At 39.1% G+C, this 57,671-nt stretch carries 46 protein-coding genes (1 of these 46 running past the window's edge); 21 read left to right on the top strand and 25 right to left on the bottom strand.

Annotated elements, in window-relative coordinates; genetic code table 11:
* A protein-coding gene (gene fabF, locus ACTIEV_RS10710) for a beta-ketoacyl-ACP synthase II (protein WP_322196960.1) crosses the window boundary here: on the bottom strand, positions 1-53 show its 5' end (the start). Its footprint begins 1,201 nt before the window's first position; 53 of the gene's 1,254 nt are visible here — the first part of the coding sequence; it begins with the start codon at positions 51-53; its stop codon lies beyond the left edge, outside the window.
* 94 nt (positions 54-147) lie between these two features.
* The gene (locus tag ACTIEV_RS10705) at positions 148-384 is read right to left on the bottom strand and encodes an acyl carrier protein (RefSeq protein ID WP_026751146.1); all 237 of its coding nucleotides are present in this window, start codon (positions 382-384) and stop codon (positions 148-150) included.
* A 172-nt stretch (positions 385-556) separates the two neighbouring features.
* Between ACTIEV_RS10705 and ACTIEV_RS10700 the strand changes: the two genes are divergently transcribed.
* Complete coding sequence (locus ACTIEV_RS10700) at positions 557-985, top strand: GNAT family N-acetyltransferase (protein WP_322196961.1); 429 nt, start codon at positions 557-559, stop codon at positions 983-985.
* Between the two features lie 88 nt (positions 986-1,073).
* Here the strand turns inward: ACTIEV_RS10700 and ACTIEV_RS10695 are convergent, their stop codons facing one another.
* A complete protein-coding gene (locus ACTIEV_RS10695; protein WP_322196962.1) occupies positions 1,074-1,550 on the bottom strand; it encodes a YcxB family protein in 477 nt (158 codons plus the stop codon).
* Between the two features lie 288 nt (positions 1,551-1,838).
* On the opposite strand from ACTIEV_RS10695, the gene ACTIEV_RS10690 reads away from it, so the two are divergent.
* The 11 genes from ACTIEV_RS10690 to ACTIEV_RS10640 all read left to right on the top strand — a co-directional run bounded on the left by ACTIEV_RS10690 (position 1,839) and on the right by ACTIEV_RS10640 (position 13,984).
* On the top strand, positions 1,839-2,162 hold the full coding sequence (locus ACTIEV_RS10690) for a hypothetical protein (RefSeq protein WP_322196963.1): 324 nt from the start codon (positions 1,839-1,841) through the stop codon (positions 2,160-2,162).
* The gene (locus tag ACTIEV_RS10685) at positions 2,152-2,475 is read left to right on the top strand and encodes a hypothetical protein (protein ID WP_322196964.1); all 324 of its coding nucleotides are present in this window, start codon (positions 2,152-2,154) and stop codon (positions 2,473-2,475) included. The genes ACTIEV_RS10690 and ACTIEV_RS10685 overlap by 11 nt, the downstream gene beginning before the upstream one ends.
* Positions 2,476-2,623: 148 nt before the next feature.
* On the top strand, positions 2,624-5,914 hold the full coding sequence (locus tag ACTIEV_RS10680) for a S41 family peptidase (RefSeq protein ID WP_322196965.1): 3,291 nt from the start codon (positions 2,624-2,626) through the stop codon (positions 5,912-5,914).
* A 656-nt stretch (positions 5,915-6,570) separates the two neighbouring features.
* Positions 6,571-7,017 (top strand): hypothetical protein, encoded by a 447-nt coding sequence (locus ACTIEV_RS10675; RefSeq protein WP_322196966.1) that lies wholly within the window; start codon positions 6,571-6,573, stop codon positions 7,015-7,017.
* A gap of 376 nt (positions 7,018-7,393) precedes the next feature.
* Positions 7,394-7,744 (top strand): type II toxin-antitoxin system RelE/ParE family toxin, encoded by a 351-nt coding sequence (locus ACTIEV_RS10670; protein ID WP_322196967.1) that lies wholly within the window; start codon positions 7,394-7,396, stop codon positions 7,742-7,744.
* Positions 7,728-8,030, top strand: coding sequence for a helix-turn-helix domain-containing protein (locus ACTIEV_RS10665; protein ID WP_439516447.1), 303 nt, complete (start codon positions 7,728-7,730; stop codon positions 8,028-8,030). The genes ACTIEV_RS10670 and ACTIEV_RS10665 overlap by 17 nt, the downstream gene beginning before the upstream one ends.
* Before the next feature lie 131 nt (positions 8,031-8,161).
* Positions 8,162-8,620 carry a hypothetical protein gene (locus tag ACTIEV_RS10660; RefSeq protein ID WP_322196969.1) on the top strand — a complete coding sequence of 153 codons (459 nt, stop codon included), beginning with the start codon at positions 8,162-8,164 and terminating at the stop codon, positions 8,618-8,620.
* Between the two features lie 268 nt (positions 8,621-8,888).
* Entirely contained in the window at positions 8,889-9,305 is a 417-nt protein-coding gene (locus ACTIEV_RS10655) for a hypothetical protein (RefSeq protein WP_322196970.1), read from the top strand.
* Positions 9,306-9,540: 235 nt separating this feature from the next.
* Positions 9,541-10,893: an MFS transporter gene (locus ACTIEV_RS10650; RefSeq protein ID WP_322196971.1), complete on the top strand. Its 1,353-nt coding sequence runs from the start codon at positions 9,541-9,543 to the stop codon at positions 10,891-10,893.
* Positions 10,894-10,979: 86 nt separating this feature from the next.
* Complete coding sequence (locus ACTIEV_RS10645; RefSeq protein WP_322196972.1) at positions 10,980-11,933, top strand: carbohydrate kinase family protein; 954 nt, start codon at positions 10,980-10,982, stop codon at positions 11,931-11,933.
* Between the two features lie 101 nt (positions 11,934-12,034).
* Positions 12,035-13,984, top strand: a complete 1,950-nt coding sequence (locus ACTIEV_RS10640) for an amylosucrase (protein WP_439516446.1) — start codon at positions 12,035-12,037, stop codon at positions 13,982-13,984.
* A gap of 2 nt (positions 13,985-13,986) precedes the next feature.
* Here the strand turns inward: ACTIEV_RS10640 and ACTIEV_RS10635 are convergent, their stop codons facing one another.
* The 7 genes from ACTIEV_RS10635 to ACTIEV_RS10605 all read right to left on the bottom strand — a co-directional run bounded on the left by ACTIEV_RS10635 (position 13,987) and on the right by ACTIEV_RS10605 (position 24,030).
* Positions 13,987-16,176: a TonB-dependent receptor family protein gene (locus ACTIEV_RS10635; RefSeq protein ID WP_322196974.1), complete on the bottom strand. Its 2,190-nt coding sequence runs from the start codon at positions 16,174-16,176 to the stop codon at positions 13,987-13,989.
* An 81-nt stretch (positions 16,177-16,257) separates the two neighbouring features.
* Complete coding sequence (locus ACTIEV_RS10630) at positions 16,258-17,808, bottom strand: phosphatase PAP2 family protein (RefSeq protein ID WP_322196975.1); 1,551 nt, start codon at positions 17,806-17,808, stop codon at positions 16,258-16,260.
* A 4-nt stretch (positions 17,809-17,812) separates the two neighbouring features.
* Complete coding sequence (locus ACTIEV_RS10625) at positions 17,813-18,778, bottom strand: hypothetical protein (RefSeq protein WP_322196976.1); 966 nt, start codon at positions 18,776-18,778, stop codon at positions 17,813-17,815.
* Positions 18,779-18,884: 106 nt separating this feature from the next.
* Positions 18,885-19,964: a hypothetical protein gene (locus tag ACTIEV_RS10620; protein WP_322196977.1), complete on the bottom strand. Its 1,080-nt coding sequence runs from the start codon at positions 19,962-19,964 to the stop codon at positions 18,885-18,887.
* A gap of 75 nt (positions 19,965-20,039) precedes the next feature.
* A complete protein-coding gene (locus tag ACTIEV_RS10615; protein ID WP_322196978.1) occupies positions 20,040-21,365 on the bottom strand; it encodes a vanadium-dependent haloperoxidase in 1,326 nt (441 codons plus the stop codon).
* Between the two features lie 56 nt (positions 21,366-21,421).
* The gene (locus tag ACTIEV_RS10610) at positions 21,422-21,898 is read right to left on the bottom strand and encodes a hypothetical protein (protein ID WP_178889278.1); all 477 of its coding nucleotides are present in this window, start codon (positions 21,896-21,898) and stop codon (positions 21,422-21,424) included.
* A 98-nt stretch (positions 21,899-21,996) separates the two neighbouring features.
* On the bottom strand, positions 21,997-24,030 hold the full coding sequence (locus ACTIEV_RS10605; RefSeq protein WP_322196979.1) for a glycoside hydrolase family 65 protein: 2,034 nt from the start codon (positions 24,028-24,030) through the stop codon (positions 21,997-21,999).
* A 53-nt stretch (positions 24,031-24,083) separates the two neighbouring features.
* Here ACTIEV_RS10605 and ACTIEV_RS10600 point away from each other — a divergent pair, with 53 nt between their 5' ends.
* The 3 genes from ACTIEV_RS10600 to ACTIEV_RS10590 all read left to right on the top strand — a co-directional run bounded on the left by ACTIEV_RS10600 (position 24,084) and on the right by ACTIEV_RS10590 (position 29,974).
* A complete protein-coding gene (locus tag ACTIEV_RS10600) occupies positions 24,084-27,632 on the top strand; it encodes an FG-GAP-like repeat-containing protein (protein WP_439516445.1) in 3,549 nt (1,182 codons plus the stop codon).
* A gap of 4 nt (positions 27,633-27,636) precedes the next feature.
* Entirely contained in the window at positions 27,637-28,956 is a 1,320-nt protein-coding gene (locus tag ACTIEV_RS10595; RefSeq protein ID WP_439516444.1) for a vanadium-dependent haloperoxidase, read from the top strand.
* A gap of 88 nt (positions 28,957-29,044) precedes the next feature.
* Positions 29,045-29,974: a hypothetical protein gene (locus ACTIEV_RS10590; RefSeq protein ID WP_322196982.1), complete on the top strand. Its 930-nt coding sequence runs from the start codon at positions 29,045-29,047 to the stop codon at positions 29,972-29,974.
* A 4-nt stretch (positions 29,975-29,978) separates the two neighbouring features.
* Here the strand turns inward: ACTIEV_RS10590 and ACTIEV_RS10585 are convergent, their stop codons facing one another.
* From ACTIEV_RS10585 to ACTIEV_RS10570, 4 genes are all read right to left on the bottom strand, one after another.
* Complete coding sequence (locus tag ACTIEV_RS10585) at positions 29,979-33,308, bottom strand: VCBS repeat-containing protein (protein WP_322196983.1); 3,330 nt, start codon at positions 33,306-33,308, stop codon at positions 29,979-29,981.
* A gap of 11 nt (positions 33,309-33,319) precedes the next feature.
* Complete coding sequence (locus tag ACTIEV_RS10580; RefSeq protein WP_322196984.1) at positions 33,320-36,607, bottom strand: VCBS repeat-containing protein; 3,288 nt, start codon at positions 36,605-36,607, stop codon at positions 33,320-33,322.
* Between the two features lie 231 nt (positions 36,608-36,838).
* Positions 36,839-38,452 (bottom strand): RagB/SusD family nutrient uptake outer membrane protein, encoded by a 1,614-nt coding sequence (locus ACTIEV_RS10575; protein ID WP_322196985.1) that lies wholly within the window; start codon positions 38,450-38,452, stop codon positions 36,839-36,841.
* A gap of 19 nt (positions 38,453-38,471) precedes the next feature.
* The gene (locus ACTIEV_RS10570) at positions 38,472-41,534 is read right to left on the bottom strand and encodes a SusC/RagA family TonB-linked outer membrane protein (RefSeq protein WP_322196986.1); all 3,063 of its coding nucleotides are present in this window, start codon (positions 41,532-41,534) and stop codon (positions 38,472-38,474) included.
* A gap of 288 nt (positions 41,535-41,822) precedes the next feature.
* On the opposite strand from ACTIEV_RS10570, the gene ACTIEV_RS10565 reads away from it, so the two are divergent.
* Entirely contained in the window at positions 41,823-42,809 is a 987-nt protein-coding gene (locus ACTIEV_RS10565) for a LacI family DNA-binding transcriptional regulator (RefSeq protein WP_322196987.1), read from the top strand.
* A gap of 78 nt (positions 42,810-42,887) precedes the next feature.
* Here ACTIEV_RS10565 and ACTIEV_RS10560 read toward each other — a convergent pair whose 3' ends face one another.
* Positions 42,888-43,703: a purine-nucleoside phosphorylase gene (locus tag ACTIEV_RS10560; protein WP_439516443.1), complete on the bottom strand. Its 816-nt coding sequence runs from the start codon at positions 43,701-43,703 to the stop codon at positions 42,888-42,890.
* A 73-nt stretch (positions 43,704-43,776) separates the two neighbouring features.
* On the opposite strand from ACTIEV_RS10560, the gene ACTIEV_RS10555 reads away from it, so the two are divergent.
* From ACTIEV_RS10555 to arsM, 5 genes are read left to right on the top strand one after another with little or no spacing between them, the layout of a single operon-like run.
* Positions 43,777-44,565 carry a DUF547 domain-containing protein gene (locus ACTIEV_RS10555; RefSeq protein WP_322196989.1) on the top strand — a complete coding sequence of 263 codons (789 nt, stop codon included), beginning with the start codon at positions 43,777-43,779 and terminating at the stop codon, positions 44,563-44,565.
* Position 44,566: 1 nt separating this feature from the next.
* Positions 44,567-44,902, top strand: a complete 336-nt coding sequence (locus tag ACTIEV_RS10550) for an arsenosugar biosynthesis-associated peroxidase-like protein (protein WP_322196990.1) — start codon at positions 44,567-44,569, stop codon at positions 44,900-44,902.
* Between the two features lie 31 nt (positions 44,903-44,933).
* On the top strand, positions 44,934-45,974 hold the full coding sequence (arsS, locus tag ACTIEV_RS10545; RefSeq protein WP_322196991.1) for an arsenosugar biosynthesis radical SAM (seleno)protein ArsS: 1,041 nt from the start codon (positions 44,934-44,936) through the stop codon (positions 45,972-45,974).
* 11 nt (positions 45,975-45,985) lie between these two features.
* A complete protein-coding gene (locus tag ACTIEV_RS10540) occupies positions 45,986-46,582 on the top strand; it encodes a TIGR04282 family arsenosugar biosynthesis glycosyltransferase (protein WP_439516442.1) in 597 nt (198 codons plus the stop codon).
* Positions 46,583-46,592: 10 nt separating this feature from the next.
* Positions 46,593-47,564: an arsenosugar biosynthesis arsenite methyltransferase ArsM gene (gene arsM / locus ACTIEV_RS10535; protein ID WP_322196993.1), complete on the top strand. Its 972-nt coding sequence runs from the start codon at positions 46,593-46,595 to the stop codon at positions 47,562-47,564.
* Between the two features lie 157 nt (positions 47,565-47,721).
* Here arsM and ACTIEV_RS10530 read toward each other — a convergent pair whose 3' ends face one another.
* The 10 genes from ACTIEV_RS10530 to ACTIEV_RS10485 form a co-directional block, all read right to left on the bottom strand.
* Positions 47,722-48,765, bottom strand: coding sequence for a VOC family protein (locus tag ACTIEV_RS10530; RefSeq protein WP_439516441.1), 1,044 nt, complete (start codon positions 48,763-48,765; stop codon positions 47,722-47,724).
* Between the two features lie 48 nt (positions 48,766-48,813).
* Positions 48,814-49,512 (bottom strand): TIGR04283 family arsenosugar biosynthesis glycosyltransferase, encoded by a 699-nt coding sequence (locus ACTIEV_RS10525; RefSeq protein ID WP_322196995.1) that lies wholly within the window; start codon positions 49,510-49,512, stop codon positions 48,814-48,816.
* 142 nt (positions 49,513-49,654) lie between these two features.
* Positions 49,655-50,476 carry a DUF4097 family beta strand repeat-containing protein gene (locus tag ACTIEV_RS10520; RefSeq protein WP_322196996.1) on the bottom strand — a complete coding sequence of 274 codons (822 nt, stop codon included), beginning with the start codon at positions 50,474-50,476 and terminating at the stop codon, positions 49,655-49,657.
* A 10-nt stretch (positions 50,477-50,486) separates the two neighbouring features.
* Positions 50,487-51,350: a hypothetical protein gene (locus tag ACTIEV_RS10515; RefSeq protein ID WP_439516440.1), complete on the bottom strand. Its 864-nt coding sequence runs from the start codon at positions 51,348-51,350 to the stop codon at positions 50,487-50,489.
* Between the two features lie 12 nt (positions 51,351-51,362).
* Positions 51,363-52,175, bottom strand: coding sequence for a HEAT repeat domain-containing protein (locus ACTIEV_RS10510; RefSeq protein ID WP_439516439.1), 813 nt, complete (start codon positions 52,173-52,175; stop codon positions 51,363-51,365).
* The gene (locus ACTIEV_RS10505) at positions 52,172-52,741 is read right to left on the bottom strand and encodes an RNA polymerase sigma factor (protein ID WP_322196999.1); all 570 of its coding nucleotides are present in this window, start codon (positions 52,739-52,741) and stop codon (positions 52,172-52,174) included. Before ACTIEV_RS10505 ends, ACTIEV_RS10510 begins: the two co-directional genes overlap by 4 nt.
* A 73-nt stretch (positions 52,742-52,814) precedes the next feature.
* Positions 52,815-54,293, bottom strand: a complete 1,479-nt coding sequence (locus ACTIEV_RS10500) for a glycoside hydrolase family 32 protein (protein WP_439516438.1) — start codon at positions 54,291-54,293, stop codon at positions 52,815-52,817.
* Positions 54,294-54,343: 50 nt separating this feature from the next.
* Positions 54,344-56,035 carry a sodium:solute symporter family transporter gene (locus ACTIEV_RS10495; protein ID WP_322197001.1) on the bottom strand — a complete coding sequence of 564 codons (1,692 nt, stop codon included), beginning with the start codon at positions 56,033-56,035 and terminating at the stop codon, positions 54,344-54,346.
* Between the two features lie 185 nt (positions 56,036-56,220).
* Entirely contained in the window at positions 56,221-56,385 is a 165-nt protein-coding gene (locus tag ACTIEV_RS10490; protein WP_439516437.1) for a hypothetical protein, read from the bottom strand.
* Positions 56,382-57,569 carry a hypothetical protein gene (locus tag ACTIEV_RS10485; protein ID WP_439516436.1) on the bottom strand — a complete coding sequence of 396 codons (1,188 nt, stop codon included), beginning with the start codon at positions 57,567-57,569 and terminating at the stop codon, positions 56,382-56,384. The genes ACTIEV_RS10490 and ACTIEV_RS10485 overlap by 4 nt, the downstream gene beginning before the upstream one ends.
* Between the last annotated feature and the right edge of the window lie 102 nt (positions 57,570-57,671).

Raw genomic sequence — 57,671 nt, 5'->3', positions numbered from 1 at the left:
CCAAGAGGTGTAAGGGTTCCTATTCCGGTAACAACTACGCGCTTTAATTCCATGTTCAAAACCTGTTTAAGTGAGCATCCGCCTTTTGTGGCCCGAAGCCGCAGAAAGGCGGATGCATGAAATTATTCCTTCAATAAATAGATGCTCTTACTTAGCGTGCTCTTCCAGGTAAGCAACGGCCTGACCAACAGTAGTGATGGTTTCTGCCTGCTCATCAGGAATAGAGATATTGAATTCTTTCTCGAATTCCATAATTAACTCCACGGTATCCAGAGAATCTGCACCGAGGTCGTTAGTGAAAGAAGCCTCATTGGTTACTTCGGCCTCGTCAACCCCTAACTTGTCAACTATGATTTTCTTTACTCTTGTTGCGATGTCTGACATTGTAAAAAGTTTTTGTTACAGCCGCAAAAATATACTTTTTGTCAAATAAGCAATCTTTTCCGGCATATTTGTTTCCACAACCGAAAACCTCTGTTTTTACCCCTTTTTATTGCTTTTCAGGCATTCTTTATATTAAAATGATTCTTATCTTGTATCCCCTTCCCCCTCTACTATGGCACTAAAACTCATTGACCACGGCTCCAAAGAATACCAGCAAATGGTAGAACTACGCTATCATATCCTGCGTAAACCGCTCGGACTCAGCTTTACCATGGAAGAACTGGAAAAGGAAAAGCATGAGATCCTTATTGGCTGTTTTGATGAAGAAAAGCTGGAAGGCTGCTGTATGCTCAAGGACGAAGGCAATAAAACCGTTCGTCTACGTCAGATGGCGGTGCTGTCCGGACTCCAAGGAAAAGGTATTGGCAGGGTATTGATGATGTTCGCTGAAAACATTGCCCGTGATCGCGGCTACAAACGCCTCACCATGCATGCCCGCGGCACTGCTGTTGGCTTCTATGAAAAACTAGGCTACAATATCTGCAGCGACGAATTCTTTGAAGTAACGATTCCGCATTATATCATGGACAAGACCCTGTAGGAATAGGAAATATGAAATAAGAAACATGAAATAAGAAATGAGAAAGTAGGTGTCATATTATCCTTTCTTATTCCTTATTTCCTGTTTCTTATTTCTCTGTTATCTTCTTCCTCAACATCCCTCTCAAATCATGCCGAAACTCCTCTCCCATGTTTTCTTTGGGAACAAGGAAGAAGGATTTACTGTCGAAATAGAGATGAAAGAAATGCGGACTTTCAAAATAGCGCGAGAACTTTTTCCAATCCCAGTCTACATAGCCACGTTCATTTTCTAAACGAATATGATCATCCGTGAAATCAATGATGAAATCGTCTTTGAATGTTTGTGCTTTTTTGTAGATATTATTTGGAAGGATATACCAGAAAGATGCCATTAACATGATCCAGATAAATGACCCCAATAAAAAGGGCTCAGGTCTGATCTTTTTAAAATAAAACAAAGCTGCCGCTGCAATCGCAAATACATTCACCAATACCATCAATACCCGAATCTCAGGCTTTTGTACAAAATGATAGCGCAGCGCTTGGATGACTTTCTTTTTATCGTAGGAAAAGCTGATTTGCATGGGGCAAAGATAGGGAGGGATGTCCGATCTCAGATCTCAGATCGCAGATGTCGGATTTCTGATGTCGGATATGGGATTTTTCACTTTAACATTCATCATTCAAAATTCTACATTCATTATTGATCCCCTCCCTTTTACCGTCATTTCAAGCGTGGCAAGAAATCTCCCACCTGCTAGGCTTTACTCTGGCAACATTATTGAAAAACTGTAACCTAAAATCAAGTATAAATACGGTAAAAAAAGAGCATTACAAAATGCATCTTGCTTGCTTAATTGTTCTACTCATTTATGATTTTATATAGAGCCATTTCAGATGCTGAAAAAGAGGATTTAGGAATTGATCAAAAATTCAGAACACAAATAAATACACTAGAAGCGAAGCAATTCTTTCGCTCCGAAATAGCTGTTTGGGAATACATTCAATTGGCTTCTATACGTCAGTTTATCCCACCATACACTTATACAGTATCGGTTTTCATAGATGATCATTGTTTTGAAAACCTCACATACGAACAACAAGTATTAGATGGACACGAAGCCATTAGCATTGAGAGCAACCACTTGTATAACTTCAATAAATGTGTTAACTTTATTGAAGTGTATGTTATCTAAAACGACCTATAATATCAAAGCTAAAATCTCATTGCTGCCCACCGAATTAGGCGGCAGAAAAAACCCAGTGTCAACAGGCTATCGTCCGTCACTGGCCTTCAACTCTATTCAGCACTTTTCAGGGGAAATTGAACTTTTAGATCAGCAACAAATTAAGCCGGGTCAATCAGGAACTGTATTGATTAAACTAATACCTGCGAAACACATACGCAAGAACCTCAAGTCTAATGACGCATTTACACTCAATGAAGGCAATAAAGCCGTAGGTTCCGGTATTATCATTACTGCTGAAAAGATAGGAACTGATACTTGATCTCAGATCGCAGATGTAGGATTTCTGATGTTGGATATGGGATTTTCACTTCATCATTGATTATTCATTATTCATCATTCATTATTTCCTCGCTCCCTTTTTTTCACTAATTTGATCATCCACACTTCAACTTCCTAAAACAACTTGCATGAAATCATTTTTTGCAAAGCTGCTTTTCCTAAATAATGGAGGGCGCTTTTATTTCAGTATTGTTTTTCTTTCCGCTTCATTCATGGTTCAAGCCCAGGGCACCAGACTGCTTCGTCAGCCGGATATCAGTGCCTCACAAATTGCTTTTGTGTATGGTGCTGATCTTTGGGTATCGGATCTGAACGGACAAAATGTTTTGCGTTTAACGAGTACACCTGCAGTGGAAAGCGAACCGCATTTTTCTCCTGACGGACAATGGATCGCTTTCACCAGCGACCGCAGTGGTAGCAATGCCGTGTATATGGTATCTGCCAAAGGTGGCGAAGCTACACGTGTTACCTGGCACCCCGCCAGTTCTGTGGCACGCGGATGGAGTAATGATGGAAAAAACATTCTCTATTCCTGTGAAAGAGAAACAGCTCCAACAGCACATATGCGTTTGTGGTCTGTACCGGCTACCGGCGGCCCCAGCAAACTACTCTCACGCCAATGGGGTAATGATGGATGTTATAGTCCGGATGGCACCAAACTCGTTGTCGATAAAATGGATCGCTGGGATGTAGAATGGAGAGCCTATCGTGGTGGACAAAACACGCCACTCATTATTTTAGACCTTGCCACACAAAGTGAAACGCTACTCCCGAATGATCGGACCATTGATATTCAACCATTGTGGTTGGGTGAACATATTTATTTTCTGAGCGACAGAAATGGTGGTGTTGCCAATATCTGGAGTTATCATACTGTTACCAAAGCATTGACCCAACTCACTTCTTTTAAAGGAGCAGATGTGAAATGGTTATCGGGCAATGGAAAAAAACTGATCTATGAGCGTGAAGGATGGTTGCACCAAATGGATCTGAATGGATCTAATAGCAAACAACTCACTGTTTCTGTTGTAGGTGATTTCCCATGGGCTGCTCCTCGTTGGGAAAATGTAAGCAATCGTATTGCACGTGCTAACTTGAGTCCAACAGGTAAAAGAGCAGTGATAGAAGCACGTGGTGAGATCTTTACGGTTCCTCTTGAAAACGGCGATGTTCGCAATCTCACCAAAAGCAGTAATTCGGCAGACAGAGCTCCGATCTGGTCGCCCAAGGGAAATGAAATTGCCTGGTTTACAGATGCAGGTGCTAAAGGTTACTCACTGGTAATCGCTCCACAAGATGGCATGGGTAAAACACGCAGCATCGCCATCGGAGAATCTAAAATGGCATGGACACCTACTTGGAGTCCGGATGGGAAATACATTGCTTTTGTAGACGATGACTTACGCATACAAGTAGTTGAACTGGCGACAGGTACCATCACTACTGCGGATGTTGGAGGTATCAATATTGAACGCGGTAGTATGGGCATCACTTGGAGTCCGGATGCACAATGGTTGGCTTATGCTAAAACCGGTGCCAATATGTTACGTGGTATCAAAGCATGGAATGTAAAAACAAAAACTATTCTCAATCTTACCGATCCATTTGCAGATGCTTTTTCACCGGCATGGGACAGAGATAATAAACACCTTTATTTCCTCGCCAGTACCGATGTTGCACTGGCCAGCGGTTGGGCCAATACCAGTTCACAAAATGCAAGACCGGAATATGAAGCTTATGTCATCAACTTAAGAAAAGCAGATCTCTCTCCTTTCAAACCCAATAGCGATGAAGAAGAAGTGAAAGCAGAAGAGAAACCCAAGACAGATAAGCCGGAAGAAAAACCAAAAACGGATGCAAAGCCTAAAGAAGATAAAGATGTGGTGATCGACATTGAACATATCGATCGTAGAACCATTCCACTACCTCTGCCTAAAAGAAATTACGGCGCTATTTATGCCGGTCCGAGTGGTAGCATTTTCATCAATGAATTTGTACCGAACAGACCTTCTGTTTTACACAAGTTCACACTGGAAAGTAAAGAAGCCAAAGAATTTACCACCGGTGCAGGCGGTATCAGTATTTCTGCGGATGGTAAAAAAATGTTGGCATTTCAACAAGGTAGCTGGAAAATTATTGCTACAGGTGGCCCAACAGGTGCTGATGCCAAAGCCTTGAAAACAGATCTGCGTATGTACTTGAATCGAGGTGAAGAATGGCAGCAGATTTTCAATGAAGCTTGGCGTTATGAAAGAGATTTCTTTTACGATCCGAATATGCATGGTCGCGATTGGGATGAAGTGTACAAACGTTATGCGCCACTGGTTCCTTTTGTAAAACACAGAGATGATCTGCGTTATATTTTGGACCAAGTAAATGGTGAACTCAGTGTAGGTCACAGTTTTGTGGGTGGTGGTGATTATCCTTCCACCGATATTGCAAGTGTTGGATTATTAGGTGCTGATCTGGTGATCGATAAAGGACGTTGGAAAATTGCTCGTATCTACACAACTGAAAGCTGGAATCCCGGATTGAGCAGTCCATTAGACAGACCCGGCATCAAAGTAGCTACCGGTGATTATATTGTTGGTATTAATGGCAAAGAATTAACCGCGAATGATGATCCTTATCAATTCTTGGATGGCACTGCCGATATTCAAACCGTATTACACATTAATAAAACAGCTGAATTTGAAAATCATTGGACAGAAATCGTAAAACCCATTCGCAATGAAACAGCATTGAGGCAAAGAGTGTGGGTAGAAGATAATAGAAGAATGGTGGATAGTTTAAGTGGTGGTAAGCTGGCTTATGTGTGGGTACCGAATACAGGTCAGCCCGGTTTTGTAAGTTTTAACCGTTACTATTTTGCACAACAAAATAAATTGGGTGCGGTGATTGATGAGCGTTACAATGGCGGTGGTTTATTGGATGATTATATGGTTGATCTGATGAATCGTTCTTTACGTGCTGCACTCACCAATGAAGTACCCAATGGAAAACCGATGCAATTACCTGCCGGCATTATGGGACCTAAAGTATTACTCATCAATGAACTGGCAGGTTCCGGTGGTGATTATTTCCCATGGGCATTCCGTCAACAGAAAGTAGGAGCTTTGATTGGCGCAAGAACTTGGGGTGGACTGGTAAAATCAAGTGTACACTATGCCATGGTAGATGGAGGTACTCTTACTGCTCCTGACAATGCTGTATTTGACCCGATCAACAGAAAATGGGTAGCAGAAAATGAAGGAGTAGCACCGGATATTGAAGTGAGACAAGATGCGCAATCCTTACAAGCCGGTAAAGACCCGCAGTTGGAAAGAGCGGTGAAAGAGTTGTTGCAGATACTGGGAAATAAACCTGCGACAGAAATTAAAGTGCCTGCTTATTCAACGCCGGCTAAGCCAAAGAACTAATACAATTTGTTTTGATTTCAAAAACGCCCTCAATGAGGGCGTTTTTGTGTCATCCCGACGAAGGAGGGATCTCCCACCTCCAACAGGTATCATCAAAACATCTCAACTTAAAACAACACCCAAGCGGATCAAAATGACAGGGTTACTATTAGGTTAGTAAACATGGATCAGGGTGACTGGTCTTTACTCCGTTACAAGTCCGCTACAAGTCCGTTATAAGTCCGTTATCGGTCCGTATTGCATACGGTATCCATTCGAGTTTCATTTGATATTCATCCGCCCTCCATTCTTATGACATCAACCCTCCCCTTAGGCATCAGCTTATCCTCCCCTTGTCTATCTAAGGCATTCGCTTTGACCCTTTGTTGCCGACGCGATCTGTGATCATAAGACTACTCAGGGTAATAAGCTCTTTAATTGTTCTGTAAGTAGTACATCCTTCAGAGTGTCTTCGAGCATTCTCGAAGACGCTCTGAAGGATGAGCGAGGGAAGTTAGAGGATGGTACGGCTGATGTCTTTACACTTCTTGGAAATATTACGAAAAAATGCTTTGTATTTTGGGGTGGGGTGGGTAGATTTACTACAATTCGTATTTGAATTCGTAAATCGTATTCAATTAGTGGCTTTATAAAAGAAATTGTTTAAATAAAAATCTATGGAAGATAAATTCAGAGTAGAATATTTTAGTTTTTCGGTTGAAGAAGAGACTGTTGAGCCTCCTTTTACTGATTTTATTTCCAAATACGATTCTCTAGAAAAATGGCTTACGGCAATTTGTAATGAAGAAAAACCCGTCCAAACTGACCTTGATTTTGTTTTTGGTCTTTTTGAATCTGATATTGATTTTACAGTCTACCTAACAGGCAATAAGGAATATCAGAAAAGTCAGTATAAATCAATCATAAAGATTGAATTTAAGCCAAAAGATATGTATTTCAATTTACCAAAGACCGACTATGATGGGCTGACAAGAGAGCAAGTTCGAAAAGAAGTTGCAGACAGACTTATTACTTTTTCGAAAACTCAAACATTTCTAAACTCATTCTTTGCTAATGCAGCAACAGTAAAAGTGTCATGGCAAATGAATACTATGTTAACATAGAGTTATTTGAGTTAGAAAAAATGAGTAATAACTTTTACAAAATCCTAAACCTTTCCAAAAGCTGAATTAAACGCCTTAATAAAAATGAACGCCCTATTCCACACCACAACAGCCCTTGGTATAGCCGTTCTTTTCACCCATACCAAAAGCAAGAGGCCATCTATTCCTACCAGCATTTTTGTATTCATGAGTGGCATTCTTTCGCATGGTATTTTAGATATTATTCCTCACTGCTACCCGATTCCCTCAAAGCTGCATGCCTCGCTTGGATTATTGATGAAAATAAGCTTTTCATTGACAATAACATTGAGGCTTATTGAACGATATTGTTAAATTTTCAAGTTGTACTTTCGGACAACTTTTGTATATTTGCCTTGTGCCGGGAAATAACAAATACCGAACCATCATTTTATATAAAAATTACTTTGAAGCGTTCTTTAAAAGGCAACGTCAAAAAGTTAAAGATAAAATCGTCTGGACTTTTGAGTTAATTGAAGACCTTCCGCAAATTCCGGAAACCTATCTTAAATATTTGGAAGGCACCGACGGGCTTTATGAGATTAGGGTACAACAAGGAAGTGATATATTTAGAATATTTTGCTTCTTTGACAAAGGAAAGTTGATTGTCATAACAAGTGGCTTTCAAAAGAAAACTCAGAAAACGCCAAAACAAGAAATCGAAAAGGCGTTAAAAATAAAGGAGGACTACTATGCTGAAAAAAACTAAAACTTTGACACTTGAACAGTTTAAAGAAAAACATTACGGAAAAAGAGGGAGTGCCAAAAGAGATCAACTGGAAAAAGGTTATCAAGAGTTCAAGTTGGGAACATTAATTTATGAAGCCCGATTGGAAAAAGGGTTAACGCAAGAGGAACTTGCAGAAAAATGCGGCACGAACAAAGCATACATTTCAAGAATAGAGAATGATTTAAAAGAGGTTCGCATTTCAACGCTGCGGAAAATTGTAGAAGTGGGTTTGGGCGGACAATTAAACCTCTCCATTAAACTTTAAGTTCGCTACAAAAAACAAAACTATTACCGATAGTGAGTTTGCTACAGTAAATAAGGACTATGCAAAAGTTGTTCACGATACTCTTTCTTTGCTTTATCCTGACACAAGTCTCTCCACAGAAACAGCGCAAAATGTCACTATACTTTGAAGGACAATACAACCAAACAATTGCTGATGTAACAAAAGGTAATAATCCTTGGGCAACGGGTTTGGGTTTGCAGCTATTCTTCCGACAACAATCAATTTTCAAGCCGACCATTGAATTCACCGCCGACGCCTATCTCATGGACGATAAAGTATATAGAGGGTATCTTGATGGTACACCGGTCGGGTCTTTTAGAGATATGGTTAACCTTTTTACAGGTGTATCAGTACATCCCATTCCCAATGCTTATGTTTCGTTTTTAGCCGGACCTAGTTTTATCGGTAGTCAGACCCTTTTAGGGTTAAAACCTTCATTGGGCTTTTATTTTTCTTCCAAACAAAAGGTGACCGGCAAAATTTCTTATATCAATATACTTGAAAGAGAAGCCAGGGCAAAACAAAACTTCACATCTATAAGCATTGCTTTAGGAGTGAAATTGTATTAATGTCAGTAATAACTTTTGAAAGTTGCAGAACTTTGCAAAAGTTGAATAATACATTTGTGTCATGAATAAACGTCAGTGGCTGCTTCTTTTCTGCAGTAATCTACTAATAGCAATAGTTATTTTATCTCCATTCTTTCCCGGTCCAAGTTCTCTAAGTACTATTACCAATACTATTTATACACTCTTACAATTTGCAAGCCTTTTTTTAATCCTTACCATACCAGTAGGACTTGTAATAACTATCTATCAAATCATTAAGAAAGAAAAGATGTCTTTATCATTTATGTTACTATGGATGCTTCCTGCTACCAGCTTTTCTTTTACACTATGGGGTGCAGATGCAGCCAGAAATTTCAGTAGAAAGATTGCCATCCAAAATGCTTCTCCCATTATTCAAGCCATTGAAACTTATTATCAAACCCACAAGCAATACCCTGATCAGCTTTCAGATTTGAAACCTGCTTTTTTAAAACAGGTACCATCAACCGGTGTAATGGGTATCGCAACATACCAATATGAAAAAAGAGACAGTAGTTTTGCGGTCATTTTCACTCAAAATGTATTAGCCGGATTCAACAAGGAAATTGTTAGTTACGATCCAAGACACCAATACTCCACTGATGATTCTTTGAATCAGGTTTATCCTGCGGGTAAGGATAAGTGGCAGTATTATATCCTCGATTAGATTCGTGATTTATAGGCCGCAGATTTTTTATGATGATTATGATTGGCGCTGATAGGATACTACTATCATAATCAATGATAAAAATCTGCGTCCCATCCTCCCCTTCATCATTCATTATTCACCATTCTTCTGTTCATCATTCAAAGCGCAATCGTTTTCGGAAAAAATACTTGACTGTTAGACTAGTACAGCTCACTGAAAGCAGTTAATTTACAAGACTAACTAACTGCTTGCCATGCACATCACTAAACCCCGTTTGAGTTTCTGGCAGATCATTAATATGAATGTCGGGTTCTTTGGTATCCAATACAGTTTTGGATTGCAACAAACCGCTGTCAACCCGCTCTATAGTTTTTTACACGCAAAACCTGAGGACTTACCGCTTTTAAATCTCGCCGGACCCATGACAGGCTTACTCATTCAACCTATTATTGGTGCATTGAGTGATAAGACCTGGCATCCTCGCTGGGGACGTCGTAAACCTTATTTTTTAATTGGTGCCATCTTCTGTAGCCTGTGTTTATTCGCATTTCCATTCAGTCGTGCTTTGTGGATGGCGGTAGGTTTACTATGGATATTGGATGCTGCCAACAATACGGCAATGGAACCGTATCGTGCCTTCATCGCCGATAAATTACCTGCCAGTCAACGTGCACTTGGCTTTCTCACACAAAGTTTTTTTACCGGACTCGGTATTACGCTAGCTAACTTATCCTTATTCTTTTTCCAAAAAGTAATAACTGGCGAGTCTACCACTTCTGACGGACAAAGCGGTATTCCCTACTGGGTATATGGTTCTTTCTTTGTTGGGGCCGTGTGTTCCATCGTATCGGTAGCATGGTCGGTGATCAAAACACCTGAAATACCTCCCACAGCAGAAGAACTCGCTGCATTGCGGGCTGAACACAAAAGTTTTCTCACACCTTTCAAAGAAATATTTTCTTCCATTGCACATATGCCCAAAACCTTGTGGCAACTGGCATTGGTGTATTTATTTCAATGGTATGCCATGTTTTGTTATTGGCAATTTATTTCGCATAGCATTGCCCGTTCCGTATGGAATACCAGCTCTGAAGAAAACTCTAAACTGTATGAAGAAGCAGTAGGATGGACAGGACTCGTCAATGGCTTTTACAATATTGTAACTTTTTTATCCGCATTCGGATTGGTATGGATGGCTAAAAAGTTTGGTGCTAAAAAAGTGCATGTGATCTGTTTGACCATGGCTTCGTTGGCACTCTTTATTTTACCTTTTATTCAGGATAAATATTTACTCTTTATTCCCATGATCGGTTTTGGTATCGCCTGGGCGAGTATGATGGGTGTGCCGTATATCATGGTAGTGGGCAGTATTCCCAAAGAAAAATATGGCGTGTATATGGGTATCATCAATATGATGATCGTAGTGCCGATGATCATTCAAACACTTTCCTTCGGATATATCTATCAAAACTTCTTGGAAAGCAATCCTGCAAATGCTATTCTGTTTGCGGGTGCCCTTCTCCTCATCGCCGCAGTTGCTACCACGCGTATGCGGGTTGAGAAAACAGAAGAAGAGATAGAGGTTGCGATGGGAAGTGGACATTGAGGCGTGAATTTTGAATTGTGAATGGTAGATATCAAGCTTATAATTCACAATTGACAATTCACAATTGACAATTCACAATTCACAACATGAAAATACTTTGTATTGGAGAAGCATTGATCGATATGATCTGTACGGATAAGGGCAGTTCTTTGTCTAAGGGTCAGCACTTTTTGAAAAAGCCGGGTGGCGCTCCCACCAATGTAGCTGCTGCAATTGCTGCTTTAGGAGGTAATGTTGAACTGGCTGCAAAAGTGGGCAATGATCCTTTTGGCAAACAGCTCATCGATGTGATGCAGGAATTCGGTGTATCTACTCGATGGATGTTACAAGATGCTAACGCCTTTACCACTTTTGCATTTGTATCCTTGATGGAAGACGGTGAACGTGATTTCGTGTTCAATCGCGGAGCAGACGGACAACTCAGCAGAGAAGAAACAGATGCCATTCCATTGGATGAAGTCAATATCATTCATTTTGGATCGGCCACCGGTTTTCTTCCCGGACCTTTGCAAGCTGCTTATCAAGGTATGCTACAGAAAGCATTGATGCAGGATACAATATTCATCAGTTTTGATCCAAACTATCGTCATCTGTTGTTTCCCAACGAAACACAAACTTTTATTGATCAGTCTTGGAATTTCTTACAATCCTGTCACTTTTTCAAACTCAGTGATGAAGAAGCCATGCTGATAACGAATACCCATTCAGTAACAGATGCTGCACAGATATTATTAGATAAAACCAATGCTGTATTCACCATTACATTAGGTAAAGAAGGAACTTTACTAGGATTGAAAGGTAAAACGGAAATCATTCCCAGCATTCCTGTGCAACCCGTAGACACTACAGGTGCGGGTGATGCATTTGTGGGTGCAGTGTTGTATCAGTTACGTGAAAAGGATTTAAGAAGCATCATACAATTATCACATTCAGAATGGAAACAAATCATCCAAAATGCCAACAAAGCCGGTGCCCGAACCTGTGAGTACCTAGGGGCGATGGAAGCGTTTAAGCATTTGAGTAGCAGTATATTTTCGTAAGCTACTAGTTACTAGCTTCTAGCTGCTAGTTAACTGAACAAATAGATTTTAATATTTAATAACATGCTAGCAGCTAGAGGCTAGTAGCTAGAAGCGACTTAATGTACAACTTCTCCCTCCACCAACGCATCTCCCGCATTTGCACTCAGGAAAAACTTTCCTTATCGGGTGATGATTTGCAATTTTATACGCGCTTGTGTTCGAATGCGACTGCTATTGATAGTTTGTATCAGTCGTTGTACAGTAATCATTTAATGGCGGATGCATTATTTGAAAAATTATTATTGACACTCATCCACAATCATCAAAATCGTTCTGCTGCTTTGCGGAAAAGAGATCTGGATAAAGCATCAAAGGGCGCTTGGTTTTTGAGTAATGAGATTGCCGGAATGAGTTTGTATGTAGATCGCTTTTGCGGTACACTGAAACAACTGCCAGAAAAATTATCCTATCTCGAATCACTAGGTGTAAACTTTTTACACCTGATGCCGGTGTTTGAAAGTCCGGAAGGAGAAAGTGATGGTGGTTATGCAGTATCTAATTTTAGAAAAGTAGATGAGCGTTTTGGCACACTGGAACACCTGCGAATTGTTCAGCAAAAAATGTTGGACAAGAATATGTACCTGATGTTGGATATTGTATTGAACCACACTTCTCATCATCATGAGTGGGCGGTGAAAGCCAAGAAAGGGGATCCAATATATCAAGAATACTTCTACATGTATGATGACCGTACAATACCCGATCAATTCGATGCTACCATGCCTGAAATATTTCCCGAAACTGCACCGGGAAGTTTCACCTGGTGTAAGGAAGCCAATAAATGGGTGATGACGGTTTTTCATCAGTATCAATGGGATTTGAATTATACCAATCCCGCGGTACTGATTGATATGTTGGATACTATTTTATTCTATGCCAATCTAGGTATTGATATTCTTCGCATCGATGCCCCTGCTTTTATTTGGAAACAATTGGGCACTACCTGTCAGAATCTACCTCAAGCACATGATATACTACGATTGATTCGTCAGTGTGTACAAGTGAGTGCCCCGGGAATGGCTTTATTGGGTGAAGCCATTGTTGCACCCAAAGAGATCATGAAATATTTTGGTACCGATTTGTATACTGCACGTGAATGCGATGTGGCTTACAATGCCACACAAATGGCTTTGCAATGGGATGCATTGGCAACAGGTGACACACGTGTGATGTTGGCGGCACAACAAGATCTATTACAAAAACCTTATGGCTGTACGTGGATCAGTTATACACGTTGTCATGATGATATTGGGTTAGGATTTGAAGACAGTTCCATTGCGGCTGCCGGTTTCAATGCCTATGAACATCGGAAGTTTTTAAAAGATTATTATTCAGGTGTTCATCCCGGCTCGCCTGCCTCGGGTGCTTTATTTTCTGTAAATCCTAAAACACAGGATGCACGTATCAGTGGATCACTCGCTTCTTTATGTGGATTGGAAAAAGCCTTGGAATCGAAAAATACATCTTTGATCGATATTGCTGTTAAGAAGATTTTATTGATGCAAGCGCAAAGTTTTTTTGTTGGCGGTATTCCCATGTTATTCTATGGCGATGAAGCCGCTTATACCAATGATTACAGCTATTTGAATGATCCCGGAAAGAGTTATGATAACAGATGGATGCATCGTCCATTGATCAATTGGGAGAAGAATCAAAAAACGACTGAGGTTGGTACCATAGAGCATCGCATTTTCAGTGGTACCCAAAAGTTATTGAAACTAAGAAAACAATTACCGGTAACCGCAGATCATAAAAATATCCATTGGATCACGCCGCATAATATTCATGTATCCGGTTTCATTCGCTCATTAGGCGATGAACACTTGTATTGCCTTTTCAATTATAGTAATAAAGCAGCTTATCTTACCTGGTATGCTTTTAAAGAGCAAGGCTTTGGGATTAAAAATTTATACGATCACTGGAATGAAAAAAGACACCTAGTTGGTGCTGACTATGAATACTTAATCGTTGAACCTTACTCGTTTTGCTTGCTTGAAACTGTAGTATAGTTTTATAATTTAATATCAATTGAGAGATTAAATGTTCTTCCATCGGAAGGCCAAATACCAGGACCGGGATAGAACATGGGTCGCTTGGTAAAATATTGTTTATTCAATAAGTTATTAATACTTGCACGCAATTCCAACTCTTTTGTGAATCTGCATGTTGTTGATAAATCAATCAAGTCATAAGCTGGAACTTTACCAACAGCACCAGTAGCATTGGGTGTTTCTGTGTTCAATGCATCTGCATAAGTAGATGATGTATAGCTATATAAAAATGTAAAACTCAGTCCTTTTTGTTTAATAGTCGCACCGTTCCTTGAAATAATTTTTGGTGCACTTTCAATATAATTACCTTTTATATTCACATTCTGATTATTCGCATTTTTTATAAGCCCGGATACATACTTGGCATTCATGAATGCAGTAGATGTAAACAAGCTAAATCTGGTATCCAATATTTGCCAATCATATTGAATAAAAACCTCTGTACCAGATGCAATAGAGTTACCGGTATTGGTCCTATAAGTATATAGCATCCCACTGGCATCAGTTTTTGCCAACGTGCCAAATCTGTTATTCTGTTTTAACATAAACCAGTTAATATCCCACTTCAGTAATCCGTTTGATCCTCTAAAACCCATTTCGGCATTATAACCTTTAGAATCTTGAATAGCCGGATCTACTTTTTCATATATAGAAGTCGGTATCAAATCTTTGAATACCATGGGTCTGTAAGAACTTGACCAGCCTGCATACCATTGCATTTTATCGTTTGGTTTATATAACCAACCTATCCCTAAAAGAGGAAATTTATGTTTTAATTGAACAGGTATATCATGAGATGGATAATATGAGATTTTTCCATCCATATTTGTTTTACCGGATTCAATTCTTATACCTGTAGTGAATTCCATTTTTCTGCTGAATTGCCATTTATTTTCTGCAAAAAAGGCAATATTATTTGTTTTAAGATGAACATCCCTTCCCCAAATTGGGTCTACCAGGCTAAGATCAAAATCATTGCCGGTAGTACCTTTGCCTAACTGCCTTCTGTGTAAATCATTATTCATGTATTGTAGACCCGAAACAAGTATTCCTGTATAAACTCCTAAACGGTATTGTTGTAATAGCCTCAACTCAGTAGTATAACTATTAAAACGATCAATATCTACCTGCCGATTATTATAATCAGCTGTTAGCGTATTGATGGTATCTCTGATATTAACTGGTTTATCAAAAAGTACACTATTACGGGTGCCTAATACTGCAGAACTGACCAATTTTATTTCGGTTGTAGCAGATGGCTTCCATTCAATTTGTATAGATGGAAGATGAATATCAGGATTAAAATAATTTCTGTTTCTTGTTGATTGTTTGGGGTCTTTCATGAACATTTCGTCATTCAATTGACCGGGGATTTTATATAGATAAGAGGAGCGAGACCATTCTGCCTGAATAGCAATACTTGTGCTGAGCTGATATCGAATCATTGCGCTATGAGCTATTGAAGATGTTTGTTCTCCATTTCGATAGCCTCCTCTTGATTTTTTATAATAGTACACATAATAACTTAAGTTACCTCTAGTGCCACTCAAAGCATTATAAGAACTCAACATATTGTAGGAGCCTACTGTCTGAATACTTTCAAGACTGATACTTTTTGAGCTATCGGGCTTTTTGGAAACATAATTTAGCATTCCTCCATACTGTGCGCCATACTGCAATGAACCTGTGCCCTTCACCATCTCTATTCGTTCAATACTTTCAAATGGCATACTGTAATGACTTGCAGGATATCCATACATATCAGAATTGGTTATGATACCGTCTTTTCTGATATTAAATTCCCATCCCCGATGTGGATCAAGCCCTCTGCTAGCAATATTCACCTGATTGCCCCCTCCATCCATATCATAGACAAAAATACCCGGTGATTTTGCAAACACTTGTCTGGCAGACTTCATTGATATATCTGCGTCTATATTGGATAAACTGATAAGTTCGGTTTTCTTTCCAGTATATAAATAAGTACCTACGACATCTGTCAGGTTTTGTTTTTTTGTAGATAAATAACTATTCACAATAACTGCGCGTAATACCTTGAGATTACTGCTATCTGTCTTGTTTTTTTGCGCTCCTACAGCAATGCAAAAGCAGATAAAAGAGAAGAGAGTTGTATAACTTTTTATTTTCATCGAAATCATATTATAGAAATCCGATAGTGTTTATCAACAGCACTACCGGATTTCTTATACAATAGCTCAGATCAACCTATGTTAATCTGCACCATCAGTTTGTGCTCTTAAAACGGCATACCCTCCAACCTGTTTTCCGGAAACGAGTCCCACTTCACAATCACTTCGATAATGAATACCTCCATACATTCTGGACAATGATGCTTCTTTTGCCATGTCATCGTAGGCTTTTGCTCTGGAAGGAATAATATATCCTAAAATAGCAGCTGCTGCACCACTGAAAGTGGAATGACCTGATGTATAAGCAGGGAAATTGGGTATTCCCGTAAGGGTTTTAATATTAGAATTCAGTTGAGTAGGTCTTGGATTAAAGTAGAAAAATTTAGTATCCCAGCAAACAATAGCAGCATCCATTAAAGCCATATTCAGTAATGCCATATTTCTTGCCCATCTTACTTCGCTAAATTTAGCCTTAATGAAATCTTCAGCTGCAATAGCATTCCAATGACCAGGTGGTGTGTAAGTACCTACTCCATCAGCCCAAAAATGAGTAATGCGTATTGTTTCAGAAGTAGGATTCTTAATGAAGTTTAGTATTTCTTCTGTTTCCTCTTTCATTTTCTGGCTACTAGTAGAAGGTGGTGGACCTGGTCTTATGGCTACAACTGTTGCCTCATCGAATAAAAATGGACGTACACGTCCAAATAATGGTAACATTGGAGGTCTTTTAGGAATTTCCAGGCTAAACCATGGTATTTCACCTCGAGAGGTGGCAGATGTTTCTAATGCTAACCAATCTGTTGGTGTACCTGCTGCAGCACCGGCTCTGTCTGTCCTTGCTCTTGCAGTAAATTTTTGTGCAACAAATCTTCCCAATGCTTCTCCTGCTTCAATATCGCTTCGAGTAGCAGCACCAGCCATGATTTTAGAAAGCATAGCTTCTTCTGCTTTTTGTTGAATAAAAGCTATTTCACCGGGAAATAATAATTTCATCATTTCTGCTGTAACTCCTGCTAATACGGCATCTTCTGATGGATAGCTAGGCAATTCCGTTTGTGGAAGTAAGGCTTTTACGTTGCCATCTGTTTTAGAAGGCGCTGCACGATTATATAATTTTTTATAATGCCAAGCTGCGACCAACGCATCATATTGTGCAGCAGCTATATATGCATAAGCTCTTGCCGAATAAGGTGGATTTGCAAAAGGGAATAATGGATATGCAAACGGATTTGCTGCGCTTGGAAACGGGTATGTACCATCCGGATTTTGATAAGGAGGAAGGTTATACTTTGCCACGAGTTCCCGCATCAGTTCATTCCATCTCAATACGGAACCGGCACCCCAATATTTAATTTTTTTTTCTTGCTCGTTACTTAATGACTTTTGGTATCCTTTGATCTCATTAAGTTCTGCAATATAGCCAGGCGTGTTCACTGCTGCAGGTGCGGGTACCGGAAATTCTGTAGGACCAGTTAGTAAAACAGGTTTCCATGTACCGGCATTGATATCAACATTAGATGGAGCCAGCATTGGCGCTTCATCTGTTCTTCCTTGTATTTTTTTGGAGCAGGAGATTTCAGTAAGTGAAAAAGTCACTGCTACTAACAGTATCGGAATTATTATTTTTCTCATACAATTATTTTTTATCGGTAGATGAAGTCTTTTCTTTTTTCTTTTTAGATGAAAAGTCAATAACGTAAAAAGCACCCCCACCCAGAGTTGATGCCTGTCCCATATTTCTGCCACTCAGGGTAATGTTACCGTTTGCTATGAGTGACAAACCTTCTATCTTTTTAAGATTATACTTCATATTAATACCCAGCATACTGGCATTCATCCTATTACTCACAAAAGGCATATTATTTCTCGTGATATCAAAACCTCCAAGTGTGGTCCACTTATTCCAAACAGCTTCCGCTATAAGTCTACCGGTTCTGTAACCAGCACGAATATTAACCGTAGAAGCATCAGGCATGGACACCTCATTGGTATTATGTAGCTGTGTAGTGTAGTATGATTCTCTGTCAAGTGTTACTTTATCTCTCACTACATACGTCGCAGATGCGGTTGCAAACCATGATCCGATCTGGTAATCGGCCATGGCCCTAAGTGATAATGTTTTACTTCTTAAACCAATAGATAACGGTAATAAATCAGGAGTATAATCAGATACCGGAACTGATACACCACCGATGGCATAAAAAGATAAAGTGCTTTTCCCAAACTCTTTTTCATAAGGCATCCATTTCACCCAGAGAGATAGATCTTGTAAACCTTGCATACCGTGCAGTGTACCCGCAGACGCTTTGGTTTTGATATAGGGTAATCCGAATAATACATTTAGTTTATCAGATATACCATAATTACCCATATAAGCGATCATACTGGTAGAAACGGTACCCAGATTTAGATTGTTTCTTTTCAAAGTGCCTTCCCAGTATTGATCCCAACTACTGTAGTTGTACATGATACCACTACAGTAATTATTTTTTGCCATCATGATACCATCGATTTCTGTTTGTGCTTTTGATGGAATACATGCAGCCATTGTTATGATCAGCAAGCATACGATACGAGTAACGCTTGTTTTAATTATTTGCATGATGAATAGTTTTGTTGATGAAAGACTATTGTGGTTGACTGTTGTTAGTTGACAGTTGACAGAAGAGCAATTTTTTTCCTGTCAACTGTCAACTAACAACTATCAACTAAAACCTGAGACTCATCCCCACATTCACTGCCAAATCAGCAAATGCAGCATCTCCCTGTGCATAAACTCCGGTGATTTTTGTTCTTTGCTTGTCTGCATAGCTCTGTGTACGGCTTCTCACTACCGCTACAGGAACGTATGCATAGAGATTCAACTTCTTTACTGAATAAGTGATCCCTGGTTCGATGGAATTAACATAACCCGGTCTACGGAATCCATAACTACCCCCAATGAGATCGGAAGAAGGAACGGCTTCATGTCTGTAACCTGCTGAGAAAGTAAATCTGTTCACGGTATAATTCGCTCCAAAACGAATCATATACTGATCTGGTACACTCATCACATCACTACCATATTGGATAGCTGTTGTAGATGTTGTTCCTCCTCTTGCCGTAGAAACACCGTTGTGCTCTCTAGGATTGAGGAGATAGAAGAAATTACCATACAAACTGAGTTGTCTATTGATGGTTTGAAATGCATTGATCTCTGTCGTAAATCCTGTACCACCATCACCCAACTGTATCGACTGATCTACAGGACCCAATACTTTTGCACCCGTGTTCGTATAAAAATGATCCATCACACGATAATCGCCGATAGGTAATTTGATCCCCAGTCCCGCTTGTAAAGCAAACTTCTTTCCTTTTGCCGGATCAGTCACCCAATAGTAACCAGATACCCTTGCATCACCCAAACCGAAAGAACTAGTAAGGTGACGTGCAGCTCCTCCATGTTCATATAAGGAAGTACGTGTATTAGAGATCATAGGAATGCTGAATGCCATTGACCATCTGCTATTGAATACACGAATCAAACTCATATCAACAGTTACATTGTTATTGATGACCTGTGTATTGTTCGCAATACGATGTTTTTGTTCTGCGGTTCCTACATAGTGACGAAAAGAATTAAAATAACGGGTATTCAGGTTGAGTGTCCATTTACTGGGAACTGTATCAGAACCTTTGTGATCAATGGTACACATACCACCCACACCACGTATGGCTACACAACCTTGCGAGTTGGCATTAGTATATACCAGTAGTGAAAAGAAAAATATAAAAATTAAAGATCTCATTGTTTTGGTTTTAGGCACAGCAATAAGACGTACTGTTACAGTAACGTCGATCTGCCAGCTGATTGTCTGTTTGCGTTATTTCTTCATTTTAAGTCTGTCAACGATCAATCTTCCGACACGTTGACCTAGATCTGTACTTACAATACAGGAATTGTGAAAATGAATGCCGCCATAAAACCTAGCCCAGTTGTTCTCTTCAGCTGCATGTCTGAATGACTTGAATGAACGATTGGGAATGCCGAATTCCAGTTCAGTAGAATCAGTATAAGCAAAATTGTCACCGAATACACTCGTCAGTGCTTCTGCAGCAGCTGATGAGATGGTAGAATGTCCACAAGTATATTCCGGGAAAGCAGGAGTTTGTAAATAAGGTCTCCAGTTGGGATCAATGTACTCATTGATAATCGTTTCCGGACGTGCAGTATTGTATTTATACTTCACATACCAAGACTGAATAAATGCATCAAATAAAGCAATAGATGTTTTGGCTACTGCATATACATGTGTAGCGAAATCTGCATTGGCTTTTTTTCCGGCAATCCCCACAATACTCATCCAGTGACCTGAAGGTGAGAATTTTTTACTGCCAAACATCACATGGCCGGTTACATTCATTTTAAATGGATTATCATCCCAAAATTCTGCAATATGTTTCTGCTCTGGTGTTAAGCTATCAATGGCATTTTTTATGGCTATCACTTCCTGATAGTACTTACTTTCTTTATCTGACATATTAAAAACCGGTGGTGGTGGTGGATCAAAAATTCCGGCACTGTCAATCACCAAAGGTCTTATTTCATGCCAATGAGGTTCAACCGCAGTGGCATACATAGGAGGTGTGGGCACCCAGCGACCGGGTATCTTTTTCACGGCATATTTTTCTGCTCCGCGAGTTTCGAGATAATTATCTTTCTTACTCCAACGGATGATGTGCATGCTGATACTATCAGCCAGTTTTCTTGATGCCTCTTCAATTTTTCTACTCAAGCCCTTGTCTCTGGCTACTTGTAGGATACTGTCTTCATACAATTTCATACTTCCTTCCGGAAAAGTAACCGACTCTCCTACTTTCATATACGCCAGTAAAGTGGCCAACTCAATATCTGCTTCTGCATCTATAGCAGAAATATTGTGTTGTTGAAGTCCCTTGAGTTGTCCGCCCAAAGATGTATACTGATCAGGATAAGCAGCAGCAATCACTTCATACGCTGCAATAGCAGCATAAGCATAGTTGCGTGATGCGACCATGGGTGGAAAATTATTTCCCATCACCACGGTATTTAATTCGTGAACAGTATGACTAAAAAGGGCAGGATCATGTAGGAAATTCTTGTACTCAGTTGACTGCTTACATGACTGAATGCATATAAACAGGATGAGCCCACCTAAGAGCTTTTTCATAAAACGGTTTGTAAAATAAAATCAAATAAAAAAAGAGTATGCTTAATGAACCATCATTAAGCCTGAGGCGGGCGTTCTAAACGATTTACATAATCAGACAAATAAGCGGTTTCCTGATTCACAACATGAACCTGACGCAGGTTAGCATCCCTAAACTGCCAAGAAAAAGAATGATCCCCGGTAAAGTCCAGAATAGAGAATTTCAGAACCGTATGCTGATTGGAAGATTTTTGAGTATTGTTTGCATTGGTATAATCTCCAGCTAAGCGGAAAAAATCATCCCGCGCATTTCTGATACCGATCTTTTGAATATTCGGTACGCACAATAATTCCAATGAATCTTTATAGAAACGTCTTTTTACAAAATGATAGGTGATGCCATTGATATCTACTTCTCCCGATGCATTTTCGAACTGTTCCGAATTGCTACCATAGGGTGTGCTGGCAGGAACTTTGATGTGCAATAGCATGGCTTCATCGTAGATATCATCATAGAGATTTGCTTGAAATGCCTTATCAGAAGCTGTTTCCATATAGTTCAACAGCATTCTGTAGCCGCCCAAACTAAAGAGCAGCAAACTGAGGGATACTATCGTAGCAAGCCTTTTCAACCCACTAAAAATAATTGTTTTTACTGAACCACCAAGGTTTTTTTATCGGGTCCGATACCCGTAAGTGTTAGTTTTTTCCAATGTTTGGGTAGTACCGATTTGATCTGGGTTATACCCTTTGCTGTGATATCAATGCCCCCAAAACCCATCAAAACACTTTGTAAAATACCTCCAGCTCCCGTTGCAAAATAGGGATTGGTACCTCCTTTGGTTTCTGCAATGACCCTGAATGGAGGGTTGAGATTTGGCTCATAGGATTCTTTGAAAAATTTCAAAGCTTTATCTGCATTCCCCAATCGGGCATACAAGAGTGTAAAAATGGCTTGTGTCATGGCAGGTGTACCTTCATTAGGCACCCTTGTTTCATAATATTCCAAGTCTTTCAAAACTTGTTTGGGATCAGATACTTCTTTTAAAGGATAGGCTAACAGGTTCACATCACCTTGTTTGATACCTTCTCCCTGATAAGTAGCATGTTCTCTGGTTACACCATTCTCCATTTTTAGAATCGGAATATTCTGCGCTACATGCAACCAGTCTGCATCAGCTTTTGCACCAATCAATGCAGCCGCTTCTGTTGCATAGTTCAATACTGCTTTGGCGGCGGCATTGGTCCAAGCATTGTTGTCAACATTCTCAGCCCATTCATCTGCAGCTACTACATTTTTGATATCATATTTGCCCGCACCATTTCTCTCTACCCTACTTGCCCAAAAATCAGCGGTTTCTTTTAAGATAGGCCAGCCTCTTTCTTTGAGCCATTCTTTATCCTGTGTGACACAATAATAATTCCAGGCAGCAATACCCACACATGCAGTAATATGGTGTTCAAAAGGACCACTCAATGCCCATACAGGTGTTTCCTCAACACCGGTAGCCGCACTTTCCCATGGAAACATCGCTCCCTTATAACCATGACTAAAGGCATTCTTTTTGGCAGCGGCCAATCGATTGAATCGATATTCCACCATACTTTTAGCCATAGCAGGTTGCAGCACCAGCAATGCAGGATACATCCATAATTCTGTATCCCAGAACACATGCCCATTGTACCCTAAACCACTTAATCCCATGGGCGATGGACTATAATCCGTTCCTTCACGAACAAAGGAATACAAATGATACATCATACTATGGATATCTTGCTGTGCTTGCGGATCACCATCAATTTGGATATCGCTTTTCCAAAGTTCATCCCATGCTTTTCCATGAAAGGAGAGTAAACGATCTCTACCCTCCAGCTTGGCAAAAATGGTCATCCGCTCTGCTTCATTCAAAGGATCATCATGATGAACACTGGTAATAGAAGACCCTGCAACCGAGTAGCGATAGGTATTTCCGGCTTTCAAAGTTTTATTGAATTTCATCAGGTGCATGTTGTTATCCCACATTTCATGAATTACACGCGGCTCCTCACCATGCTTTTCTGAAAAAAGAAAAGTATTCGATGCACACATCAACAGTTTACCTGTAGGACTTTTTGCTGACGAGGTAAGGAGACTGATGGTAACATGTGGACGATCAATTTCATTGTAATAATTTTGAACATCTTTTAATGCATCAGGAGCTTCCATCACACTGGCTGCATTGATCAGGATATCTTTCTTCGCTTGTATGGTCACATCCATCAATACCGTAAATGGAAGATGTCGTAAGGAATAATAGGAATAGGTTACAGTGGCTTTGTCACCATAATCGAAAGAGCAGGTAAAAGAAGCTTTTTTCATGTCCAATTCCTGCTTCATATTGCTGACTTCGGATGCTGTGATATTTCTGCCGTCGATTCCTAACTGCATGTTCAACAAATTAAAACTGCGCAGAAAATTACTCACCCTACCACGACCATACTGATCATATGCACCCGCCAATACCACTTCCTTTACTTTGAAGGGTTCGGGAGAAGAAACAATGCCAATCATACCATTGGCTACTGTTACTCCATAGTAATTAGAGGGTGTTACGGAAGATACGGTGAGCTTCCATGGATCCTGGGATTTTACCGGTGCCATTCCAATAAAAAAGATTAGCAGGTAAATCAAGTGCAATCGTTTCATAATGCTTATTTTGCAAGTACTGACGTCTGCTCAAATTTATTCTAAAACCCTGTATGAAACATATTTTTATTATCGCAATCGTTTGCGTCTTTGGGTTGGCATGTTCCCAATCATCTAGCTTACTGCAAGAGGTAGATCCTGAAAAATCAGGGTTACAATTTTCCAATACCATCGTTGAAAATCAAGAAATGAATGTGCTGAATTATGAATATATCTATAATGGTGGTGGCGTTGGCATTGGCGACTTTAATAATGACAGTTTGCCCGATATCTACTTTACAGGGAACAGAACTGCCAATAAGCTTTTTCTGAATAAAGGGAATTTGAAGTTCGAAGACATCACAGAACAAGCGGGTGTGAGTGGCAATGGAAAATGGAGTAAAGGAGCCAGTATCATTGATATCAACAATGATGGACTAACAGATATCTACGTATGTACTGCTGTTTTATCGGATAGCAATGCCAGAAAAAATCTCTTGTATGTGAATCAGGGAGTGAATGCAACAACCGGTATCCCTGTATTTAAAGAAATGGCAAAAGAATATGGGCTTGATGATATGTCGAATACCCATATGTCTGCTTTCTTCGACTATGATAATGATGGAGATCTGGATGTATACTTATTGGTAAATGATCTCGATGGTACTTATCCCAATGAATTTCGCCCCATTCGTAAAGATGGCAGTTGGCCTAATACAGACAAACTACTAGAGAATAGATTCGACTCAACACTTCAGCACCCTGTATACACAGATGTTTCTGCAAAAGCAGGCATTTTGATTGAAGGCCATGGTTTGGGAATTAGTATTGCTGACATCAATCAAGATGGATGGAAAGATATTTATATCAGCAATGATTACCTATCTAATAATATTCTTTACATCAATAATAAAAACGGAACCTTCACTGATCAATGTGCCTCTTACTTGAAACATACCAGTAAGAACGCCATGGGTAATGATATTGCAGACATCAATAATGACGGTTTAGCTGATATCATTGAAACAGATATGATGCCTGCTGATAACTATCGACAAAAAATGATGCACTCGGATATCAGTTATCAGACTTTTCAAAACAGTGATCGTTATGGATATATGTATCAGTATCCAAGAAATACTTTACAACTCAATCAGGGATTGATCTCACAAAAGAGTGATTCACTGCGTAGACCTGCATTTAGTGAGATCGCTTATTTCAGTGGTGTAGCACATACAGACTGGAGCTGGGCACCGCTTCTTTTTGATGTCAATAATGATGGATGGAGAGACTTGTTTGTTACAAACGGACTTCCGAAGGACATGTCGGATAAAGATTTTATGTCGTACAGAAGCAATGCTGTAGCCAATGCGCCGCTTGAAGAAGTATTAAAACAATTACCTGTTGTAAAGATCAGCAACTATGTATTTCAAAATAATGGTGACCTGAGTTTTACAGATCGAACCAAAGAATGGGGCATTGACTTCCCTACTTTTTCAGCAGGTATGGCATATGCAGATCTCGACAAAGATGGTGATTTGGATATTGTGATCAACAATACCAATATGCCTGCTACCTTATTAGAAAATAAAGAACGTCAGCAAAAAAAATCATCGAATTTTATTCGGATCGGATTAACCGGTACTACTCAAAATATTTCCGGCTTGGGTGCTTGGGTACATGTGTATGCAAAAAATATGCATCAGGTGATTGAACATTCGCCCTATCGTGGTTATTTATCTACTATTGAAAATACGCTTCATTTTGGTATTGGTAATAATGCCAATATTGATTCCATTCGTGTGATATGGCCAGATGGCAAGTCAGAAATAAGAAAAAATATTCCCGCTAATCAAACCCTTCATTTCTTAGCAAGTAATGCCGGTCTTTATGATCAACCCACCCCTGTAGCACCGGTTACTTTATTTGAAGATATAACTGCTACTAGCGGTTTAAGCTATGGATTTTCTGAGGTTGACTTTATTGATTTTGATATCCAACGTTTATTATTACACAAACTCACACAATATGGTCCTTCACTTGCTGCCGGAGATTTGAATGGAGATGGGAAAGATGATTTTGTTGTGGGTGGAGGTTCTCCTTTTCATGCATCTACTTTTATTCAGGGTGCAAATGGACGTTTTACAAGAAACTATTTACCCGGCTATAAAAGTCCACAATACCAAGATGATGCAGGCATTAGTTTATTAGATGCTGATGGTGATGGAGATCTGGATATTTTTATTGTATCTGGTGGTGCAGAAAATCAACCACAGACGAAAGCGTATACCGATCATTTTTATCTCAATGATGGCAAAGGAAATTTTACTGAACTCACTGCTGACTTTACCAATAATCGAACCACCAAGAGTTGCATCAGTACTTTTGATTATGATCAGGATGGGGATCTGGATCTCTTTATTGGCGGAAGGGTTATACCCGGAAGATATCCAATGCCTACCAATAGTTTTATCTACCGAAATGATTCTGAAAAAGATAAAGTAGTATTTACGGATGTTACTTCTAAAGTAGCACCTGATCTGCTGAACATCGGAATGATTACAGCTGCTCTCTGGACAGATGTTGATGCCGATGGTAAAACAGATCTTTTGTTGGCTACCGATTGGGGCAGCATCCAATTATTGAAAAATAATGGTGCCAGTTTTAAGAAGACCAATACATCCCTTACTGCTTTTACCGGTTGGTGGAACAGTCTTGTTGCAGCTGATATGGATAATGATGGCGATATGGATTATGTAGCGGGTAATTATGGACGCAATGGTTTTTTGCAAGCTTCTGAACAATACCCACTGAAGGTTTACGCCAAAGATTTTGATAATAATTCTAGTTTGGATGTTGTATTCAGTCATTGGCTGCCCGGCACCATTTACGGTGAGAAAAAAGAATATCCTGTTGCAGGAAGAGATCTGATATTAAGAGAAATGAGCGTATTGAAAGAACGTTTCCCTAATTATGCACCTTATGCTAAAACAGAGATGACGCAATTATTTTCACCAGAAGTATTAAAAGATGCTTATCAATTAAGCGCGAACTATTTACAAAATTGTTGGATTGAAAATAAAGGGTCCTTAAACTTTGAGTTACATGCCTTACCAGCAGCCGCACAAATAGGACCCGTATATGGAATTATCGCACGAGATCTTGATATGGATGGAAGAAAAGATTTGATACTTACCGGTAATGAATATTCAATGGCTCCTTATCTGGGTAGACAAGATGCGTTGAATGGTTTGGTATTGTTGAACAAACAAAATAATGTATTTGAACCTTTATCAATAGCAGCATCAGGCTTTTATACACCTGCTAATGGAAGAAGCTTGGTAGAACTAGTGATTCAAAATCGTTTAAGCGTTATTGCAGGACAAAATAGAGACATGCTCAAAATGTTCAGCTTACAAAATGACAATACTTCTTTTGTAAAAGTAAATTCGCTTGAAACACATGCAATTGTTTATTTAAAAGATGGAAAGAAAAGAAAAGAAGAATTCAGTTTAGGGCAAGGGTTTCTTTCTCAATCTTCCAACTATATTCATTTGAATTCAAGCATAGCATCAATTGATATTTTTATAGGTACAAAAAAAAGCAGAACACTAAAACCCTGATACTATGAAATTTCGTTATCAGCTTTGGTCTTTTCTTTTACTTGCAGTAACTGCTGTTACAATTAGTTGCCAACCCCCAAAGGAAAGAGACCTCACAAAGCTTCAGGAACTGCAGTATCAGTGTGTACAGCATCTCACCGATGTGATTGTGTATGATATTGTAAATCCGCCTGTAGCCAGCAGAATGTATGCATATAGTACCATCGCTTATTATGAAGCACTACAACCTACCGACCCTTCTTATGCGAGTTTATTACCCAAGCTTCATGGTTTTGCAGAGTTACCGCTTCCTGATACCAACCTACGACATGATTATCGGCTATCTGCTGTCATCGCATTTATGAAAGTTTCGGAAACTTTGGTATTTTCAAAAGATAGTATCAGAGCAGCGCGAGAAGAATTAGTAGACTATTTCAGTGATCTGGATCAAGAAGTATATACCAATTCTGTTAGCTGGGGTGAAAAAGTTGCCAATACTATCTTGGTAAGAGCTTCTAAAGACGGATATAAGCTAACACGCGGTATGCCAAAATTTAGTGTACTGAAAGAAACAGGCATATGGCAACAAACACCGCCCGACTATGAAGAAGCTGTTGAACCTAATTGGAGATTCATACAACCCCTTTTATTAGACTCCGCTTCACAATTCAAGCCAGCCAGGCCGCCGGCTTACAACATGAATGCTTCCAGTCAGTATCATAAAGAAGTGAAAGAAGTGTATGAGTTGAGTCAGCAACTTACAGAAGAACAAAAACTGATTGCACGTTTTTGGGATGATAATCCGTTTGTTTCCGAACACAAGGGACATTTAACTTATGCGAACAAGAAAATGACCCCTGTAGGTCACTGGATGGGTATAACAGGTATATTAAGTAGCCAGTCGAAAAAAACAGCCCTAGACATCGCTCGGGTTTATGCATTAACGGCTGCTGCTATTTTTGACGGGTTTATTTCAACATGGGAAGAAAAATATACCAGCAAAACCGTTCGACCAGTAACAGTGATCCGTGAACATTTTGCTTCTGAATGGAACCCCATTTTACAAACACCTCCTTTCCCGGAATATACCAGCGGACATAGTGTTATTTCAGCTGCCGCTGCATCCGTTCTTGCTGCAGTATTTGGCAATAACACAGCTTTCAGGGATACCACAGAATTACCCTATCTTGGATTGGAAAGAAGTTTCAGTTCACTGCAGGCTGCTTCTGACGAAGTAAGTATGAGTAGAGTATATGGTGGTATTCACTATCGTTCCGCAGTGATAAATGGGCAAAAACAAGGTCAGCAAATTGGTGATTATTTTATTGGTACTTTCTTAAAATAAGAATTGAAATAGCATTAAGGGTCGTGACTCTATTGATTTTGTTTCAACCCAACCAGTATTTTTGTGTAGCAAAAAATGAAGAGATTTTATGAAGCGTTTTTTTTATGTGGTTATCGTATTGGGAATTTTAGCAGGAGGCATTGGGTTTTTCCTACCATCAAATCAATTGAAAAGTATGACTGCTAATGCTACTACACCTTTTGATGGAGTTTCAAGAGTAATCGTCAATAAACATTATTGGAAAAACTGGTGGCCGGGCACAGTACTTAATGATAGTACCCTGGCATTTGAGAATACCGAACTGCATATTGACATGTTATTACTCAATGGCTTTAAAGCAAAGTCGTTGAATACAAATATTCCTGCTTTTCTAGATCTGCAAGCTATTGCCACGTACAATGCTGAAACAGCTTTGACATTCAACACAACCTTTAGCTTCTCTAATAACCCATTCATTAGACTTTATCAGTACATATTGTATCGTTCCGAACAAAAAAAATATGAGCAACTATTCAAAAATCTAAGTCTTTCTTTTTCCAATGTGAAAAGAGTGTATGGATTCGATATTCAAATGGGAAAAGTACCCAATGCTTATTATGTATCTGTAAAAACCTATCTGGATCATTATCCAACAACAGAAGAAGTATACGCGAGTATAGGTGAGGTTACAAATTTTATTCAATCACAAAATAGTAAAGTGATGAATGAACCCATCTTTAATATTTTTAAAGAAGGAGAAAATAGATACCTCTTAATGGTTGCAGTAGCATCTGATCGAGAAATACCTACACAAGGAAAGTTTCTTCAGAAAAACATGATGCTTGGTAATATTGTGGTTGCAGGAGTGAAAGGAGGTTACGACGCCATCAATAAATGTAAAGAAGCCGTTCAATTTTATGTGAGCGACTTCAGAAAAGTATCTCCGGCTATTGCATTTGAAAGATTGATCACCAATAGGCTACAGGAAAAAGATAGTAGCAAGTGGATCACTACGATCAACTATCCTGTATTTCAATAATCTATTAATTCGCACCTAATACCAGTATCGTATCATTATTGCGGGCAAGTATATAAGCCTGCTTGCCTGCAATTTGAATCGATCTGATATTTCGTACTTGTCCTTTTACACGAGCCGGTTGTTTAAGTGACATCATCATACCTTTTCCTTTTTGGTATTGTAGTATGTTTCCAAAATCAGCATCTTGTCTACCAATCTCAACATTATTGCTATAAAAGTTGCCAAAAGTCATCCATTGTATACCATTGGGCGATATTATTTTCTGTATAGCCCTCAGCTGACTGAATTGGGTTTCATTGGGCAAAGGGCTAGCAGTAAATGACCCATTACCTTCATTGATGAGTAGCATATGATCAAAACAGTTCGCTTCCAATTGGAAAGCTTTTTCAAATTTTTGCGGTGCAAACAATTCCTTTAATTCAGCCTTGGCAAAATCAGCAGCATAGAGATATTTTTTTCTGATCGCAGGTATCGATTTCTCCAAGATCATCTTACTAACAAAAGGTATTTCTTTTCCATTGACATAATAAGTCATCAGTTGCTCAACCCTACCATTGTCATCAAAATCATTCATATACATTCGAACCGGCGCTTCCAATGAAGCTTTCACCCGACTATTGCGACCAAAATTACCGGCAAGAATATCTATATCTCCATCTCCATCAATATCATCTGCATAAATCGATTGCCACCATCCTTTGAGTGTTGTGATATTTTGCTTTACATATTGTTGTCCATTTCTGATAAAGGCATCAATACCACCCCAAGTATATGCCAACAATAGATCTTTCTGTTGATCATTATTCATATCCACCCACTGAGCAGATGTTACCATACCCGGATTCATCAACTCACTGCTATATGATGCCGTCACATCCTTGAAATTGCCATATCCATCATTCAATAATAAATAAGAACGTGGTGGCATACCATAGGCCCATGTAATAGATCGACCTGCAAAAAAGAGATCCATGAACCCATCTCCATTGATATCATTTGCAACTACTTTACTCTGCGTATTCATACCTCTGGGAAATGCAAATTCTTTTTTATGCAGATTTCCTCTTCCATCATTGAGGTATAATAACGGTTGCAAGTGTTCATCATCTTCATAATATTCATTACCTCCTGTTGCAATCACAAGATCAATTGCTTGATCATTATTGACGTCAATCCAAATAGCATCCACATTTTCCCACATCGTATCTTTTTCCAATGAAGACTGTACAGAGCGTAAAAATTTCCCTTGCTGTGTTTGAAGGAACAATCCGTTCTTGCCTCCTTTCGATGCACCAACAAATACATCGTCCAACCCATCTTTATTGATATCGGCCACAGCCAATGCCGGGCCTTCAGTTGAAAGCATATGCGGAATCAAGGGCTCTCTATCAAATTCATTGAATACATTTTCTTGATGCAAAAATTGTAAGCCTGTTATGGAAGTGATATCCTGCAATGAAGCAGCTCCATCATTTTGATGTAATCGTTGATCAAAATCAAACAAAGGCAAGCCTTTGGTATACTTTGCTTGTATAATATTGCCTTTGGTAATTTTTATGGACTGATACGTTCGGTCCGGCCATATCAATAAAGCAGAATCGGGCTGTATATTGTTCAACCCTGCTAGCAGTGGTAACTGCATGCTAGATAGAAATCCTCTTACAGGATAATGCTCAAAGCTCTGTACTTGCGATTGAGCATAGATCAATAATTTTGCTCCAATCGCGTTTCGATTCAACTGATCACCTTCCAGTTGCAGTTTTACATAATTCTGAGCAGTAGTATCGGTATTGGTTTTATTTTCATAGATCAGAACCGGATCATTGATATTGTTCACTACAACATCTAGATCTCCATCATTGTCTAGATCAGCAAAAACAGAACCATTGGAAAAAGTAGGCAGGTTACCTTTAATACTATCGGTGATATTATTAAACTGTAGTGAGCCCTTATTCCTGAAAAACTGATTGGGCAATTTGATTTCAGGAAACTTACTGATCAATGACAGATCCTTGTCTTGAAGTGTATTGTTTTTTAGTTTATCCTGCAACTCTCCCCCTGACACGTAATTAATGTAATCAATGTCATTCATACGCTTGGGGATACCATTGGAGACAAACAAATCTTTGAGTCCGTCATTATCAAAATCCATCCACAAAGAAGCCCAGCTCCAGTCTGTCGCATGAATGCCTGCATATTGACCTACTTCACTGAAATATCCATTCTTTCTATTGTACTGAAGATTATTGCGCGCATATTGGTGGGTATATCCGTACTGCAATTTTTGCTGGAAAATATTATAATCATCTTCTGCCATTGAGCGCTTCAACATGTATTGATCATAAGGTAACATGTCCATAGAAATGATCTCCGGATAAGCATCATTATTGATATCTGCAACATCAACACCCATCGTAAACTGACTTGTATGCATCAATTGCTCTGAACCTTGTTCAGAAAAACTGCCATTTTTTTGATTGATATAGAGATAATCATTCTCATGAAAATCATTGCCTACATAGATATCAGGCCAACCATCCAGATTGATATCGGCAACCACTACACCCAATCCATATCCTATTTTACTTCCATTGATCCCTGCTTCTTTAGTTACATTGGTAAATCTTTGAATGGTATTTCCTTTTACATCTTTACGTTGATCATTGCGATACAATCTTTGTCCTGCCAATGAATCGTATGTATTCAAAAAATTAGCGCGTGGTGCGTAATTACCATCATGATTCACAGAGTGATTGAGTAGGAACATATCCAAATCCCCATCACCATCATAATCCAAGAAAGCAGATTGCGTGCTAAATCCGGAAAAATTCAAGCCGTATGCAGTTGCTTGATCTTCATAAACAGGTATTCCATCTTTCCCAATTCCAGTGCATACCAACAATTGATTTTTTCCTTTGAGGGTTTTGTAATTACCAACTCTACAAATATAAATATCCAATAAGCCGTCATTATTGATATCTACCACAGACACCCCAGTACTCCAAGCCCCATCGGCAGGAATATGGGCTTCTTGTGTAACATCCTTGAATTGAAGATTCCCGGTATTGAGGTATAACCGATTGTTTTCCTGATTGGCAGCAAAAAATAAGTCTGTTAATCCATCATTGTTAAAATCGCCTGCTCCAACTCCTGCTCCATTATAATAGTACATATAAGAAAACAGGTTAAAGGAAGTAGACGGGTGTAGGGTATTACTAAAATGAATACCCGTACGTTCATGATCTGCAATTTCAAATAAAGATGCTTGTTCTTTCCCTTTACAACCTATGCCGATCATCACCAACAGGAAAAATCCAGTATATATTGATCTCATATTCGCTCCTTTCATTTTACCTGTTTTTTACCGGACTGATGGTTGATATAATAACACACAGGCGTATCATTATTGCGTGCAAACAGAATGGTATTTCTATTTTTTTGTTGAATCATGGTAATATCTCTTACCTGTCCTTTTACAGACAAACCAGATACAGTTGCCACTTGGGGTTCAAAAACATTATTTCCCTTGTTGATCAGCACATGACCATAAGATGCATCTACACTACAAAACTGTGGCAGAAGATCAAAGAAATTACCAGCTATGATGAGGTCATTTTTCCCATCTTGATTTATATCTGTAATCAAAGATGCATGTACCGAAGACAATTGTACCATATAAGGTAATGCCATGATTTCAAACTGCCCTTTTCCATTATTGATGGCTATAGAATTAGCAGCATTATTTACGGTGAGTAGTTTGGCGTCCTTCAGCCCCTCTTTAAAAATCTGTTCAATAGTTTTATCTGCAAAATCTGAGTGTTTCAGATTTGATTTTTTTAAGGACGGGATCTGATCTGTGATATCTTTTTTCAAGAATACAGGCACATCTTTTTTCTGAATACTTTGACTGAAAATTTTATCAACAGTAGCGTTCTGATCAAAATCTTTGATCCAAAGATTGACAGGATTGTCGAAAGTAGGTCGCATGTAAAAGTTCTGACCGATATTTCCCAGCACCAAATCTGGATGGCCATCGCCATTCAAATCTCCTACAGATAAAGATTGCCACCAACCCAGTTCCTTTTCAAGTCCGCTCGATAATTCCTTACATTGACCATTCAAGAAGCTGAAAATTTTGGGTGACATCCATTCTCCTGTAATAATCAGTTCATTTTTCTGATCACCATTCACATCAACCCATGCTGCATCTGTTACCATTCCTAATTGATAGAGCAGCGGAGCTATTTTTTCAGTTACCTCTGTAAACTTACCTGCTCCATCATTATGATATAAATAGCTTCTGGGCGAAATACCATAATTCTGTGGTTCACTTCTGCTGCCAATAAACAGATCCATCTTACCGTCTGAATCATAATCTAATGCAACGGCAACACCCGCATTGGTGTGACTTAGTGGAAAGGTGCCCGATTGTAATGTGAAGTTACCGGCGCCATCATTCGTGTACAACTGATGTTGATATTTTTCAGAAGATGCAGGCACAAAGTTTCCTCCTCCTCCAACAAATAAATCCATGTCACCATCCTGATCAGCATCAAAGAAGACGGTAGCAGTTACATCATTGAAAGTAAATTTCTCAAAGTCTGCCACTTTCTTTTTTACAAAACCTTGTGATGTTTGCAAATACAATTGTGAGGGCTGCCCAACAGCACCCCCCAGAAAAATATCTTCTAATCCGTCTTTATTGACATCCGCTACTGCTGTTTTGGGACCCTGCTTAGAGAGCATAAATGGAATATTTCTTTCCTGATAAAAATCGATATGCTCATCTTCCTTGTGTGCATCAAATGAATAGTTGATCTGAGAAAATAAAGTTTCTTTTGAAACAAATTGTTCCGGCTGCCAAGGCCTTACTTGAACACTATCATAATATACCTGCTCTAAACTATTAACTGTAATATTAGTAATTGTATGTATGCTGTTATTCGGCCATTGTATCTGTATGGAATCGATCTTATGATTGCCGATCCCAATGGTTTGTTTGTATTCTACAGACGACTGAAAACCTTTACTCGGAATTAATTCGCGTGTAATCAATTGGTCGCCTGCATATACTTTGATTTTACTGCCAATCGCAAAAGGGTTTTTGTCTTTATAATGCAATTGCAAAGCGATATAGCCATTACTAGAATCATCATTACTGGTGTTCTTGTATACGAGTGCATTTTGATTCACATTATTAATGATCAAATCAAGATCACCATCATTGTCGAGGTCTGCATAAGAAGCCCCATTGGAAAAAGTAGGTTGATCAAGACCCCATTCATTTTCTGCATCCCTGAATTTTAGGTTGCCTAAATTCTTGAATGCTTTATTAGGAATGGGAACAGATGGCATTTTATCGATAACGGTATTCACTTCTTCTTTTTTTCCTTTCAATACCATCTGATTCACCACATCATTGGCAAAGAAGTCTATAAAATCCTGATCGGTTACATCGCGATAGATGCCGTTACAAACAATGATATCGGATAAACCATCATTATCGGCATCAAACATCAATGCGCCCCAACTCCAATCACTCGCAGCTACACCGCTAAAAAATCCTGTTTCTAAAAATCGTCCTTCGCCATTATTCACTTGCAAAGCATTCTGTGTATACTGGTTATAAAAACCTTGGTCTTGCTTTAGTTTGAATACATCATAATTTTCAAAAGAAGTATTGGTCTTCAATCGATAATCATCACCCGGCAACATATCTGTGGTAAAGATATCCGGCTTACCATCATTGTTGATATCTTGCAGATCTGCCCCCATCGATGAAAAGCTGATATGCTGTGTGCGATTCTCTATTTCATCTTTAAACGTACCATCTCTTTGATTGATGTATAAATAGTCTTTTTCAAAAAAGTCATTGGATACATACACATCCGGATAGCCATCCAGATTCACATCACCGACTGTAACACCCAATCCAAAACTGATGATACTTCCATAGATACCGGCTTCTTTGGTTACATCGGTAAATTTTCCATTATCGTTTCGAAGCAAATGATCACCTCCACCTTTTAAGAATTCAGCATAAGGTGCTTGTGCATCGGGCACATTACGCATATTGGCATAGTTTAAAGAATTGACAGGGATCGGACTATTGTTCACTAAAAAACAATCCAAATCTCCATCCAAGTCATAATCAAAGAAAGATGCATGGGTTGTATAACCATCATTGTCTAGACCATATTCAGCAGCTTTATCAGTGAATGTCAAGTTCCGGTTATTGATGTACAGTTTGTTTTTTCGTAATGCTTTATTGAGCATATTTCCGGCATTACACACATAAATATCCAGCCAGCCATCAGCATTGATATCTACAAAGACAATTCCTGTACTCCATTCATTGTTATAAGTAATACCTGCTTTCTCAGTAATATCTTCAAATTTCAAATTTCCTTTATTCAGGTATAGTTTATTGCTGCTTTGATTAGCGGTAAAGAATACTTCGGGTAGCCCATCATTATTCAAATCACCTGTTGCTACACCACCGCCATTATAAAAATTTCGGTACTTAAATACATTGAAAGATTCTGATTCTGTGAGTGTATTCTTGAAATTGATATTCGAATCAGACACCAATGCATACAGCGTCTTTTTACGATCATTCTTACAAGCTGTCATGCCAGCGCAACAAATAACTAGCAGCCAAAATGGATAACGTATCATAGCATGCTAAAATAGTATAAATACCGGCTGATATTGTTGAAGCATAGCATAAAGTGAACATAAAAAGAGAGGGCGGCTTATAGACCATGGTCCATGGTCTATGGTCTATAAGCCATGTGCCATAGAAAAGAAAGAGGCTGTATCAAATGTGATACAGCCTCTTTGAGAAAATATGATCTATCTGAATTAGTAACCTACGTTCTGTTTCAGATTAGGATTAGATGCCAAGGCAGTAGTTGGAATAGGATATACTGCTTTGTAAGCTTCTGATGCGTTTGGTCTTTCTTCAACAGGAGCGTTGAATCTTCCGAAACGTACCATATCTGTTCTTCTGTGACCTTCGAGATAGAGTTCACGACCTCTTTCAGCCAACAGTGAAGTCAATGTTACTGAAGTAACCGGAGTAGCACCTCTTAGTACACGGATGCTGTTTACAATGGTCAACGGAGTTTCGCCGTTTGCACCAGTGGTACCACCTCTTAACAATGCTTCTGCTTTCATCAGACGAACATCAGAGAAACGAAGGAAAGGAAATTCATTCTGACTACCCCAAGCACCATCGTTGATGGTAGCCGGGTTGAGTGGAAACTTATTGACACGAATACCACTTGCTTCTCCGTTGAAAAAGATAGATGCGGTACGAGTAAAGATCAGTGGGTTACCACTTCTATCATATAAATCGCCGATAGGATCACCAATTACACCAGGTGATTTAGGGTCGTTAGCCTTTACTGGACCTCTTGCCTGACCAACCAGGAACCCTGCATTAGAACCTACCAGATTGGTATAACCAGCCAGTGGAGAGGATTTCCGCACATCAACATCTTCAAAACTGTCGTAGAACTGAGATAGGGTTACGAAACCGTTCCAGCTAGAAGGGGTCTGATTGTAATGCCAACTCTGTGAAGTTTGCCATCTCAAGTTTGGACCATTACCAGCTCTTGCATCTGATCCATTTTTACGAACAAAAATGTTTTCAGATGATACAGTACCGTTATCCCATTTGAAATTATCCCAATAATTCGGATCAAGACTCAAATTAGTATTGGCAGCTACCAGATTACAGTATTCTATTACTTTATTCATGTCTGCTGGTGCAAATGTAAATGGTCCCGCAGGTGATGTGGTAGCCTGCTTATATACAGCTTTATTTAGGTAGGCTTTTGCGAGCAAAGCCCAAGCAGCTTCTTTAGTAGCTTGAGCTCTGTTATTTTTATCATAAGAAGGCAAATTAGGCACTGCTGCTTCCAGTTCTGAAATGATTGCATCAATTGCTGCTGATCTTGTTAATACATCAGGAACGACGTTAGCAGCAGCTGTGGCCGGACGGGTCTGCACCTGACCGTAAAGATCGCAGGTGAGAAAGCGGAAGTAAGCACGTAGGAATTGACCTTCTGCCTTGGCAAGACCAGTGGCCGTCTCAGCTATGAGCGTAGTCTGGAATAGTGCTCCATTCAAGCCATTCCAGGTATCATTCACCTGATTATGATCCGGACCCCATGTATGTAGGTGCAAACGACGCCATGTACCAAAGTCATCCCAGTCAGTACCACGTGTTGGACCCATGATCTCATCGGTGGAATGTTCTTGCAAGCCAAACCAGTTCCCTTGTCCACCAGATAATTGGTTTAATTGTTCGTAGACCGCAGCAATCGAAGGAGGAGTAGGTGCTCCAGTTCCTGTATTGGGTGCGATGGAATTGGGTGCTTCCAGCTTTGGATCAAGCTTGGAGCATGATATGGTAAGTACGGTTACAGCGGTAAGAACCGGTACAAACCTACTTTTGAAGATATTTTTCATTGCTTTCAGTATTTATTATTTAGAATCCAACATTTAAACCTACAGTAATGATCCTTGGTCTTGGATATTGAGTGTAATCAAATCCGCGAGAAGGGATACCATTGATGTTCTTGTCAACATTCACTTCAGGATCGATGCCAGAGTATCCGGTAATCAGGGCTAAATTCTGACCTGATGCGAATACAGACATTGATTTGAACAGGCTGGTTTTCTTGAGGTTAAATGCGTAGCTCAGGTTCACGTTTGCAAGACGGATGAAATCACCCTTCTCTAAAAAACGAGTAGAAACTGATCCTGGGTTAAATGGATTTTCGGGACCGTTTCCTACTGCATATGTAACGTTACGAGCATTACGCAAACTACCTTTCAAGAATAATGCATTCGCTGTATTGTTATATACGTGGAAACCTGTGATTGCGTTCAAAAATACACTCAAATTCCATCTGCCATAAGAGAAATTGTTGGTCAACCCGGCAAAGAAGGTAGGTAATGCAGATCCAACCAACTGGTTAGAAGCACCATTGCCATAACGGGCGTTACCGTTACCGTCAAAGCCATTGAAAACCGGCATTGACCAAGTAAAGATAGAAGATCCGTTGGTCAGGGTTTGTGCAAACGCACCTGTTAAACCCTGTCCACTAACCCCACCAGTATTGATGGGTGTTGGTAAACCTTCAATATTATTGGAGACAGTGGTCATGTTATAATTGATATCCCAGCTGAATTTCTTGCCTTGAACAGCACGATAATTAACACTTGCTTCCCATCCTTTGTTGATTACTTCGCCATCTAAATTTATCCACCAGTTGGCAGTAGGAGCAAAACCACCCGGCGTAGGAGCAAAGAACAGCATGTTCTTTCTCTTGTTGTTGTAGTAATCCAAGGTTACAGACAATCTTCTGTCTTTGGTGGTGAAGTCAACACCGAAGCCGGTAGTAGCCACTTCTTCCCATTTCAGATTAGGGTTACCTTGCTGAATGAAGCGTGTAACAGGACCAGATCCTACATCAAATATCTGCTGCAGGTTAAGTGCTGCATACGAACCTAAGTTATCCTGACTGCCTAGTATACCGTAATTGGCTCTGAAGCTCAAATCGCTGAGTATGCCACCAAAGATATTTTGCATCCATGACTCTTCCAATGCTCTCCATTTGAAAGCAAAGGCAGGGAATGTTCCATAACGGTTATTCGCACCAAACTTAGAAGATCCATCAGATCTTACGGTTACAGTCAAGAAGTATTTATCGTTGTATGTGTAGTTCAAACGACCGAAAATAGACTGTAGTTCATTTCTGCCATATCCAGGAACAAAATTGGCATAATTATTAAACGCATTGTAATCTCTTACAAATACATCTTTAGGACCTACAACCGGAGTTTTTGTTCCCCAGCCAAATGAAGCTTTGTAACGGTTTTCAAAACTCTGATATGAATAACCTGCTATTGCATTGACAGCATGTTTTTCATTGAAAGTTTTATCATAAGTCAAGTAATGTTCAATCAAGGATGACTTTGTTTCCAGATTTTGTCTGGTGGTACGACCATTCCCTTGAATACCGTTACCATAGTCTCTTCCGAAAACGTTGATGGTACCGCCATAAGCATTTGATCCCAAGCGAGGATCAGCAAACGAAGTTCTTTCAGCTTTAGAATTATCTACACCTAATACCACTTTATAGCTGAGATCTTTTGTGATCTGATAGCTTGCTGAGAAATTACCCAAGAAACGATTGATGAAATCGTTGTCAGTAAAATAAGCCAGCATTTGTGCAGGATTGCGCTGATCACCCGGCTGATAAAAAGAGCCATCCGGATTGTAGATTGGGTTGGTTGGGTTAAACTGCAAAGCAGCACCTAATAAACTACCCTGATAACCTGCATTATTAGAGAGTGGAGCATAAGAGTTCTCTGTTCTTGACATGGTCATGTTAGCTTCCAGCTTCACTTTGTCGTTGAATAACTTTTGGCTAATGTTGGCACGACCTGTTAATCTTTCCAAACCGGTATTCTTGATGATACCTTCTTGGTTGTCATAAGAACCACTTAAACGCACTGAAGTACCTTTATTACTCATAGACCAACTTAAATTGTGGTTCTGAGAAATAGCAGTTCTGAAGATCACATCCTGCCAATCGGTATTCGCACCTCTGTCGATACCTACTACCGCAGCAGCTGCTGCAGTTGGTGAAGCACCACCATCAATATTGGCCTTTTTAGCTGCCAATAAGAAATCTTGTGCATTCATCAAGTCATAACGACGAGCGGTTTGTGCAAGTGTTGTATTGGCACCATAAGAGAATACGCCACCTTTCCCACCTTTACCTTGTTTGGTAGTGATCAAGATAACGCCATTCGCACCTCTTGAACCATAGATAGCAGCAGCAGATGCATCTTTCAATACAGTGATGCTCTCGATATCAGTTGGGTTCAAGAAGATCAATGGGTTTTTAGCGGTTGTTCCGCCTTCAACACCACTTCCGTTGGTTCCCAATGTACCACCTTGGATCAAAGGCACTCCATCAATAACATACAATGGCTCTTGTGCACCACTGATAGACCCCGTACCACGGATGTTGATGGTTGCAGCAGCTCCGGGCTCACCGGTAGAAGGTGTTACAAGCACACCTGCTGTACGACCTTGCAACAATTGCTCTGGAGAAGCAATCTGGCCCTTGTTGAAATCTTTTTCAGTAACACGAGAAACAGAACCAGTTACGTCTTTTGACTTTCTGGTTCCATAACCTACTACTACTACGTCAGCAAGCGCATCCGCAGAAGCGGTAAGCGATACATTGGCAGTATTAGAGGCTGAAATGTTCACATCTGCAGAAGCATAGCCGGCATATGATACCGTTAAAGTTCTAGCTGATGAAGGAACGGTGATTTTAAAAGTACCATCAGCACCGGTTTGAGCACCAGTCGTTGATCCTTTTACTAACACAGATGCACCTGCGAGAGGCGATCCGTCTTTGGAGTCGGTTACTTTACCGGTAACCGATTTTGTTTGTGCCTGCGCGAATAGGGTAAATACGCAAGCGAGTAAACCCAACAATGCGGGCCTGACAAGCTTCGAAAGATTCATAAATGGCAGTTTATTGGTTATTAAGCGTGTACAAAGTACACATTTTTTTCAGAAACAAAATATTTTCTTAAAATTTTGTGAATCTGAGCCAATGTGTAAAACATACTCGCTGAGAAAGACCATATTCTCCACCAAAAAGATGCACAATTCAAGGATTTTAAGGCTTTCAAAAGGTTTTATTTTTAATTAAATAGCGGATAATCAGGTATTTAGAGATAATAAAAAGGATTTCCGCAAAGGTTTGCTGTGGAAATTTTCTTTATTTTTCCTTTACAAATCACCAACTGCATGACAAATACCACGCTCAAAAAGATATCTGAAATACTCGGCATTAGCGTTTCTACGGTTTCCCGTGCATTAAAACATCATCCTGATATCTCTGTAAAGACCCGCGAAAAAGTGATTGAACTGGCACGCACCCTTGACTATGAACCCAACGCCAATGCTGTTCAACTTAGAACCAAGAACAGTAAACTCTTAGGGCTCATGGTTCCTACCATCTCCAATTATTTTTATGAAACATTCATCGCTGCAGTAGAAGAAGACGCCAGAAAAAATGGATACGCGGTCATGATCCTGCAATCGGGAAACGATCCCGTGATTGAATCAGAAAATTTAAAACTATTCCGACAAAATCGGGTGTCGGGCGTATTTGTTTGTTTGAGTTCAAACACCAAAGACTTGAGCAGTTTTGAAAAAATGTTTGATCTTGAAATACCTGTTGTATTTTTTGATAATGTACCGCAAGAATCAGGTGTACATAAGGTTTGTTTGGCTGATGAAAAAAGCGCCCATTTGGCTGCTGAAACGATCTTGCAACATCCTTATCAATCTATATTGGCCATTTTTGGTAATCCCGCATTATCCATCACCAAAAAAAGAGAAGCTGCGTTGAAAAATGCTTTTCAAGCACATCTACATATCTCTTTAATGATAGAACATGCCAACAGTTCTGAAGAAGCGAAACTTGTTTGTCATGAGATGCTGAATAAACATCTTCCCGATATCATTTTTTGTATGAGTGATGAAGTATTGATTGGTGTATTAAAAACCATCCAGGAAAAAGGTCTTCGTTATCCTGATAATATTGCATTACTCACCATTAGCAATGGTACCATACCCAGACTCTTTCATCCTCAAATCACATACATAGAAACCAGTGGTGAAAAACTAGGCAAAGCTGCTTTTGCGCATATGCTCAATTGTATACAAACTAAGACTGAGCCAACTGAGCTATTGGTAGATGCTGTGCTTTTCAATGGTGGATCGCTTTGAAAATTATTAATATTGAATGTTGAATATCGAATGATAAAGTATGTAGACAACATTTCATCATTCGATATTCAACATTCATCATTGCAAAGCCTTTATCGCTTTTGCAAAAATTTCACTGAGACCGGCATCTGTTCTGCCAGCTACTTCGATGATCTCAGCAATATTCACGGGTTGTAAATGATCCGGATCACACTCATCTGTAATCACACTCACTGCCGCACATCGTAACCCAATATGATTGGCTACAATTACTTCCGGAACGGTACTCATCCCTACCATATCTGCGCCTGCTGCTCGTAAATATCGATATTCCGCTCTTGTTTCCAGATTCGGTCCTTGTACAGATACATAAATACCATGCAAGAATTCTTTTTGTAAAGCATGTGCTGCTTTGATCAGCTGTTGACCCATTGCTTCATCATAAGGCCTACACATGTCTACAAAACGATTGCCAAATGCAGGATCATTCAATCCGCGCAACGGGTTTTCGGGTAATAAATTGATATGATCATTGATCAATACCATATCCCCTTTTTTAAACAATGGATTCATTCCCCCAGCTGCATTACTTAATAATAAAAACTGAACACCCAATGCTTTCATCACTCTTATTGGAAAAGTAATTTGTTGCATACTATAGCCTTCATAATAATGAAAGCGTCCTTGCATGGCCATGATTTTTTTCCCTTGTACAGTGCCATAGATCAATTGGCCTTTATGAAACTCTACGGTAGCTACAGGAAAATGAGGTATTTCATGATAGGGAATAGTATGAATAATATCAATGTGTTGTACAAAAGAACCCAACCCTGTTCCCAGTACTACGGCTACTTCCGGACTCTTAAACCCTCTTTCATTTAAAAAAGAAGCGCATTCTTCAATCTTTTGCAACATATTCTCCATAATAACCAGTAATTTTTCAGTGTGTAAATTAAAACTATATGCGTTCAATGAACGTATTTATTATATGCAAAGATTGTTCCTTTTTGTGATCAGCATGTTACTCTTGTCCGGAACTGTAATGATTGCACAAGCTCAAGAAACCCAGTCATCAGACGAAAATCGATTCACAAAAATATCTCAGCAATTGCTACTTACAGCAAAAAGACGAGAACCTGCTGATTCATTGGTTCAGTTTTTACAGCAAATTTCTCCGAATGATTTGTATCAAGAATTGAACAATGATACCAAAAAGAAAACTTTTTGGCTGAACATTTACAACGCTTTTACCCAGCTCGCTCTTGCGCAAAATCCGGATCGGTATAAAAAACGCGGACAGTTCTTCGGTCAAAAAAATATTGTCATTGCCGGAGAGCGACTAAGTCTTGATCGTATAGAACACGGATTATTACGTCGATCTAAAACAAAATGGAGCATGGGATATTTCAATCGTTTATTCCCCTCCTCCTTTGAAAGAAAACACCGAGTGGATAGTGTTGATTACAGAATCCATTTTGCTCTGAATTGTGGGGCGAAGAGTTGTCCACCCATTGCTTTTTATCGTGCAGAACAATTGGATAAACAATTAGACCTTGCTACTCGTGTTTATTTGAGAAATGAAGCAGTGTATGATAGCACTAAAAATCAAATCCAACTACCTGCCATTATGGGCTGGTTTCGTGGCGATTTTGGTGGAAAGAAAAAAATGAAAGAACTATTAAAGAAGATCAGCGTTATTCCTAGTGACGTTAATCCTTCTATCAAATTCAAAAAATACGACTGGAATCTTTATTTAGATAATTACAAAACCGACTAACATGGCTAATCATTATTACAATGCAGAAGATCTAGGAAAATTTGGTGCTATTGGCGAGTACCAAAAAGAAATGGCTGATAAATTTTTTGCATGGTATGGAGAAGTATTCAAAGACAGCGCGCTGAGTGCACGTGAAAAATCATTGATTGCATTAGCAGTTGCACATGCCGTTCAATGTCCCTATTGTATTGATGCTTACAGTAGTGACGCTTATGAAAAAGGATGGAGTGAATCTCAAATGATGGAAGCCGTTCATGTGGCTTCTGCCATTAAGGGGGGTGCTGCTTTGGTACATGGCGTTCAAATGATGAACAAAGTGAAGTCCATTGCCATGTAAATCTGTTATTCGAGTTTATTAAAACCACTTCATGAAATCACTGAAAGCATTACAACATGCATTAGCTGATGCGGGACATCAGATTGATATTTTAGAACACGAAAAAGACCTGCCATTATTCACCGATAAAATGAAACAGGCAGGGCTCTTACCCTTACACCCTACACAACCTGAAATTTTTCAGGTGAACGTGGGTAAAATGTGTAACCAAGTGTGCAAACATTGTCATGTTGATGCAGGTCCCGACCGAAAAGAGATCATGACCAAAGAGACCATGATGCTTTGTCTGGATGTGTTAGCCAATAATCCTTCTTTCAAAACGATAGACCTAACCGGTGGCGCCCCGGAAATGAATCCGGATTTCAGGTGGTTTGTGTCAGAGATCAAAAAACTGAATAGACATATCATTGTACGTTGTAACCTCACCATTATTCTGGCGAATAAGAAATACCATGATCTCCCTGAATTTTTTAAACAGCATGCAATCGAAGTGGTTTCTTCGCTTCCTTTTTACACCCAAGACAGAACAGACAGACAAAGAGGTAATGGTGTTTTTGAGGATTCAATCAAGGCATTACAAATGTTGAATACAGTTGGGTATGGCATGGAAGGAACAGGATTGTTATTGAATCTTGTGTACAATCCTGCCGGTGCTTTCCTTCCTCCTTCACAATTAGCATTAGAGAAAGAATATAAAGATGCTTTATTAGAGCGATACAATATCCAATTCAATCAATTGTATGTGATCACCAATATGCCGATCAGTCGCTATCTGGATTATCTACTGGTAAGTGGTAATTATAGCAGCTATATGGAGAAACTCATTCAAGCTTTTAATCCGGTAGCAGCTGCCAATGTAATGTGTAGAAATACGATTTCGGTGGGATGGGATGGCTATTTGTATGATTGTGATTTTAATCAAATGCTGGATTTGAAAGTTGGGTGTTCCGGTTCTGATCATTTATCGAAGTATTCTTCGTCTGCGATCAGTCAACGCGAAATCATTCTCAATCAACATTGTTATGGTTGCACTGCCGGATCAGGATCTAGTTGTGGCGGGGCTGTGGCATAAATTATACACCATTGAAACAGGCATTGATCATTTTTGCTAGAAATCCGGTTCGTGGAAAGGTGAAGACCCGTTTGGCTGCCACATTGGGGGATGACAAAGCTTTATCCATCTATCAATCATTATTGGAACATACTGTTCAGATCACCCAACAAATGCCTTGTGATCGTTATGTTTTTTATGCAGATGGTATTTCTTTGAAAGATGTTTGGCCGGATGATCTATATCTGAAAAAAAATCAGGAAGGTAACGATCTGGGTCAACGCATGCTTCATGCTTTTGATACACTGTTTCAACAGGAATACCAAAAAATCATCATCATTGGCACAGACTGTTTTGAACTTTCTTATTCTATCTTACTGGATGCATTCACTGCGTTGGATGAAAAAGAAGTAGTGATCGGTCCTTCAAAAGATGGTGGATACTATTTACTGGGTATGCGGCATTTTTTCCCATTTCTTTTTGAGGAGAAAACATGGAGTACAGATACTGTTTATAGCAGCACTGTTCAACAATTAGCAATACAGAACATTCGTTATGATACACTTCCGATACTCAATGATATTGACACGGAAGGTGACTGGAAACAATACTTACATCAACAATCATAAAAACCAATACATGTCAAATTATCTGGAAACTGCACACAGTGTTTACAAAGAGGCTGCTGAAAATCCACAAAAAGGATTATGCTGTACCACTACTCCGGTATGGCAATTGCCCGGACTCTCCATTCCACAAAAAATGTTGGAAATGAATTATGGCTGTGGAAGTACCGTAAATGCCAGAGACCTGGTGAATCAACCTACTGTTTTGTATGTGGGTATTGGTGGGGGTATGGAATTACTACAGTTTTCTTATTTCAGTAGAAAGCATCAAGCTGTAATCGGGGTAGATGTAGTAGATGAAATGATCACGGTATGTCAGGAAAACCTGATCGAAGCAGAAAAACAAAATCCATGGTTCAGAAAGGAATTTATTGATATCAGAAAAGGAAGTGCTCTTTCCTTACCCATTGAAGACAATAGCATTGACGTTGCTGCACAAAACTGTCTCTTCAACATATTTGAAGAAGCGGATTTACAATTAGCCTTGAAAGAAATGTATCGGGTACTTAAGCCCAGAGGCAGACTGGTATTAAGTGATCCTACTTGTGAGCAAGCAATGCCTGAAAGTCTGAAACAGGATGCCCGATTAAGAGCTTTGTGTTTAAGTGGCGCTTTACCACTACAACAATACATTGAAATGATCACTGCTATTGGATTTGGAACGGTGGAAATTCGGGCAAAACGACCTTATAGAATTTTAGATCCAGAGAATTATGATACGGATACTCTACTCTATATCGAGAGTGTAGAAGTTTGTGCCATTAAAGATCCTATGCCTGCAGACGGACCTTGTGTATTCACGGGTAAGACAGCTATTTACTATGGCAAAGACGAATATTTTGATGATGAAAAGGGACATGTATTATTGCCTAATCAACCACTGGCAGTTTGTGATAAAACAGCAAATGCATTGAGCACATTAGAAAGGAACGATATTTTTATCAGCCCATCTACTTTCTTTTATGATGGCGGGGGATGTTGTTAATACCAAAAGTATAAAAAGAGGCTGTATCAAAAGTCTGATACAGTCTCTTTTTATTCAAACGAATCTCAGGTTCTGATTTTCTTTTTAAGACAGCTTCTTGCTTTTACTATGGACAATTAGCCATGACCAATAAGCCATTCAACAAATCTCCAAGCGCTTATTTCACCTTGTTCAAGCCTAACATCGATACTTGCCAATTGGGTAAAGGTTTTTGATGGGTTCTATTGGATAGATGAATATACCATCCTAATTTTTTGATCACAGGAACCCGATCTGTTTGGACGAGTTCAATTAAAGTACCATCCGGATCTTCTACGTAACAAAATCGTCCTGACGCATTCTCCATTGCATAAGATCCTGCACTATCTACTGTGAAAGCATATCCGTTTTGTTCCATGGTTTGTTTTAATCCATCCATATTTAAGACATCAAAACATACATGAATAAAACCACAATCACCCCAATATCTGTTTTGGAAAAGATGTGGAGGTTGTTCATCCAGCAATTGAATCAATTCTATATCAAAACCTCCTAGTAACCTGCTGAACGCACCGGCATTGGCGATATTTTTTCGCAATAAGACTTTTCGAATGGTTTGTTCTTTCCCATTGTCCACAATTTTTTCTTTTATATCCAATACCGTATGTACATTTCCCAACAGTTGCTCATAAAAAAGTAAAGAACGTTCCATATTGCTTACCCCAATTACTACGCCTGCTACGCCACCTAAACTATTGGTATAATTTTTAAACCAATCTGTCCCTTCAATGATCTGAAACTTATTGAATAAATTATCTGTTACTGTAAAAGATAATCCCTGATTAGGACAAGATTGAGTTGGAGATATTTTTAGTGAAGGATAAGATGTCAACTGTGCTCTGGCAGTATGAATACAAGATGTCTTTATTTTAACAGCATTGATTCCTGGAGAACCATATATGGAATCTTTTGGAAGATCAGCAGGTGTTCGATTAAGGTATTGCCATATTTCAAATCCACCGCCTCCTTTTAAGTTCATAGTAAGAATGGCCCTTCGGTTAAAACATTGATTCCCAGTATAACGGGTCATTAGTTTTGCCTCTGCCTCATCATCAAAAACCAACACATCCATACCAAAAAGATCCCGATACAAATACTTAGCCTGATCTGCATGTACAACGCCAATACCGACTTGTTGAATTCCTGTGATGTGTACAGACATAAGCAATTTTATTAGATATACGAACTAGTCATGCATTAGGTTGACGACTTAACGATAATTCAATAAAGACCGATATCGTTCTGCCATCTCTTCCTGTGTAGCCCCTTTTTTATACATGCGAATAATAGTATAATTGGCTGTTTGTACCCTTAGCCAACTATTGGTCTCATATTTTCTGGCAGATACCAATGCTGCTGATGAGAATATTTTGTAGCGTGCACCGGTAGATTTTGCTCTAGTTACAATATCATAGTCTTCCATGATACGCATCGACCCATTAAAACCTCCGATCTGTTGAAATAGTTGACGATCCATGAATAATGTCTGATCACCACCATAACAAATGAATAGATCAAATCGTGTAAACCAGGCATTAAAAAGTAAAATTTTATGATTGGAATCGAATTTGGTTCTGTAGCGTCCAAATACATACCCATCATTAATGCCTGCAAGAATATCCGATACATAAGAAACCGGAGGAAATGTATCTGCATGTACGAAATAAAAAACAGTGCCTTTTGCCAAACTTGCACCATGATTCATTTGAGCTGCCCTGCCTTTATGAGGTGATAAAGTAGCGAATGCCCCGCCTGCAGCAGCAATAGACATGGTATCATCAAGACTACCACCATCAGATACAATAATTTCCTTTACATGACTACCTCCATGTTCTTGTAAATATTGAACCAGTTTACCAATACCATCGGCTTCGTTATAAGTAGGTATAATGATACTGATATGTTGCATAATGAGTGTTGAGCATGCTCAATATAAATCATAATTCAGTTGTAGTTGAAGTAACACAAAAAAATAATGGCTCCTTTTCAGAAGCCACTATCTATTTACTGCTTGCAACAATAAATGCTGCTATATGTTTGCTGAGTATAGCCTATTTATTTTTACGAATGTATAAGTCACCGCTCCAAGATTTTACCATTAGTTCTGCACCTCCGCCATTGATCTTTCCTGTTACCCAAGCATCCTTACTGATCTTGTAAGTACCTCCAGAATTGGTTTTCATCGGAGCCGCAGAAGATTTATCGATCGCCACTTCAAAATCGCTGAATATTTCACCCTGATCGGTTTTCATTTTTAGGTTTGCTTTGGTAGTTGCCGGAAAATTGAGATTTACATCACCATTGAATGTAGAAAATGCCATCGGCTTTCCTTCCGTTACGGAAGAGAATGCCACTGAAATATCTCCATTCACCGTATTGGCTACAGCAGTACCTGAAAAACCAGAAACTTTGATATCTCCATTTACGTTGTTCAATTCCAACTCACCTTTGATATTGCTGACCACAATATCACCTTCATTCAGTGTATTTAAAACGAGTGTACCATTCAACGGAACCTTAATATCCAGATCAATTTTACGCATCATACTATGGTTGTTGATCGTTACTTCATTATTCTTTTCAACTGCATCAATCTCATAGCCTGAAGAAGCTCCAATACGTTTCAAGCCTGATACTTTCGGATCACTCTTTTTAGATTTTCGATCTTCCTCAACTTCTACATTAATGATCAGATTGTCTGCTGAATGTCCTGTTACACGGATAGAACCGCTTAACAAACCCACTACTAACTTGTAGGGTTTACCGGGATTACTTAGTGCTACTGTAAGCTGTTCTTTTTCAACACCCTGCCCTAACAATACCATTGAACAGAGCAAGCTGATGAGTGTAAGTGTATACTTGATTGTTTTCATATTTCTGTTTTTATGATTTTCTGATATAAACATTCCCATTTAGGGTTTCAAAATTAAATTGCTTACCGCCACTACCAATTCGAACTGCATTCCCTTTACTAATCTTATATACGGTACTATTAGACTTATTTTCGGTATTCTTCTCCAAAGTGTTACTAATAGGTTCTACATTATCAAAGTCCGTATAATATTTCCCATTCATGCTTTTGAAATACAGATCTGCATTTAATCCGTTTTGATACTTCACCGTGATATCACCATTGATGGTATGATAAACAGATGCAGCCGATGGATTCACTAAATAACTTACATTGACTGCTCCATTCACTGTTGTAGCTTTTGTGGTACCCTTTGCATTCTCTACATCTATCGCTCCGTTTACATTCGAAACCCATAATGTACCGTACACATCTTTCACTTTCACATTCCCGTTATTGATTGTTGATACACGTAACCGCATTTGATGCGGGACTTTTACCACAAAATCAAGTTGGTATTTATAACGAATATTTTTACGTTCATCATTTCTATCCCAATTCCTATTAGGTCTTGAATCATAGGGGGCAGCTATGTATACAACGATGCTATCGCCCTGTTGTTCCATTTCAAAACGAAATTCTTCTTTTCCTTTGGCAACTTCATCCGGATATTTAGAACTGATATTTTTGTCGATCTCTAATAACACTTTATCGCCGTCATAACCTTCTACTTTAATAGAACCAAAAACATTATAGATAGCTAATACTGCATCATTTTTTTTACCGTTGACGGTAAACTGTTTGGAAATATGTTCCTTGGCTTCTTGTGCCGATGTACTGATACATGCACAAAGGGATAACATTCCTGCTGTTAGCAGGTTAAAACAGCTTTTCATATGTACAGGGGTTTAAGTATTTAACTGATGAATGGTTGCTTGTATTTTGGTTTTGATCGCTTCATTGGTTTCAGGCTTCTTTAAGAGTTGCTGAAAAGAACGAACCGATTTTTTCTCTTGTATACTCAGCATAATATCAGCAAGGGCAGATTGAACCAGCGGAGACGCTTGTTGAGCAATGGACTGAATCAAGCCCTCTCTCACTTTTGGATCACTGGTCATTTTAGACAAAGTCTCTAGTGCCGTTAATCGAACATTTACATTTTCATCATTATTCAACGTTGTCAACAACGCATCTTTCACTCGTCTATCTACCGTATCAATTTCATTCACATAACTTACAGCTCTTAATCTTTCTGAAGCAGATGGGTGTTCCAGTAAGGTCAGCGTCAGCATTTCACGCATTTCTTTTACTTGTGACGAAAGTACTGCTACCTCTGACTTTCCGCTTCCCTTTTGCTGAAAATACAGTGAAGCTACCACCACTCCTACCACTAACATGCCTAATCCATAAGCCATACGTGGATTAACCAATAGCGTAGTGAGTTTTGAAATATTTTCTTTTAGCTGATCCCAGAAACCGGTTTTCGCAAGTTGCTCTTTTTTATAAGCCTCCAAGTTCTGAATGAATGTATTTTTGATACCGGCAGATGGTTCTGGCTCCGGTAGTGCAGCTGTAATGTTCCAGAATGTCATGATACCATTCAATTCTTCTGTACATGCTGAACAAGTAGTTACATGGAGATTTACCTCTGCCTTCTCCGCATCACTTAAGTTATTCAGTGCCAGTGACCATAATTTTTCTTTATCAAATGCACATTTCATACACTCATTGTTTGTTGACTAATTTCAAGATATATTTCTCTTAGCTGTTTAACAGCCCGATGTATTCTTACTTTAATCGCTCCTTCTGACAACTTTAAAATCGCAGCGATCTCTTGGTATTTCATTTCTCTGTAGCGGGAAAGAATGATCAGTTCCCGATCCGTTTCACTCAATCTTGCCAGTGCCTTTCTCAAAATCAACTCTTCTTCTTTTCTGTTCAATCGTGTATCTGCCGATGTAGTTTCATGTATATTGTTTTCAGCCTCTTCAGCATCTACAGTTGTACCCATTTTTTTACTCTTTCTATAATGATCCTTTAATGCATTTCTGGCAATTGTGTACATCCAGGTCTCAAACTTATAGGTACCCGTGAAAGTTGATCTTGAACGAATCATATTCATGAAGACGGTCTGTACCAGATCTTCACTTTCATTTTTCATGCCGGTATGATGATAAAAGAAACCATACAGTGGTCGATGGTGTCTGTCGAATAACAGTGCCATTTGATCCAGGTTGCCTTCTTTTACCCTGAACATGAGCTGATTATCAATGGTTTCGTTCGTCAATCTCGGGTCAGTTAATGTTTGCTTTGAAGTATAAACTGAGGTTAGAGGAAAAGGTTACAAGCGTTTTTCATTTTTATTTACCTATCTGCTCTAATAAAAGCCCCATTATCTGACCATTTTGAGGATCCACCCAACATTCCTGGTAGCCCTTTTTCGGAAAGAAAATACTGGTCATTACGGAAAGTCCATCATCTGCAAATAATTCCACAGAGGTTTTATCCAATACCAGCTTTACTTGAATCAATGGATTATTGGATAATCTTGGTGCGGTATGAATAGCTGCAAATTCCGGGTGAAATGCTGTTTGTCCGGATGATCTTCGATCAATATAGAATTCCTGTTTGATAGGATCATATCCTATTACCACCTTTTCCTGTTGATCATTCAAACAAGTAACTGTAAAATTTTTAGTAGCATCGGCTTGAAAAGAAATCACTGAGGAACCTGATAAACGGATTTTTTCAATAGCATCAACCTTGACTTTATGAAAAGCCTCTTTCCCTAATGCCTGAAGAGATGATACAGGTAACGAAGCCAATCGCCATGTTTCTCCCAATTTCATCAGTTTTAATTCTCGAGGAATGGTCATTGCACTTCTCCAGGATTGTGTAGGTACTTGATTGGCATACATCCAGTTACTCATCCATCCGATCAATATTTTTTGATCTCCGGTATTTGACCAAGTAACTCCGGCATAGTTGTCAGGACCATAATCCAACCACAATGTTTGATCGGTAAAAGATTTAAAAGACTTACCATCAAACTCTCCCAAAAAATATTGAGTACCTGAGCCCTTATTGGGGGCCCCGGGGTTGAGGTTTACGATTAATGCCCAAATGGTTTTGCCTTCATACTGCATTGGAAAAAGATCCGGACATTCCCATACACCTCCATGAGCCCCCACATCTTCACCAAAGGAACTTTCTGCTATCCAATTTTTTAAGTCCTTGGATGAGTAAAACAATATTTTGTTTTGGGCAGCAAGTGACATAATCCATTTTTGCTTCGGTGCATACCAGATTACTTTCGGATCACGGAAATCTTTGATACCCGGATTTTTGATCACCGGATTTTGATCATATTTTATCCAGGTTTTTCCATCATCTATACTATAAGCAAGACTTTGTGTTTGAAAATCTGAACGACCTGCTTTTTCTCCTTGGGTATTGTGATGTGTAAAAATGGCCACCAAAGCTGTTTCTCCGGGCTTGGCAAAACCCGCAGTATTATTACTATCTATCACTGCACTACCTGAAAAAATAGTCCCCAAACTATCCGGAAATAAAGCAATGGGTTCATGTTGCCATTCAATAAGGTCTGTGCTGGTGGCATGCCCCCAATGCATAGGACCCCAAACAGATGAATCCGGATTGTGCTGGTAAAAAAGGTGATACACCCCTTTATGATACACCATCCCATTGGGATCATTCATCCATGCTTTTGGTGGAGTAAAATGAATATCAGGACGATACAATTCTTCTTCTGTCATGGGTTTTTTCTCCTGACAGGAAAAGCAATATACCAGCATCAAGTAAAATACAGCTCTTTTCATAAGCTAATAATGAATAACCTGAAATTACTGATTTCCTTTCCATTCTCCTACTACCAAAACTTTGCATACAAAGCAATAATCATCATCAATAACATGGTGATCATGGCGATACTGGATGGTTTTAGTTTGAACATACTACGATCAATATCAAATGCTTTTGGATTCACTTTCGGCCCACCTAAACTGATCAGCACCATGATCAATACCGTGAAGAAGAAAGTCCAACCCATATTCACCATAAAAGGAATTTCATATTGCCCGGCAGCATTGATATAGGCAGTATACAAAATGGTTTCAGAACCAAACCAAGATGGTGCATAATTGTTGAAGACCACCGATAAAATAAAGCCGGATAATACACCAGCCACAGCAGCGGCTCCCGTAGTCCTTTTCCAGAACATACCCAGCAGGAACATGGCGAATACACCCGGACTAATAAAGCCTGTATATTTTTGAATAAAAGTATATCCACCTTCACCACCGATGCCTAGTAAATCTTCCCAGGTACAGAACACGGCAATGAGCATGGCAACAAAAATGGAGATGCGGCCTATTCTCACCAATTTGGCTTCATCTGCTTTTGTATCAAAATATTTCTGGTAGATATCCAAGGTAAAGATGGTAGAGATACTATTCGCTTTACCTGCTAATGAAGCAACAATAGCTGCTGTTAATGCCGCAACAGATAAGCCTTTCATACCAACAGGTAATAAACTTAATACAGCTGCATAGGCGCCATCTTTTTTACCATCGAAAACGGATGCATCAAAATATCCATTTTGATATAAAACAAAAGCAGCGATACCGGGTAGCATCACGATCACCGGCATGAATATTTTTATAAATCCAGCAAACAAAATTCCGTTACGTGCGGTTTGCAGATCTGCTCCTAATGCTCGTTGTGTAATGTATTGATTACAGCCCCAGTAATTCAGGTTGGATATCCATTGTCCGGCGAAATACATGGTGATACCCGGTAATGCAATATATTTTTGTACATACTCCGCACTGCTTGCAGCATTTGGTTTGTCAAAAATCATATGAAAATGATCGGGTGCTTCTTTCATCAACGCCCCCAATCCACTGATCGCACTGTTTCCTTGATTCACCACTTCATCAACTGCTACGAGTGATAAATAAACGGCTACACAACCACCAATAATCAATACTGCTACTTGAATAACATCGGTATATCCAATCACTTTCATTCCTCCGATGGTAATACAGAATGCAAATAGCGCTAACACAATTAGAATAATATGAAAGAATTCATTTCCGATCAATCCACTAATAGCTTTAGACCCTAGGTATAAAATAGAAGTCAGGTTTACGAAAATGTACAGGAACAACCAGAATACAGCCATGATCACTGAAACGGTTTCATTGTAGCGTTGTTTCAGGAATTGTGGCATGGTATAAATCTTATTTTTGAGATATACCGGAATGAACCAAATGGCAACAATAATGAGTGCAACAGCCGCAATCCATTCATAAGCAGCTACTGCAATACCGGCGAAGAAACCTTCTCCACTCATCCCCACAAAATGCTCTGCAGATATATTAGAGGCAATAAGGGAAGCTCCAATGGCCCACCAAGTGAGAGAGCCTTCTGCCAAAAAATAATCTTTGGTACTGGCGGTTGTTGATTTTTTTCTGCGGTACACCCATATACCATAAGTTACCACAATAATAAAATAAGCAAGAATGACAATGAAATCAGTTAGTTGGAGTTGGTTGTTCATGTATCTAATTTAGGGAATTAGGATACATGAGAGATATAAAGAATAAAGATTCTATTACTTCCCAATACAGAAAATGACTTGGGTTGATTTTAGTGAGTTGCAGAGAAATTAGTGACAGAATAGTACTTGATTTCAACTAATATTTTAGTCAAACAAGTAATATTAGGTATTGGAGGACACATTGATTAACGGTTATACCATTGTGTGCCGGAGTATCTGTCACCGTCATCGTCATCATAAGAGCCAGAGGAAACAAAAAATTGCTGCATTTCAGAATTAGATTCTAAAAAGTGTTCTAGACGTGAGTTATGCTCTTCTTCAAACACATCGCCGATAAATGGAGTAATCATAACGCTGCAGTTTTGATTACTAAATCTAACTCCTTTTCTAAATATTTCCAAGAGAATTGCTTAGCATTTTGTAAAGCAGCCTGACTCAATGCCTGTAATGATGCTTCATCAAACATAAGATTGTATACATTCTGAGCTAACATTCTAGCATTCACCAAATACTGATAGGCCCCTGTTTTCCAGATCTGTACCTCACTTGCCTCAATCAACACACTTCCCTGAGTTAGAATTTCTGCCATGTTTCCTTTATCATCTGTACCTATAAGAGGGATGCCACAAGCTTGGACTTCCAAATTAAGTAGTTCGAAGCCGCCACAAAAGGGGATATTAACGCACAGGTCACAAATTCCTATCCTTTGCACTAAACTCAAATCTTCGATGCGGGTTATACCATTACTATGTAAAGAATCATTAAGTGGTGTTCCTCTCAATTGATCTGTTAAATCTTTGGGGAAATATACATACTCTTCAATATCCAATTCCTTTGCGATCGAAATTAAATTCCAACTATTTAAGTGATCTAAAGGATTGCAATGAAAATAAAAAACGAAATCAGTAAATTTTAAATCATTGACGAGGATACTTATGGCCTGCAATATTTTTGCTTGTTGCTTTCGTTCGGTATTTCTAGCAAAGCATCCAATTATTTTTTTATTTGAAATTCCAATACTTTTTTTCAGAAATTCTTTATTCGAAATTGGATGAAAAAAATCAGTATTCACCCCATGATGTGCATAAGCAACATTTAGTATATTTTTTGAAATCAAATAGTTCTGCGTATGTCTTGTGGGAACTATAATTCTTGCAAACTCATTCAAAAAACGGAGGTCGGCCATCAAGAATGGTGTTCCGTCTAGTACCATATGCGCATATAATTTTCCTTTGTAACCCGAGGCTTGAATAATTGCATACCAGCGTCCGACATTCATGATATCAAAATTCACAATCAGCAGATCAGGTTTAAAAAAGCTTAAATAAGATTTAAATGTCTTAGCTAAGTCTAGACCACCAACAGTCCAAATGCTATACGGATAAGAGTTTCTATCAAAGGTTTCTCCTATCTGATCAATTCCAAAGCAAGCGACTTTACACTTTGCCTTATACAGATAATCGGCTATCACCTTAGTTGTTACACCGAAGCCTGTAGTCAGGGTTGGGGATTGAGATATGATGCCAACTTTCATTATTTTATACAAGTTTGTGTAGCAACTGTAAGCTCCCCATAATTTAGTGCCACGTTTAGTTAGAGTTTTCTAAGGTAATATTTTTCTGTTTTTCCTCCCATT

Source organism: Sediminibacterium sp. (genome assembly GCF_051861365.1).
Lineage (GTDB): Bacteria > Bacteroidota > Bacteroidia > Chitinophagales > Chitinophagaceae > Sediminibacterium.
The sequence above is the reverse complement of the archived record's forward strand: the minus strand, read 5'-3'. Positions and strand labels throughout refer to the sequence as shown.

What these genes read in the sequence shown, in the direction of transcription:
- ACTIEV_RS10705 (WP_026751146.1), bottom strand. Translation starts at nt 384, where the DNA reads ATGTCAGACATCGCAACAAGAGTAAAGAAAATCATAGTTGACAAGTTA.
- ACTIEV_RS10700 (WP_322196961.1), top strand. Translation starts at nt 557, where the DNA reads ATGGCACTAAAACTCATTGACCACGGCTCCAAAGAATACCAGCAAATG.
- ACTIEV_RS10695 (WP_322196962.1), bottom strand. Translation starts at nt 1,550, where the DNA reads ATGCAAATCAGCTTTTCCTACGATAAAAAGAAAGTCATCCAAGCGCTG.
- ACTIEV_RS10690 (WP_322196963.1), top strand. Translation starts at nt 1,839, where the DNA reads ATGATTTTATATAGAGCCATTTCAGATGCTGAAAAAGAGGATTTAGGA.
- ACTIEV_RS10685 (WP_322196964.1), top strand. Translation starts at nt 2,152, where the DNA reads ATGTTATCTAAAACGACCTATAATATCAAAGCTAAAATCTCATTGCTG.
- ACTIEV_RS10680 (WP_322196965.1), top strand. Translation starts at nt 2,624, where the DNA reads ATGAAATCATTTTTTGCAAAGCTGCTTTTCCTAAATAATGGAGGGCGC.
- ACTIEV_RS10675 (WP_322196966.1), top strand. Translation starts at nt 6,571, where the DNA reads ATGGAAGATAAATTCAGAGTAGAATATTTTAGTTTTTCGGTTGAAGAA.
- ACTIEV_RS10665 (WP_439516447.1), top strand. Translation starts at nt 7,728, where the DNA reads ATGCTGAAAAAAACTAAAACTTTGACACTTGAACAGTTTAAAGAAAAA.
- ACTIEV_RS10660 (WP_322196969.1), top strand. Translation starts at nt 8,162, where the DNA reads ATGTCACTATACTTTGAAGGACAATACAACCAAACAATTGCTGATGTA.
- ACTIEV_RS10655 (WP_322196970.1), top strand. Translation starts at nt 8,889, where the DNA reads ATGTCTTTATCATTTATGTTACTATGGATGCTTCCTGCTACCAGCTTT.
- ACTIEV_RS10650 (WP_322196971.1), top strand. Translation starts at nt 9,541, where the DNA reads ATGCACATCACTAAACCCCGTTTGAGTTTCTGGCAGATCATTAATATG.
- ACTIEV_RS10645 (WP_322196972.1), top strand. Translation starts at nt 10,980, where the DNA reads ATGAAAATACTTTGTATTGGAGAAGCATTGATCGATATGATCTGTACG.
- ACTIEV_RS10640 (WP_439516446.1), top strand. Translation starts at nt 12,035, where the DNA reads ATGTACAACTTCTCCCTCCACCAACGCATCTCCCGCATTTGCACTCAG.
- ACTIEV_RS10635 (WP_322196974.1), bottom strand. Translation starts at nt 16,176, where the DNA reads ATGAAAATAAAAAGTTATACAACTCTCTTCTCTTTTATCTGCTTTTGC.
- ACTIEV_RS10630 (WP_322196975.1), bottom strand. Translation starts at nt 17,808, where the DNA reads ATGAGAAAAATAATAATTCCGATACTGTTAGTAGCAGTGACTTTTTCA.
- ACTIEV_RS10625 (WP_322196976.1), bottom strand. Translation starts at nt 18,778, where the DNA reads ATGCAAATAATTAAAACAAGCGTTACTCGTATCGTATGCTTGCTGATC.
- ACTIEV_RS10620 (WP_322196977.1), bottom strand. Translation starts at nt 19,964, where the DNA reads ATGAGATCTTTAATTTTTATATTTTTCTTTTCACTACTGGTATATACT.
- ACTIEV_RS10615 (WP_322196978.1), bottom strand. Translation starts at nt 21,365, where the DNA reads ATGAAAAAGCTCTTAGGTGGGCTCATCCTGTTTATATGCATTCAGTCA.
- ACTIEV_RS10610 (WP_178889278.1), bottom strand. Translation starts at nt 21,898, where the DNA reads ATGGAAACAGCTTCTGATAAGGCATTTCAAGCAAATCTCTATGATGAT.
- ACTIEV_RS10605 (WP_322196979.1), bottom strand. Translation starts at nt 24,030, where the DNA reads ATGAAACGATTGCACTTGATTTACCTGCTAATCTTTTTTATTGGAATG.
- ACTIEV_RS10600 (WP_439516445.1), top strand. Translation starts at nt 24,084, where the DNA reads ATGAAACATATTTTTATTATCGCAATCGTTTGCGTCTTTGGGTTGGCA.
- ACTIEV_RS10595 (WP_439516444.1), top strand. Translation starts at nt 27,637, where the DNA reads ATGAAATTTCGTTATCAGCTTTGGTCTTTTCTTTTACTTGCAGTAACT.
- ACTIEV_RS10590 (WP_322196982.1), top strand. Translation starts at nt 29,045, where the DNA reads ATGAAGCGTTTTTTTTATGTGGTTATCGTATTGGGAATTTTAGCAGGA.
- ACTIEV_RS10585 (WP_322196983.1), bottom strand. Translation starts at nt 33,308, where the DNA reads ATGAGATCAATATATACTGGATTTTTCCTGTTGGTGATGATCGGCATA.
- ACTIEV_RS10580 (WP_322196984.1), bottom strand. Translation starts at nt 36,607, where the DNA reads ATGACAGCTTGTAAGAATGATCGTAAAAAGACGCTGTATGCATTGGTG.
- ACTIEV_RS10575 (WP_322196985.1), bottom strand. Translation starts at nt 38,452, where the DNA reads ATGAAAAATATCTTCAAAAGTAGGTTTGTACCGGTTCTTACCGCTGTA.
- ACTIEV_RS10570 (WP_322196986.1), bottom strand. Translation starts at nt 41,534, where the DNA reads ATGAATCTTTCGAAGCTTGTCAGGCCCGCATTGTTGGGTTTACTCGCT.
- ACTIEV_RS10565 (WP_322196987.1), top strand. Translation starts at nt 41,823, where the DNA reads ATGACAAATACCACGCTCAAAAAGATATCTGAAATACTCGGCATTAGC.
- ACTIEV_RS10560 (WP_439516443.1), bottom strand. Translation starts at nt 43,703, where the DNA reads ATGTTGCAAAAGATTGAAGAATGCGCTTCTTTTTTAAATGAAAGAGGG.
- ACTIEV_RS10555 (WP_322196989.1), top strand. Translation starts at nt 43,777, where the DNA reads ATGCAAAGATTGTTCCTTTTTGTGATCAGCATGTTACTCTTGTCCGGA.
- ACTIEV_RS10550 (WP_322196990.1), top strand. Translation starts at nt 44,567, where the DNA reads ATGGCTAATCATTATTACAATGCAGAAGATCTAGGAAAATTTGGTGCT.
- arsS (WP_322196991.1), top strand. Translation starts at nt 44,934, where the DNA reads ATGAAATCACTGAAAGCATTACAACATGCATTAGCTGATGCGGGACAT.
- arsM (WP_322196993.1), top strand. Translation starts at nt 46,593, where the DNA reads ATGTCAAATTATCTGGAAACTGCACACAGTGTTTACAAAGAGGCTGCT.
- ACTIEV_RS10530 (WP_439516441.1), bottom strand. Translation starts at nt 48,765, where the DNA reads ATGTCTGTACACATCACAGGAATTCAACAAGTCGGTATTGGCGTTGTA.
- ACTIEV_RS10525 (WP_322196995.1), bottom strand. Translation starts at nt 49,512, where the DNA reads ATGCAACATATCAGTATCATTATACCTACTTATAACGAAGCCGATGGT.
- ACTIEV_RS10520 (WP_322196996.1), bottom strand. Translation starts at nt 50,476, where the DNA reads ATGAAAACAATCAAGTATACACTTACACTCATCAGCTTGCTCTGTTCA.
- ACTIEV_RS10515 (WP_439516440.1), bottom strand. Translation starts at nt 51,350, where the DNA reads ATGAAAAGCTGTTTTAACCTGCTAACAGCAGGAATGTTATCCCTTTGT.
- ACTIEV_RS10510 (WP_439516439.1), bottom strand. Translation starts at nt 52,175, where the DNA reads ATGAAATGTGCATTTGATAAAGAAAAATTATGGTCACTGGCACTGAAT.
- ACTIEV_RS10500 (WP_439516438.1), bottom strand. Translation starts at nt 54,293, where the DNA reads ATGAAAAGAGCTGTATTTTACTTGATGCTGGTATATTGCTTTTCCTGT.
- ACTIEV_RS10495 (WP_322197001.1), bottom strand. Translation starts at nt 56,035, where the DNA reads ATGAACAACCAACTCCAACTAACTGATTTCATTGTCATTCTTGCTTAT.
- ACTIEV_RS10490 (WP_439516437.1), bottom strand. Translation starts at nt 56,385, where the DNA reads ATGATTACTCCATTTATCGGCGATGTGTTTGAAGAAGAGCATAACTCA.
- ACTIEV_RS10485 (WP_439516436.1), bottom strand. Translation starts at nt 57,569, where the DNA reads ATGAAAGTTGGCATCATATCTCAATCCCCAACCCTGACTACAGGCTTC.